A 42394-nucleotide genomic window follows, 5' to 3' on the forward strand; every position below is an offset into this window, starting at 1 on the left:
ATCACGGTGATGCAGAACGACTGGAGCTACCTGCGGTCGCTGCCGGGCAACCGGTTCGACTACCTGGTCCGGGCCGAGGACGAGGTGGAGCGCATCTGGGTGGAGCAGATCAGGCGCGGCCAGGAGCTCGGGCAGCTGCGGCCGGACGCCGATCCCAAGCTGACCTACCGGATGATCCGCGACACGATCTGGGTGACGGTCCGCTGGTTCCGCCCGGACGGCCCGCTCGACACCGCGGCCCTCGCGGAGCACTACGTCAAGATCCTGTTCGACGGGCTGTCGACGGGAGAGCGGGCGACCCGGCTTCCATGACGCTCCTCACCCACGTGCGGCAGGCCCTGACCGGCGTCGCCGATCCCTCGCGCGCCTCAGCGATGCAGGCGTACATGAAGTCCGCCATGCCGTTCCTGGGAGTCACGGCCGTGCCGCGCCGGACGGCGCTGCGCCGGGTCTTCTCCGAGCACCGGCTGGACAGCGCGCCCGAGTGGCGCAGGGCGGTGCTCGGGCTGTGGCGCGAGGCCGAGTACCGCGAGGAGCGGTACGCCGCGATCGAGCTGACGGCGCACCGCTACTACCGGCCCTGGCAGACGCTCTACACCGTGCCGATGTACGAGGAGATGATCGTCACCGGCGCCTGGTGGGACCTGGTCGACGAGATCGCCGTGCACCGGATCGGCACCCTGCTGCGCCTGTACCCGGACAGCATGCGCCCCCTCATGCTGGAGTGGGCCCGCGACGGCGACCTGTGGAAGCGGCGCACCGCGATCCTCTGCCAGAACGCCTTCCGGGACCGCACGGATCCCGGCCTTTTGTACGCGTGCATCGAGCCGAGCCTGTCGGACACCGACTTCTTCGCCCGCAAGGCGATCGGCTGGGCTCTGCGGGAGTACGCCAAGACCGAACCCGCCGAGGTGGTCAGATATGTCAATCATCACCGCCTCAGCGGGCTGAGCCGCCGGGAGGCGCTCAGGAACGTCCCGGTGACCTAGCGGTGACCTGGGGGCCGTCTCACGGCGCGCTCGGATTACATCCCTGAGGTGACATTTTGCTCCGGTGACAACCCGCCTTCCGGATGAGACCTTGGATCCGGGCTATCCGAGGGGGCGGCGTGATGGGCGCCTGGTCGGTTCCGGGCTACCGGGAAGTACGCGAGCTGGGCTCGGGCGGAGCGGGGCGGGTCGTGCTGGCGACGTACGCCACGACCGGGGCCTACGTCGCGATCAAGTATCTCCGGGACGACCTCCGCGAGGACACGCGCTTCCTGGCCGGATTCCGGCAGGAGGCCCGCGTGATGGTCGAGCTGAACGACCCCAACGTCGTACGGCTCTACGAATACGTGGAGACCCGCGACGGGGCGGCCATCGTCATGGAGCTCGTCGACGGGGTGCCGCTCCGCCGGATCCTGGCCGAGCACGGGACCACCAGCCCGGAGGCCGCGCTCGTCGTGCTCAAGGGCTCGCTCGTCGGGCTGTCCGCCGCCCACGCCGCCGGCATCGTCCACCGGGACTACAAGCCGGAGAACGTGCTCATCCAGGCCGACGGCGCGAGCAAACTGTCCGACTTCGGCATCGCGACACCCAGCGGCGGACTGGGCACGCCCGCGGGCACCCCGCCGTACATGGCCCCCGAGCAGTGGGACGGCAGCCCCGCCAGCCCGGCGACCGACGTCTACGCGGCGACCTGCGTGTTCTTCGAGTGCCTCACGGGGCACCGGCCGTACCGCGCCGACCACGTGGTGGGACTGCGACGGCTGCACCAGAGCGCGCCCATCCCGGCGCTGGACGTGCCCGCGTCGGTGCGGACCCTCGTGCTGCGCGGGCTGGCGAAGAACCCCGCCGACCGGCCGTCCACGGCCCGGGCGTTCGTCGCCGACCTGGAGTCGGCGGCGACGGCGGCCTACGGGACCGACTGGGAGCAGCGCGGGCGCCGCCACCTGGCGGAGCTCGCCACGCTCCTCGCGCTGACCTTCCCGCTGGCGAAGCCGGCCGAGCCCGTCGAGGTGTCCACCTCGCTGGCGCGGACCGTGCTGACCGGCCGGCTCGCGCACGCCGCGCCCCGCGTCGCGCTCGGGACCGCCGTGCTCTCGGCGCTGGTCGTCGCTGCGGTCGTCGCCGTCAACCGGCAGACCCCCGTCGCCCAGGACACCCTGCTCACACCCCCCTCTCACAGCGCCACGACGCCGGCCGACACGGATCCGGGCGCCGGGGTGGCGGGCGCCGGCGCGGGGGGCGGGCCGGAGCCGTCCCCGGCGGTCTCCCCCACCGTCGACGCGACGTCCGAGGCAGCCGCGCCCCCGCACGCTTCTCCGGGCACGGGCCCGCACCCGAGTCCGGCGACGAGCCCGCACGCGAACCCGGGCACCCCGCCCGCCGCCTCGCCCGCCGCCTCGCCCACGCCGCGGCACGTCTCTCCCTCCCCGTCCCGGCCGGCCGCGCCGCTCAAGGTGACCGGCCTCGGCGTCACCCGCTTCGACGGGCAGTCGGCGACCGTCCGGGTCGGCGCGAACACCACCGCCAGGGTCCTGCTGACCGTGCGCTTCGCCGAGGGGCCGGCGCCGGACCGGCTCGTCGCCGGCGACCCGCAGACGATCCCCCTGGAGGGCGCCCGGTCCTACGAGCCGGAGGTCCAGCAGGCCTTCCCGGCGCCGCGGTGCGGGACGTCCGTCTACCGCGGGATCGAGGCCGTGACGGTGCCGGCGGCGGCCGGCGGCACGGCCCGCAGGACGGTGAAGGTCGCCGGTCCGCCCTGCCCGCCGCCCACCGTCGAGGACGTCGAGATCGACGGCTGGGACGGCCGGGCGGCGGACGTCGGCGTCAAAACCGGCGGCACCGGCCCGGTGCGGGTGTCCGCCGCTTTCGGCCGCGACGGCAAGACCGTGGCGACCGACACGAAGACGTTGTCGGGCAAGCGGTCCTACTCGGCCCGGTTCACCCGTGACCTGGGCCCGGTGGACTGCGGCACGACCGCGGTCTTCGAGGTGCGGGTGACGACCGACCCGCCCGCGGCCGGCGGCCCGCGGACCCGGACGGTACGGGTGCCCGGCCCGGCCTGCGCTCCCCCGTCCGTGTCGATCGCCTCCTGGGACGGCGCCTCGGCGAGGGTGACCGTGCGGGCGAGCACGACGGATCCCGTCGCGCTTCGGGTGTCCTTCACCCAGCGGCTCACGGCGGACGACCGTACAACGACGAACAGCGGCGTCGCCGGGGACACGCTTTCCGGCCGCACGACGTACACGGCCACCTTCAGCGCGGCGAAGTTCCGGCGGCCGGAGTGCGGTTTCGTCGATGTCAGGACCGTGACCGTCACGGCCTCCCCCGGCGGCTCGTCCGCCTCCAGGACCGTGACCACCCGCGGCCCCGCCTGCCCGGAGCAGCCGCCCGCGGAGGGGCCTGGTGACGAGCCGTCGGAGGACCCGGCGGGCGTCCCGGCCGGGCAGCAGGACGGCGGCGGGAAGTCCGAGGGCGCCGAAACCCCCGCCGCCCCTCGATAACGGCTGACCCAAATATGGCGTTACGTCGCGATTTGGGGGTGATTTCGTAATTCACCTTGCGTGGTCCGCAAGATAGGTTCAGATTTCCCGTGAACGCTCAACCTTTACCCCGCGTCCTATGTGCGATCAGCGGGACGGACGAGGAAGCGGGGCGGCGGAGTGCGGCGTGATGTTGTGGAGCGGGTGGTGGCGGCCCTGGCGCGGCCCCCGCGCATCGTGCTCGTCCACGGGGAGCCCGGCATCGGGAAGACTCACCTGCTCAGCGAGGTGATCGCCCGCCTGCCCGGCGTGCGCGTGCTGCGCGGGCAGGCGCTGGAGCTGGACGGCGGGCGGGCCTACGCCTCGCTGGCCTCCGTCCTGGAGGGCCTGCGCGACGAGGCCGGGCCCGCCCTGGACGCCCTGTACGAGGCGGTCGACCGGTCCGCCGTCGGGGACGTCGAGGCCAGTCCCGGCCTGCTCGCCACCCGGCTGTTCGAGTCGCTTCCCGGACGCACCCTGATCGCCATCGACGATCTGCACCTGGCGGACGCGGACACGTTGACCGGGTTGCAGGCGATCCCCCGCTATCTGTCCGGCTTCTCCGTCCTCGCGACCGCCCGGCAGCCGCCCGAGATGGACGCCGACCTGACCGTGCGGCTGGAGCCGCTGTCGTTCGCGGAGGTGGCCGATCTCGTCACCGAGTCGCTCGGCCGTACCCCCAGCGAGTCGGTGCTGCGCCGGGTCCACGAGGCGAGCCGGGGCAACCCGTGGTTCGTCCAGGAGACCGTCAGGACGCTGGTCCAGGGCGGGGCCGTGCACTCCGCCGTGCCCGACAGCCGGCACGGCGCCATCCTCACCCGGCTGTTCCAGCGCGACCAGGGCGGACGCGACCTCGCTCGGGTGCTCGCCACGCTGACCCGCACCCGCCCGGGAGCCGGCCTGCCCGTCCTCGCCGAGCTGGCCGGGCTCGAACCCGTGAAGGCCGAGCGGGCCCTCACCGGCCTCGTCCGCGACGGCGTGGTCACCCCCGCGGGCGAGGGCTACGCCCTGGCGCATCCGCTCGTCGCCGAGGCGCTCTACGACGAGCTGAGCGCCGCCGAACGGCGGGCGGCGCACGCGAAGATCGCGGCCATGCTGGAGCGCGACGGGCTGAGCGGCACGCGGCGGGTGCTGGAGTGGGCGGCTCACGTCGCGGAGTCGGGCAGCCCCGACGCGCTTCCCGCCATGCTCAGGGCCGCCTCCGTGACCCGGTGGACGGCTCCGCTCACCGCGGCGCACTGGTACGGCAAGGCCGCCGAGATCTCCCCCGGCACCGCGGGTGAGCTGCTGGCCCGCCAGGCGCTTTCCTACTGGAAGTGCTCCCGCCCCTCGCCCGCGCTCAACTCGGCCCGACGGGCCCTCACCCTGCTCCCGCCCGGCCGCCGGCACACCCGCACCGCGTACACGGCGGTCGCCGCGGCGCTCGCCATGGGATCGTACGACGTGGCCCTCGACATCCTGCACGGTCACCTGGCCACGGCCGACGACACGACGGCGCTGCTCGCCCAGCAGGCGCTGATCAGCGCCGTGCTGGGCCGGCCGAGCGCCGACAGCGCCCGCCACGCCCGCGCCGGGGCGGCCGGCTGTCCCCCGGAGGACCTGGTCGTCGCGCTGGGCTGCCTGGCCGTCCACGCGCTCGTGCAGGGCGACTGGCCGGAGTGCCGGCGGATCGTGGACGACCTGCTCGGCCGGTCCGCCGCCCTGCCCCCCGGCGCCCGGCTGGCCGCGCTCGAATCCGCCGCGCACGTGCTGTCCACCGCCGGGCTGCGCACCCGGGCCGCCGAGCTGCTCGCCCAGGCCGAGCAGATCTACCGCGGGCTCGGGTGGCACGACATCGGCGGGCAGCAGATCCGTACGACGGCGGTGCTGCGGCGGCTCGGCGGCGAGTGGACGCGGGCGCTGGAGGACATGGCGAGCGGAGCCAGGTCACTGGCCGAGGCCGGTCTGATGGAGAACCGCGCGCTGCTGCGCAACATGGAGCTGGACATCCTGCTCAACCAAGGCAGATATGAGGAGGCGGAGCGGATCCTCGCCGATCCCCCGCCCCGCTCGCCGATGCACGACGGCCTGCGCCACGTCTTCCGCGCCCGGCTCGCCCTCGGCCGGGGCGACCGCGCCGCCGCCCGCGCCGAACTCGACGCCGCCCTCGTCCTCGCGGTGCCCGACGTGCTCCACCGGGCCCTGTCCGTCAAGGTGCGGCTGCACGAGGCCTGCGACGAGCCGGACGAGGCCCGCGCGTGCGCCGCGCGGCTCGACGAGGTGAGCGGGAACGGCACTCCCCGGGCCGTCCTGTCCGCTCATCTCGCCGTGGCGTCGGCCTTCGGGGATCGCGCCCGGGCCCTCGCGGCGCTGGAGTCCGCCAGGGAGGACGGCCTGCCGTTCGAGGAGGGCCGGGCCCGGCTCCTCCTCGGCGCGCTGGGAGACCACGCGCAGCTCCCGCGCGCTCACGCGATCTTCACCCGGCTGGGCGCGGCCCCGTGGTGCGCGGCGGCCGAGCACCACATGAGGGCCGCAGGGACGGCGGTCGAGCGGGCGGCCGATCTCACTCCCGGAGAGCGGCGGGTGATCCAGCTCGTCGCCGGCGGCCTGAGCAATCCGCAGATCGCCGAGGAGCTGCACTACAGCCGCAAGACCGTGGAGCTCTATCTCACCCGGGTCTACGCCAAGACGGGCCTGCGGTCGCGGGTGGAGCTGGCCCTGGCGGTCGAGCGCGGCGAGATCTGAGCCGCGCCGCCGTACCGGGCCTCCAACCGGGCCTCCAACCGGGACTCCAACCGGGACTCTAGGGACATCCCCACTGGGCCGCGGGGACGGCGCTCCGTCAGGCTCGATCCATGCACTCGACGATCCTCGAGTACGCCGACAGGCTGTGGCGCGGCTCGCTGCGCCTGGAGGACGTTCCGCTCACCGATCTCCGCCGCGGCGGCGTCAAGGAGGTCACGTACGGCGTGGCCATGTGGCCCGCGACCGGCAACGTGTACGCCATCAGGGGCGAGCAGGGGGTGGCCCTGTTCGACACCGGCAACGCCCTGGACGCGCCCGCCATGTACCGGGCCGTCCGGAGCTGGACGGACCAGGCCGTGAAGTACGCGATCTTCTCCCACGGCCACCTCGACCATGTCTCGGGCATGGAGGGCTTCGACGAGGAGCCCGGGCCCCGGGCGGCCGTGGTCGCCCAGGAGGGCGTGGCCCGCAGGTTCGCCAGGTACGCGCGCACCGCGGGCTACAACACCGTGGTCGACCAGCGCGAGCACGGCTTCGTCCGGATGACCTGGCCGACGAGCCACCGCATCCCCGACATCACCTTCCGCACCCGGCTGAACCTGTCGCTCGGCGACGTCACGCTCCAGCTCAGCCACACGCTGGGCGAGACGGACGACGCGACCTGGGCCTACCTGCCCGAGCGCGGCGTCCTGCTCACCGGCGACCTGTTCGTCTGGCAGGTCCCCGGAGCGGGCGATCCCCATCGGGTCCAGCGCTACCCGGACGAGTGGGCGGTCGCGCTGCGCCGGATGGCGACGGTCGACGCCCAGGTGCTGCTCCCCGGGCACGGCCTGCCCGTGATCGGGCCCGACCGCGTACGGCAGGCCCTCACCGACACCGCCGACTACCTCGACAGCCTGGTCGAGCAGACCCTCGACCTGATGAACGCCGGAGCCCGCCTCGACGACATCCTGCACCGGGTGCGCCCGCCGGCCGAGCTGGCCGAGCGGGTCTACCTGCGGTCGAACCACGACGAGCCCGAGTTCATCGTGCGGAACATCTGGCGGTTGCACGGCGGCTGGCACGACGGCAATCCCGCGCATCTGAAGCCCGCGCCGGACGCCGTCTTCGCCCGCGCAGTGGCCGACCTGTCGGCCGGGGCGGCGTCGCTGGCCGGCCGGGCGGTCACCGTCGCGGGCGACGGCGACCTGCGGCTCGCCTGCCAGCTCGCCGAACTGGCCGCGCAGGCGGAGCCCGACAACCACAAGGTCCACGAGATCCGCGCCCTCGTCTACGCGATGCGGGTCCAGGAGGAGCCGGGGGCGATCGCGAAGGGGGTCTACGCCTGGGCGGCGGCCGAGTCGCGCAGCAAGATCACCGGGCTTGACCTCCTTGACGTCTACCACGAGGTCGTGAACGGCCGGATGTGGTGGTTGCCCAGCTCCATCAGGTGAACGTCGCCGGCGGGCGCGAGGAGGGGCGCGCCCGCCGGCCGGTAGCCTTCCTGTCGTGCTGGAACAGATCACCGCGACCAGATACGTCGCGCCGCTCAGGGAGGGCGGCTCGCTGCCCGGCCTCCTGGAGGCCGACGACCTGGGGACGTACGTCGTCAAGTTCCGCGGCGCCGGACAGGGCCGCCGGGTGCTCGTGGCGGAGGTGATCTGCGCCGAGCTGGCCAGGCGGCTCGACCTGCCCACCCCGGACCTGAAGGTGATCTACCTCGACTCGCGGCTCGGCGCGCGCGAGCCGGACGAGGAGATCCAGGACCTGCTCGCGGCCAGCGCGGGGCACAACCTCGCCATCGACTTCCTGCCCGGAGCACTCGGCTTCGACCCGCTGGCATGGGAGGCCGACCCCGGCTTCGCCTCCCGGGTGCTGTGGTTCGACGCGTTCACGCACAACGTCGACCGCAGCTGGCGCAACCCCAACCTGCTCGTCTGGCACGGCGGGGTCTGGCTGATCGACCACGGCGCCGCGCTGTGGTTCCACCACAACTGGCCGACCGCCGATCCCCTCCGGCCGTTCGACGGGCACGACCACGTGCTCGCCCCGTTCGCCACCCGGCTGGCCGAGGCCGACGCCGAGCTCGGCGCCCGGGTCACCCGCGACCTGCTGGAGACCGTCACGGCCCTCGTGCCGGACGAATGGCTCGACGACGAGCCCGGCTTCGCCGACGCCGACGCCGTACGGCGGGCCTACGTGGAACATCTCGTCATGCGGGCGGCGGGGCCCCGCGACTGGCTGCCCGATCCCGCCACGGCCGCCCCGCCCGCCCCGAGCCGGGGCCGGGGCACGATCGGCGGCTTCTGGCGCGCCACACGAGGTGAGGCCCGATGACCGGCCCCGTGACTGGCCCGACGAGCTGGGACGTGTACGAATACGCCGCGATCCGTGTCGTTCCCAGCGCCGAGCGGGGCGAGCTGGTGAACGCGGGTGTGATCCTCTACTGCCAGCCTCAGGGATACCTGTGCGCCCGGGTCGAGCTCGACGAGGACCGGCTCCGCGCGCTGTGCCTGACGGTCGACCTCGCCGCGGTACGGCATGCCCTCACGGCGTACGAACTGGCCTGCGGGGAGGAGGCCGGGCCGCTGCGCCGCGAGTCGCCCGGAGCCAGGTTCCGCTGGCTGACCGCGCCGCGCAGCACCGTGGTGCAGGCGGGCCCGGTGCACGCCGGCCTCACCACCGATCCCGCCGCCGAGCTGGAGACCCTGATGAACCGGCTGGTCAGAACAGCACGGACATGAACGTGTCGACCTCCTGGAAGCCGACCTTGCGGTAGGCCGCCCGCGCCGGGAGGTTGAAGTCGTTCACGTAGAGGGTGACGAGCGGCGCGAAGTATTTCAGCGCCTGCTCGACCACGGTCGCCATGCCCGCGACCGCGTGGCCGCGCCCGCGGTGGTCGGGATGCACCCAGACCCCCTGGATCTGGCACGCCTGCGGGGTGATCGCACCGATCTCCGCCTTGAAGATCACTTGATTGTCCTCGATGCGGGCGTACGAACGGCCGATGCGGATCAGCTCCGCCACCCGGGAGCGGTAGAGGGCGCCCCCGTCGCCGTTGTCCGGGGAGACGCCCACCTCCTCGGTGAACATCGCCACGCAGGCGGGCAGCAGCACGCCGAACTGCTCGGGCACGACCCTCCGTACGAGCGGGTCGGGCTCCACGGCCGGGGCCGAGCCGGTGACCATGACGGGCTGGGCCCACCTGATCGCCCGGGCCTTGCCCCAGTGGGGCTCCAGCCGCTCCCAGAGCTGCTCGACGGCGACCGCGGGGCCGACGATCGACGAGCAGCGGCGGCCCTGACGCCGGGCGCGGTCGGCGAACGCGTGCACCGCCTCCCGCGTGGCGTTGACCGGGACCAGGTTGGCGCCGGCGTAGCACAGGGACACGAGGCCGCCTCTCGGCCCGAACCCCCACATCTGGCCGCCGAGCCGCGACGGGCTCAGGCCCACGGCCCGAACCCGGGATGCGACAAAGACGTTGGCGACGGGGTCGGTGTCGAGGAGGGCGAGCACCTCCTCGCGATCGGAGTCGTCGAGCACGCGCGACGCCGATGTTCGCAGCATCACGGTGCTCAGCCTACGCGACCATCACGCTTTTGGGCGTTACCCGCCGGAAAGGCTCACCTGCGCGCGGCACCGTGCCTGGCGGCCTGCCCGGCCGGACTCCCGGCCGGCTGGGGATCCGGCACTCCGGGGCAGCTGAGGCCGGGCTCCCGCCGCGTCGTCCCACGCGCCGCCGGGGTGGTCCCGTCGAGGAGGTAGGCCGCCAGCAGACGGTCGACGCACCCGTTGCCCGCCAGCGAGACGCCGTGGTTGCCGCCCCCCTCCGACAGCAGCCGCGCCGTGGGGAAGCGGTCGCGCAGGTGCAGCGCCCCCGCGTAGGGCGTCGCCGCGTCGTGCTGAGCCTGGATCAGCAGCACCGGCGGCAGATTCGCCGCGCCCACCCGGATCGGGGTGCCGCCCCGCACCGGCCAGAACGCGCAGGGCGCGTTGTACACGGCGTTGGGCCAGGCCATGAACGGCGCGCTCGCGTGGGTCCGCACAGTGTCCGCGTGCCAGCGGGCCCACGATCGGGGCCACGGGGCGTCCCGGCACTCGACGCCGAGATAGACGGCGTAGGAGTTCTCCTCGGCCGGATCGATCTCGGCCTGGCCGTGGAACAGGCGGACCAGGCCCGCCGCGTCGCTCCTCAGCGCGTACGCGGAGAACGCGGCGGCGAGTTTGGGCCACAGCCGGTTGGAGTAGCCGCCCTCCGAGTAGATGTCGTCGAGCTCGCTCGGGCCGACGATCGCCCCCGCCGGACGCTCCCGGAGACGGGAGCGCATCGCGTACCAGGCGTGGCTTACCCCCTGCTGGGTGCGGCCGAGCCCGTAGGCGTCGTCGTGCCGGGCGACCCAGGCGAGGAAGTCACGGTGACGCAGGTCGAAGCTGTGGTCCTGGGCGATGTTGGCGTCGTACCAGACGCCGTCGGGATCGACCACGCTGTCGAGCACCAGCCGGCGCACCCGCTGGGGGAACAGGGTGGCGTACACGGCCCCCAGGTAGGTGCCGTACGAGTATCCGAGATAGCTGATCTTGCCTTCGCCGAGGGCGGCCCTGATGGCGTCCATGTCCCTGGCCGTGTTCTCGGTGGTGAGGTGGGGCAGGAACCAGCCCCACCGGGCGGCGCATCCGTCGGCGTACTCGCGCGCCCGGCTGACGAGCACGTCCTCGTCGGCCTTGGTGCGCGGCACGTTGTCGGGGCGGGGCGCGGCGTAGAAGCGCCGGGGGTCGACGCACGAGAGGGCCGGCTCGCTGGGCCCCACCCCGCGTGGGGCGAAGCCCACCACGTCGAACCGCGCCGCCACGTCGCGGGGCAGCGAGGCCGCGGCGTACCTGGCCATGCCGAGCCCCGATCCGCCCGGCCCGCCGGGGTTCACCAGCAAGGTGCCCAGGCGGCCGCCGCCTGCGGCCGCGGCGCCCCTGATCCGGTTCAGGGCCAGCGTGATCTGGCGGCCAGACGGCTCACGCGGGTCGAGCGGCACCCGCAGCGTGGCGCAGTCGATCTGTTGCGGCTGCCGGCCCGGCACCCCGGCCCGGACGGCGTCCGCCGGAACCGCGCCGATGGGGCCGAGGACGTCCCCCAGCAGGCCGGTGTCCTGAGCGGTGGCGGTCAGCGCCCCCGTCACGTCGGGCAGGTCGGGGCCGTCGGGGACCCTGGGCGCGCCGGAGCCCGTCCACTCCGCGAGGCCGGAGGCGACGCGCGACGGGCAGGGCCCCCACACGAGCCCCCGGGCCCCCTGTCCGGGAACGGCGTGCGCCGCCCCCGGCCCGACCAGTCCCGCGACCAGCGTCGCGACACCCGCGACCACTCCGACGACCCGTTTCACCGGCATGCTCCTCTGCTCCAGCACAGCAGAGGCAAGCTTCGCCGAGCGGGTCGCGGGATCACCGCCCGCTCAGCCCGATCAGTGTCAATGTGTAATCAGAGCATTGCGCTCTGTAATGAGCATCCCCTTCTCAGGAGACGACCACCTCGGGGCCGGCGGCGTCGTCGTCGAGGTCGACCTCGACGCCCATCTCCTCGGCCAGGCGCAGGGCCTCCTCGATGAGGGTCTCGACGATCGCCGACTCGGGAACGGTCTTGATCACCTCGCCGCGGACGAAGATCTGGCCCTTGCCGTTGCCCGAGGCGACGCCGAGGTCGGCCTCGCGGGCCTCGCCGGGGCCGTTCACGACGCAGCCCATCACGGCGACCCGCAGCGGGACCTTGAGCCCGGTCAGTCCGGCCTGCACCTGCTCGGCCAGGGTGTAGACGTCCACCTGCGCGCGCCCGCAGGACGGGCAGGACACGATCTCCAGCCCGCGCTGGCGCAGCCCGAGCGACTCCAGGATCTGCGTGCCGACCTTGACCTCCTCCACCGGAGGCGCCGACAGCGACACCCGGATGGTGTCCCCGATGCCCTCGGCGAGCAGCGCGCCGAACGCCACCGCCGACTTGACGGTGCCCTGGAACGCCGGCCCCGCCTCGGTCACGCCCAGGTGCAGCGGGTAGTCACACCGCCGGGCCAGCAGGCGGTACGCCTGGACCATCACCACCGGATCGTTGTGCTTGACCGAGATCTTGATGTCGCGGAAGCCGTGCTCCTCGAACAGCGAGCACTCCCACAGGGCCGACTCGACCAGCGCCTCGGGCGTGGCCTTGCCGTACTTGGCCAGCAGGCGTGGGTCGAGCGAGCCCGCGTTGACGCCGATGCGGATCGGCACACCCGCGTCGGAGGCCGCGCGGGCGATCTCACCGACCTTGTCGTCGAACTTCTTGATGTTGCCCGGGTTGACCCGCACCGCCGCGCAACCGGCGTCGATCGCGGCGAAGACGTACTTGGGCTGGAAGTGGATGTCGGCGATCACCGGGATCTGCGACTTGCGGGCGATGGCCGGAAGGGCGTCGGCGTCGTCCTGGGAGGGCACGGCGACCCGGACGATCTGACAGCCGGCCGCTGTGAGCTCGGCGATCTGCTGCAGGGTGGCGTTGATGTCGGAGGTGAGCGTGGTGGTCATGGACTGCACCGAGACCGGCGCGTCCCCTCCCACGGGCACCGACCCGACCATGATCTGCCGTGAGACTCGACGCTCGGCGATCGGCTGGGATCTGACCGAGGGTATCCCGAGATCAACAGACATTTCGGTCCCTTGTGTGGTGGCATGCGACGCAACCAGTTTAGGCGGGCCGCTCCGATCATCCGGCCGAGACCATAGGACCGGGCCGGACGGTTTCGACCGGGGGGCTGAACTTGATCGGTGAATTATGAAGGTTTCAGCCATTACCTCCCCGAATCAACCCGCCCCAGGGCGTTCACCTGGCCGGACACCGCGAAGATCGTCAGGCGGCCCGGCGGCGGCTGGGCAGACGGGATTCCCGCGCCTACAGTCCGTAACGCGCGCGCTTTCGCCTTATGGGTCGACCGACCCCCTGATGACCTGCGAAAGGGTGACTTGTGGGTAAGCCACGAAGAGCCAGGATGACTCTCACCGCCATCGCGACCGCGGTGGTGGCTCTGACCGCGACGGTGCTGTTCGCCGTTCCGGCCTCGGCGCACGGGGCCATGATGATGCCCGGCAGCCGCACCTACCTGTGCTGGAAGGACGGTCTGACGCAGCAGGGGCAGATCGTTCCCAACAACCCCGCCTGCGCGGCGGCCGTCGCACAGAGCGGGACGAACTCGCTCTACAACTGGTTCGCCGTGCTGCGCTCCGACGGAGCGGGCCGCATGGCCGGCTTCATCCCCGACGGGAAGCTGTGCAGCGGCGGTGCGGTCGTGTACGACTTCAGCGGGTTCGACCTGGCCCGCGACGACTGGCCGGTCACCCACCTGACCTCAGGGGCGAACATCCAGTTCCGGTACAACAAGTGGGCCGCTCACCCCGGCACGTTCCGTACGTACATCACCAAGGACTCCTGGAGCCCCACCCGTCCGCTGGCGTGGAGCGATCTTGAGTCCACGCCGTTCTACAGCGCCACCGACCCGCCGAGCGTCGGCTCGCCGGGCACCGCGGACTCGTACTACTACTGGAACGCCACCCTGCCGTCCGGCAAGACCGGCCGCCACATCATCTACTCGGTGTGGCAGCGGTCGGACAGCAACGAGACGTTCTACAACTGCTCCGACGTGGTCTTCGACGGCGGCAGCGGCCAGGTGACCGGGGTCGGCCCCGGCAGCGGCCCCTCCCCGTCGCCGACGCCCACGGTGAGCCCGTCGGCCAGCCCCTCCGCGAGCCCGTCGGCCAGCCCGACCGTGAGCCCGTCCGTGAGCCCGTCCGCGAGCCCGTCGAGCAGCCCCACGCCGACCCTTCCGGGCGGCTGCGCGGCCACCTACCGGGTGGTGAGCTCGTGGGGTGGCGGCTTCCAGGGCGAGGTCACAGTGTCCAATACGAGCAGTTCGTCCATATCGGGGTGGACTGTCCGGTGGACTCAGCCAAGCGGGCAGACGATCTCCCAGTTGTGGAACGGAACGCTCACCCAGTCGGGCTCCAGCGTCACGGTCCGCAACGTGAGCTACAACGGCACCCTGGGGCCGAACCAGTCCACACCGTTCGGCTTCCTCGTCAACGGATCCAGCAGCGGCAGCGTGCCCTCGGTCACCTGCACGGTGGGCTCCGCCTGATCCGCGCCCCTCACCGGTGTGAGCCCACCTGACCGGCCCGCACCGGCCGCGATCCCCGATCCGGGGCGGCCCTCGCGCCGCTCCGGATCCCGGCGTGCCGGGGGTCCGGGCGCCCACGACACGATCATCGGGCCGGATCACCCGACCGGATCACACGGGATCAGCGGGCCCGATCGGGCACGGCGGGACACTCAGCGGCGGGACACTCAGCGGGCGAGCTCGGCCGCCCGCGCCCGCGCCCAGGCGTCGGCCGACAGGACCTCCTCGACGGTCGAGGCGGCCCCCGGCACGTGCTCGGCCACCACCCGCTCGACGGTGTCGACGATGGCCGGGAACGGCAGGGCGCCCTTGAGGAACGCCTCCACGCACACCTCGTTCGCGGCGTTGTAGACCGCGGGCGCGGTGCCGCCGAGCGTGCCGACGTGGCGGGCCAGCGAGACCGCGGGGAACGCCTCGTCGTCCAGCGGCTCGAACGTCCAGGTGTGGGCGGTGGTCCAGTCGACGGCGGACGCGGCGCCGGGAACGCGCTCGGGGAAGCCGAGCGCCAGCGAGATCGGCAGGCGCATGTCGGGCGGGCTCGCCTGCGCGATCGTCGAGCCGTCGGTGAACTCCACCATCGAGTGGATCACGGACTGCGGGTGGACGACCACGTCGATGCGGTCGAAGCCGATGTCGAAGAGCAGGTGCGCCTCGATCACCTCAAGGCCCTTGTTCACCAGCGTCGCCGAGTTGACCGTGATGACGGGCCCCATGTTCCACGTCGGATGGTTGAGCGCCATCTCGGGCGTGACGTCCCCCAGCTCCGCCCGGGTGCGGCCGCGGAACGGCCCGCCGCTCGCGGTCACGACGAGGCGTCGTACGGCCCTGGTGTCGGCGCCCGCCGGGCCCGCCGCCCACAGGCACTGGGCGAGCGCGGAGTGCTCGGAGTCGACCGGGATCAGCCGCCCCGGGGCGGCCAGCCGCTTGACCAGCGGTCCGCCGACGATCAGCGACTCCTTGTTGGCGAGCGCGAGGACCCGCCCGGCCGACAGCGCGGCGAGGGTGCTCGTGAGGCCGAGGGCGCCGGTGATCCCGTTCAGCACGACGTCGCAGGGGGCGGCCGCGAGCTCGGCCACACCCTCGGGCCCGGCGAGCACCCTGGCCCGCGCGCCGGCGGCGGCCAGCGCCTCCTTGAGGGCCGGGACCGCCCCCGGATCGGCGACGGCCACCGCCTCGGCGTCGAAGCGGGCCGCCTGCCGGGCGAGGAGGTCCACCCGCCCGCCCCCGGCCGCGAGGGCCGCGACCCGGAACCGGTCGGGAGCACGGGCGATCAGATCGAGGGCCTGGGTGCCGATCGAACCGGTCGAGCCCAGCACCACGACGGATCGGACGCCCGCCGCCGACGCGGGCCGGATCTGTGCAGTCACCCCCTCATTCTCCCCGAGCCGTCCCATCGCCACGACACGGCCGAGACGCCTGAGAAACCAGTACAGATATGCCGGAATCCCCCCATAACCGGATAGGCGAATTGGGAGAAATCCCGCGAGATGGGTCGCTAGCTTCCCGCGTCAGGACATCCGACACGGAGGTAGGCATGCACCCCACCGCACGACGTCTCGCGACCCTCGCGGTCCCCACCCTGGCCGCCGCGGGCGTCATGCTGCCCGCGGCGCACGGCTCCACGGGCGCCACCACGAGCGCGAGCGCGAGCCGGGGCCCCGGCCCCGTCGCGGTCCACGAGGCCGCCGACACGAGCGCGGAGCAGCGGACGGTCCGGCAGTTCTGGACGGAGGCCAGGATGGAGGCCGCGAAGCCGTTCGACCCGCCCCGGACCGACGCCCGGCGCTTCAGCGGCGGCCCCTCGCCCCTCCCGCAGCCCAGCCCCGCGCGGCCCACCGCCGTTCCCACCACGGCGCCGAAGACGGCCGCCGCCTCCACGGCCTCCTCCACGGCCTCGTCCCCGGCCTCGTCCCCGGCCTCCCCGCGGACGACGTCGCGAGCCTCGTCGCGTACCTCGTCACGGACCACGATGACCTTCACCGCCGACATCGCCGGGAGCACCGCCGCGAGCACCGCCGCGAGTACGACTGCCGCGGCCGGCGCGGCGAGCCCGGCAGGCGGGTCGTCGGCGTCATCGGCGTCGGCGTCATCGGCGTCGGCGTCTTCGGCGTCGGCGTCTTCGGCGTCGGCGTCTTCGGCGTCGGCGTCTTCGGCGTCTTCGGCGTCGGCGTCTTCGTCGGCGCGGAGCACCGGCGCGGCCTGGACGAGTGGCGGCGCGGTCGTCAGGAGCGTCGGCAGGGTCTTCTTCACCGTCGCGGCCGGTTCCGACGCCGGACGGAACGCCTCCTGCTCCGGCACCGCGGTGACCAGCGCCAACAAGAGCGTGGTGATCACCGCCGGTCACTGCGTGAAGATCAATGGCACTTTCCACAAGAACTGGGTCTTCGTGCCCGGGTACGACCGGGGTGAGCGGCCCAACGGCACCTGGCCCGCGACCACGCTGCTGACCACCCCGCAATGGGACTCGGGCGAGAACATGAACTACGACGTGGCCGCGGCCGTCGTGGCTCCCCAGGGCGGCCGGAGCCTCACCGACGTCGTCGGCGGCCAGGGCGTCGCGTTCAACCAGCCGCGCGGACGGCAGATGTACGCCTTCGGCTACCCCGCCGCCGCCCCCTTCGACGGCTCGAAGCTGGTCTACTGCAGCGGCCGCGCCTTCGACGACTTCCTCAACTCCGACGACCAGGGCCTCAACTGCACCATGACCGGCGGTTCGAGCGGCGGCCCCTGGTTCTCCTCGTTCACCGACGGCACCGGATCCGGCCTGCTCAACTCGGTGAACAGCTTCAAGTACGGCTTCGCCGATTTCTGGATGTTCGGCCCCTACTTCGGCCCCGAGGCGCAGGCGGTCTACAACGCGGCGCAGAACACCTCGCTCACCTGATTCACCGAAAGTAGCGACAAGATCACGAATCGTGGTCCACACTCGGGTGGCATGACTGGAAGCCTCCCCTTCCTCACGTCCGCCGCCCTCGCCGCGGGGCTCCTGGGCACCCCACCGGCCCCCGTCCGCCCCGCCATTCCGGTGCCTGGACCCGTGGTAGGCCCAGTGGCAGCCCCTGCGGCGCCTCCCGTGGCAGCCCCGGTGGCGGACGTCGTGGAGCACCTGGCCACGCCGGCGCCCGCCGCCTACTGGACGCCGGAGCGGATGGCCCGGGCCGTGCCGATCGGGCTGCTTTCCACGGTGAAGCGCGTCGGCGGCGCGGTCATCTCGCCCGTCACCTCGCCCGTCACCTCAGGCGCCACCTCGCCCGTGATGTCGCCCGTGATGTCGCCCGTCACCTCGGGCGTCCTGCCCGTCTCCGCGCCCGCCCGATCGGGCCGGGTGCGGCAGGCGGCCGCCCCGGCCGCGATGCCGGCCGCCACCACGAGCGGCTCGCGGTGGGGGGCAGGCGGGTCCGTCACCCGCACCACGGGCCGGGTGTTCCTGACCATGAACGGCGTCGACTTCGTGTGCTCGGCCAGCGCCGCGCACAGCGCCAACCGCGACGTGGTCGTCACCGCCGGGCACTGTGTCAAGGACGGCGCCGGCGCCTGGGCGGAGAACTGGACCTTCATCCCCGCGTACGACGGCGGCCGGCAGCCGTACGGGACCTTCTCGGCCCGTCGCATGTTCGTGGCCGGCCCGTGGTCGCGGAAGGGCGACGATGACTACGACGTGGGCATGGTGGCGGTCACCGCGCCCGGCGGGCAGCACCTGACCGACGCCGTGGGCGGCCAGGAGCTCGGCTTCGAGCCCCGGCGCGGCCAGCGCACCTATGGCTTCGGGTTCCCCGCGGACCCGCCGTACGACGGCGAACGCCTGCTCTACTGCGCCGGGACGGTCCACGGCGATCCGCAACGACAGACCCGTGACCAGGGCATGCGCTGCGATCTGACCGCGGGGGCGAGCGGCGGGCCATGGCTCAGCGGCTTCGACCCGGTGACCGGTCGCGGGGTGCTCACGTCGGTGAGCAGCTTCAAGTACAGCAACGACCACGGCACCATGTACGGCCCCTACTTCGGGCCCGCCGTACGGAGCCTGTTCCACGTGGCCGAACAGGCCTGATCACCGGGTTCGCGGGTGTCTTCGGGGCCCGCCGACCGGAAGCCTCAGGCCCCCCTTGGCACCAAGAGACTGGTCATGTTCAGTCGTCGTGGCATCGGGGGCCGGAGAAGGTCGGCAGGCCCCCGAGGACTTTGAACACACATCGGACCGACAAAGACAAGCACGTCGCCGTGCCAACGGTTTGCGAGTCCGCCCGAACCAGTCCAGCGACGTCGAATTCTTGGGCTGTCCACTTCCCGCTCTCTTTCCACAGATTTTCGAACTGACTAGCGATCTACTGATGGCGTTCTGTAGCGTTGCAGTCACGTGGCGAGCTGATGGTGGAGAGGAGGGGTCTCGGTGCCGGTGTTCCATGACCCTGCTGCCGCCGACGACCGCCGTGATCGTCCGGCGTCGGGCCAGTCAACCTCGGGCCAGTCAACCTCGGGCCAGTCAACCTCGGGCCGGTCAGCCTCGGGCCAGCAGGGCTCCGGTCGCCCAGCTGCTGGCTGGGGCCACCGGCCGGGCGCTTCCGGGTCGGACGGCCACCGGTCGGGTGGTTCCCGATCAGGCGGTCGCGGGCCTGGTCTTCCCTGGTCGCGTGGTCGTGCCCAAGGCACGCGCCGCGGCGCTGTTCCCCCGGCTTCCACCGGAGACGCTTCTGCGCGGTCGTCGCGGTCAGCACAGTCGTCGCGGTCGGCGGGGTCGGTGCCGCCGGTGCTTGAGGGCACGTGCCTGGACCCACATGCGGACTCCCGCGCCAATCCTCATACGAATCCCGGTGCGGGGTCTGATGGTCCTGCCGTCCCGCCGATGTGGCCCGGTGACATCGGTCCCGGTAGTGAGGGGTCCGGTGACAAGGGATCCGGCCATGCGGGCTCGGGCGCCGGTGAGCCGTGGCAGCCAGGAGAGGCCGGTCCGGCCGGTGCTGTAGGCGATGGTGCAGCAGACGATGGTGCAGCAGACGGCGCTGCTCCAGGCCCCGAGCCGTGCTTGTCGGAGGCGGAGTTGCTGCGGGTGGCGGCCCGGTGGGCGAGTGCGGAGGTGCCGGACAGTTCGGCGGTGTGCCTTCAGCGGGCCGAGACGCTGATTCAGGCGGTGGATCTGCTGAATTCGGCGATGGTGGCAATGCTGCATCGGGCGCATGTCACCGGCGAGGCCAAAGCGTATGGACATGCCTCCACCGCTTCATGGCTCCGCTCGGACAGACCGAGCATCCCTGATCCGAGCACCCCTGCACCGAGTACCCCCGCACCGGGTGCGTCTGCGTCAGACGCGGCGCAAATCGACGCTCAGGTGCCGGGCGTGCCTGTGACGCCTGGTGTGTCCGAGACGCCGGGAGGTCCTGGGGTGCCGGGAGCTCCTGGCGTGCAGGGGGTGCCGGTGGTGGTGCGGCGTGGTCCGGGGATGACGGGTGCGCAGGCGGCCCGGTGGTTGCGGATCTCCGGTGAGGTGGCCCGCCTCCCGCAGGTGAAGGCCCGCTACCGGGCCGGATCCCTGTCCGGCGGAGCGGTGGACGCCATCACCACGGTGACGACCAAACTGACCGACACGCAGGCGACCGAAGCCGAGCCGATCCTGGTGCAGTTGTCCGACAGCGCGTCGTGTGCGGAGGTGGCCAAGGCCGGCCGCTACATCCGGGAGATCCTCGACCCCGGCACCCTCGTCGAGGAGTGCGAGGACGACTACGCGTCCCGGTTCCTGCTGGTCCGCCCGTCCAGCACCGGCGGGGTGGAAGGCGAGTTCCGCCTACCGAGGGAGGCGGCGGCGCGGCTGCGGTCGTTTCTGACCTCCTACGCCCGGCCGAAGGACAGGGACGACGACCGGCCGCTACGGGTCCGCCAGGCCGACGCCTTCGCCGCGCTGCTGAGCGAGAAGGTCTCCACCGAACTCATCGTCATGGTCCGCGCCGAGTCCATCCCCGACGACATCCTCACCCCCACCGGCACCGGCACGCCGAAGGCCCCGCCGGCCGGAACGCAGGACGCCACCCTGACCGGCACCGGCCCCGACACGACGATCGGCACAACCGCTCCCCCGACTCAAACCACGTCGCCGGACCCCGGTCGGGCGACGGGCACACGCAACACCGCCGGTGCGGCGCGTGCGGCGGGTGCGCGCGGCGATGACGAGGCAGCTTCCACGGCCGGCGCGGGCCGAGACGGTCCCAACGCCGAGACAGCTCCCCCCGAAGATGGCCCACCCGGGGCCGCTTACGAGCAGGCGGGTCCTGACCATAACCGGGAGCCTGATCATGCCGCAGAGCCCGACCATGGTCCGGGTTCTGACGATGCCGCGCGGCCTGACGACGGCCTACGTTCCGGCAACCGGGGTGATGGCATGCCCGAAGCCGCGGCTGCTGCAGCCGCCTCCGAAGACGTCGCCGCCGCCACCCAAGAAGCAGGTACGGAGGCGCGGGCGGAGAGGGAGGCTGAGGCGCGGACGGAGGCACGGGCGGAGGCACGGGCGGAGGGGCAGGAGGAGGCGGCCGGAGCGCGCGCCGATGCGTGCCGCACCTGCGGGCACGCCCCCGACCGGCTCGCGCCCGGGCTGCTGGTCGCCACCGGGCACCTGCTGCCGGTCAGTGACGTTCACCGGCTGGCGCGGACCTCGCGGTTGACCCGGCTGGTGATGGACGCCAAGGGTCAAGTGCTGGACATGGGGCGTTCGGTGCGGCTGGCCACCCCAGCCCAGCGGAAGGCTCTGCTTGCGCGATACGCGACCTGTTACTGCCAGGGCTGTCCGATCCCGGCCACCATGGCCGAAGTCGACCACGTCCAGGGCTGGATCGACGACGGCGTGACCAACCTCGACCTGCTGGCCCCCGCCTGCACCTTCCACAACCGCGACAAGTTCACCCACCCCGAGCGCTACACCACCCACCGCAACGAGAATGGCACCTGGACCCTCCTCCACCACCCCAACCGCCGAAGATACGAACGCAGCAGCTACGAACGCGGCACCCGCCAACGCCCCGGATAGAACCGGACAAGCCGCCCGGGGACAGGGCGAGCCCGGGATAAGAGCCGGGAACACGACAGCCGGGTTAGACGGACGCCCCGAACAGGCCAGGCGCCACGCCGGGCCGCGAAGCACGCTCACTTCGCGGCCCGGCTGAGTCGTGCCCCACCGAGTCGTGCCCCGCTGACCCGCGGCCCCTCTACAGCACACCTCGCTGAGCTCGCTGGCCGCTGCAGCACGCCTCGCTGATCTTGTGGGCCCGCTGCAGCGCCTCCCGCGAAACAACGCGCCGCATCCCCCGCCTCACTGAAGCGCGCTCGGCGGAAGGACACGCATGACGGCTATTGGCATGGAGCATTCTCGCGACCGCCAGGCTGAGGCTCGAAAACCACGACTCACACGCGACTCACACGCGGCTCGCACGCGACTCGCACGCGGCTCATCAGGCGAGCGGGTGCAGCGGCTCGGCCTTGTCCTCGTCGAGGATGTCGGCGGCCGACCGCACGATCAGCGGGTCGGGCGTGCCGACGATCTCGTGATCCTTGTCCGAGTAGTCGAACAGCGACAGGACGTGCCGCATCGCCTCCAGGCGGCCGCGCTTCTTGTCGTTGCTCTTGATGATGGTCCATGGGGCGTCGTCGGTGTCGGTGTTGAGGAACATGTCCTCCTTGGCCCGCGTGTAGCCGTCCCACAGGTCGAGCGAGGCGATGTCCATCGGTGAGAGCTTCCACTGCCGCACCGGGTCGACCTGGCGGATGACGAACCGCGTCCGCTGCTCGGCCCGGGAGACCGAGAACCACAGCTTGACCAGGCGGATGCCGTCCCTGACGAGCATGCGCTCGAACAGCGGCGCCTGGAACATGAACTCCTGGTACTCCTCCTCGGTGCAGAAGCCCATGACGCGCTCCACCCCGGCCCGGTTGTACCAGGACCGGTCGAACAGCGCCATCTCCCCGGCGGCGGGTAGATGTTGGACGTACCGCTGGAAGTACCACTGGGTGCGTTCGCGCTCGCTGGGCTTCTCCAGGGCCACCACGGTCGCGCCGCGCGGGTTGAGATGCTCCATGAAACGCTTGATCGTGCCGCCCTTGCCGGCGGCGTCCCGTCCCTCGAACAAGATGATCAGCCGGCCGCCGCTGGCCTTGAGCCAGTACTGCAGCTTCAGCAGTTCGATCTGCAGCAGCCGCTTCTCGCGGTCGTACTGGTGGCGGTGCAGCCGGTGGTCATAGGGGTAGTGCTCCCGCCAGGTGTCCACGGGCCGGCCGTCGGCCCGGACCAGCACCGGGTCGTCGTCCTCATCGTCGATCACCTTCAGTCCGGGGGTGCGTCGCAGCAGCTCAACGCTGTCAATTGGGGACATACCGGTCACTTCGCAAGCATGACATAAAGGCCGAGCCCGGCCCCGGCAAGGACCGCCCCGAAGCAGACGACCGCGATCGCGATGCCACCCGGGTGAGCCGAAGGACCCGTCCGCGCCGCGGCGAGAACGGCGAGACCGAGGGCGTAGACCGCCACGAGTCCCGCACCGGCCACTAAGCCGGCGACGAGGACCTTCCACAGGGCGTCGAGGTCGATGTACGGACTCATGAGGCGTGCTCCTTCGTGGGGGCGGGGGCGAGCGTGCCGGTCCACTCGGCGTTGACGTTGCGATGGGTCACGGGTTCGCGGGAGGCGGCGAGAAAGAGGGCGCCGAACAGCAGCGCGGCGACGGCGAAGACGGTCGCCACTCCGCCCGTGCCGCCGATGAGCGCGGCGCCCTTCCAGGCCGCGGCCCCGGTCAGCGCGGCGGCGGGCAGCGTGAGCAGCCACGCGGTGGCCATCCGGCCCGCGACCCTCCAGCGGACCTCGGCCAGCCGCTTGCCGAGCCCGGCACCCATGATCGAGCCGCTGCAGACGTGGGTGGTCGAGAGCGGCAGGCCGAAGTGGCTGGCGGCGAGGATGACCGCCGCCGAGGAGCCCTCCGCGGCGAACCCCTGCGGGGTCTCGATCTCGGTCAGGCCCTTGCCGAGCGTCCTGATGACCCGCCAGCCGCCGATGTAGGTGCCGAGCGCGATGCTCGTGGCGCAGGCCGCGATCACCCACGTGGGCGTCCCGTCGCGCCCGCCGATCGTGTGGTTGGCCACGAGCGCGAGGGTGATCACGCCCATCGTCTTCTGGGCGTCGTTCGTGCCGTGCGCGAGCGAGACCAGCGAGGCGGAGCCGATCTGCCCCAGCCGGAAACCCCGCGCCCGGAACCGCTCCGGCACGCCACCGGTGATCCGGTAGACGAGGAAGGTGCCGAGGGTCGCGACCAGGATAGCGAAGACCGGGGCGAGGACGGCCGGCACGAGAACCTTGGCGACGATGGCCTGTCCCTTGACCGCCGACGCGCCGGCGGCGATCAGGGTGGCCCCCACCACGCCCCCGATGAGGGCGTGTGACGAGCTCGATGGAATGCCGAAGTACCAGGTCAGAAGGTTCCACGACAGGCCGCCCAGCAGGCCGGCGAACACGACGGTCAGCGTGATCGCGCCACTGTCCACGATGCCGGTCGCGATCGTCGCCGCCACCTTGAGCGACAGGAACGCCCCGACGAAGTTGAGTACGGCCGAAAGGGCCACCGCCACGCGCGGCCGCAGCGCGCCCGTCGCGATGGAGGTCGCCATCGCGTTGGCCGTGTCATGGAACCCGTTGGTGAAATCGAATGCCAGCGCCGAAACTACGACGACGGCGAGAAGCACGACGTTCGCGTCCACGACCCTGACACTGCGCCAATCGATGCCCGCTTAACCGCCCGCCGGCACTGTTCGCCCAGAATTCACCCGCTCGCGAGCCGGGCTCGTGTCCGCCCGGCCACCTCGCCGCCGGAACAGGCGGGACAGGAACGGGCGGCGGCCGGACGCGGCGCGACTCACAGGGTGAGGCCGGTGAGGACCATGACCTTCTCGTGGGTCAGGTCCTCCATCGCCGATCGCAGGCCCTCCCGGCCCACGCCCGACTCCTTCACCCCGCCGTACGGCATCTGGTCGGCGCGGTAGGACGGCACGTCGCCGATGATCAGGCCGCCGACCTCCAGCTCCCGGTTCGCCCGGAAGGCGATGTCGAGGCTGCGGGTGAAGACCCCTGCCTGCAGGCCGTACCGGGAGTCGTTGACCGCGGCGAATGCCTCGTCGACCGACGCGACCCGCTGCACGACCATGACCGGCCCGAAAACCTCCTCGCGGCAGACCTTCGCGTCCGCGGGCACTCCGGTGAGCACGGTGGGGGCGATCGCTGCGCCGTCCCTCGTGCCGCCGGTCAGCAGCCGGGCGCCGGCCGCGACGGCCTCGTTGATCCAGCCCTCCACGCGCTCCGCGGCGGCCTGGCTGACAAGGGGACCCACCTGCGTCTTGTCGTCGCCGGGGTCACCGGTGACGAGCGCCCCGACGGCGTCGAGCAGCTTGCCGGTGAACTCGTCGGCCACGGCGTCCTCAACGATGACCCGCTGGACGGCGATGCAGCTCTGACCGGCCTGGTAGTTGGAGAACAGGGCGATCCGGGCGGCCGCCCGGTCGATGTCGGCGTCGGCAAGCACCACGGCCGCGGCGTTGCCGCCCAGCTCCAGGGTGACGTGCTTGCGCGGCACCCTGTCCATGATCGAGAAGCCGACCGGCCCCGAGCCGGTGAACGACACCACCGGCAGCCGGGGATCGTCCACGAGCGCCCCGGCGCGGTCGTTCGGCACCGGCAGGACCGAGAACATCCCCTCGGGCAGGGCGGTCTCGGCGAGGATCTCTCCCAGCACGAGCGCGGTCAGCGGGGTCGCCGGCGCGGGCTTCACCACAATGGGAGCGCCCACCGCGATCGCCGGAGCGACCTTGTGCGCCACCAGGTTGAGCGGGAAGTTGAACGGCGTGATGCCCAGGACCGGCCCGTACGGTACCCGTGAGATGTAGGCGAGGCGGCCTTCGGCCGCGGGCTCGGTGTCGAGCCGCTGCACCTCGCCGCCGAACCGGCGGGTCTCCTCGGCGGCGAAGCGGAAGGTCGACACGGCCCTGGCGACCTCACCGCGCGCCCAGAAGACGGGCTTGCCGTTCTCCGCGGTGATGAGCCGGGCGATCTCCTCGGCCCGCTCCCCGAGGCGGCGCGAGACGTGCGCCAGCGCCTCGGCGCGCACGTGGAGGGGGAGGGCGGCGGCCCGCGCCCGCACCGCGTCGGCCGCGGCCACGGCCTGCTCGACCTGCTCGTCGGTGGGCACCGAGTGGACGCCGACCACCCGTCCGTCGTGCGGGCTGGTGACGGCCTCCTCGGCGTCCCCGGTCGCGGGACGGCCGGCGAGCCAGAAGGGGCGGGGCTCGGAGCTGCGGTTCTCGTCCATGTCTCTCACGGTCTCTCACGCTATGCCGGCCCGATGGGGCCGTCGCTACTCCACCACGGCCAATCGAGCCCCGGGGGCGCGCCACGCTGGACAATTCCCGGGATGTAACGGATGAAGCGCGATTTCGGAGTGTTTTCCGTTTCACATCGGTTTGAAAGCCCGGCGGCATGGTTAAGTCATGTTCCGGGTCTGTCGCGGGACCCCCAAATGAGAAGGGCTCGTCGCTGATGGGTACGCCGGCGCCGCTCGGACTTCAGGGTGCCTACGCACGCGGCCACCGGAGCAACTACGACGAGTTGCGCACCCGACTACTGGATGTCGCCAACGACCTGCTGGGTTCCGCGGGGCCGGAGAGCCTCACCGTCCGCAGGATCGCCGCCGAGGCCGGCTGCTCCACCCAGGTGATCTACACCATGTTCGGCGGCAAGGAGGGCCTGGCCGAGGCGCTCTATCTGGAGGGCTTCGAACGGTTCCGCCGGAGGCTTGAGGCCGTGCCGCATAGGGGGGACCCCTTCGAGCACCTGACGGCGCTCTGCCCCGCCTACCGCGAGGCCGCGCTGTCCGAGCCCGGCTACTACAGCCTGATGTTCGAACGGGCCATCCCCGGCTTCGTGCCGAGCGAGCGGGCGCGCACCCTGGCCCGGGCCGCGCTCAACATCATCGACCGGGTGGTCGCCGACTGCATCTCGGCCGGCTATCTGGCCCCCACGCAGCCACGGAAGGTCGCCGACACGCTGTGGGCGGCGGCACAGGGAGCCCTCACGCTGGAACGTGCCGGTCACCTGCCCGACGGCACGACGTACGAGGCCGTCACCTCCGCGGCGATCAACGCGTACCTGGCCGAGCCCCGACCCGAGCGGCCCGGCGCGGCACGCTGAAGGCACCGCACACAGGCACCGCACACAGGCACCGCACACAGGCACCGCACACGACACCGCACACCGACACCGCACACAGGCACCGCACACAGGCACCGCACACCGACACCGCGAAGACACGGCGCCGGAACGGGAGCCCCGGCCTCAGCCCCTTGGCGGGTCAAGCGACAGAGCGATCCACAGCTCCGCCCTGGCCGCCGGGTCGTCGATGTCAAGGCCGAGCAACTCCTCCACCCGCTTCATCCGGTACCTGAGCGTGTGCCGGTGCACGCCGAGGCGCTGCGCGGCCACGTCCCAGTGCCCGTTGCCGGCCAGGTAGGCGCGCAGCGACTCGACCAGGTCGGCCCGGGAGCCGTACCGCCGCAGCGGGGCGAGCAGGGCCGCGGCGTATGACCTGGCCGCGTCCACGTCCAGCAGGGACAGCAGCCCCTGCCCGGCCAGCTCACCGAATCTCGCCAGCGGCGCCGCCGACGCGAGCGCGCGCTCCGCCTGGTCCAGCGCGGTGCGCAGGTCGCCCGGCGCGCTCACCCCGACCCGGCCGAACTCGGCCGCACGGACGGCCAGGCCGTCGGCGTCCGCGGGATCGGCGAGGGCCACCAGCCGCCCCTCCCAGGGCGCGGTGAAGCAGGGCAGGGCGTCGGCCAGCGCCTCTGGATCCGCGGTCTCGCAGGCCAGCGCGCATACCGGTTCCCCCGGCAACGTCCCGCCCAGCTCGGCGAGCGTCGCCGCCGCCGCGGACGTCTCACCGGCGAGCAGCAGCCGCAACACCGCCGTACGGACGCGCGCGGCGGTGGCGCGCTGCTCCCGCCCCTTCTCCAGCAGCAGGGTGAGCAGCGAGCCCGCGGCGTTGACGACGGTGTGCGCGGTGGGAGTGAAACCTCGCCGCGATCCGACCGCCAGAAAGCCCCCGCGGCCCACCGGCCGCACGACGGCGTGCTCTCCTGGCGTCACGACGGCCAGGCTCGCGAGCGCCGGCGCCGCCCGCAGCCGGGCCAGCTCCGGCTCCAGCGACCGTGCCGCCGCCTCCGCCCAGTCGTCGACGCCCCCCTCGCCGAGTGCTCGGCCGGTGAGCGCCCGGTCAGTGACGGCCCGGTCAGTGACGGCGGCGTCCGCCGCGTGCCGGACGGCTCCCGCCTCGTCGAGCAGGAGGACCCAGCCGCCGATCTCCCTGGCGAGGCGGTCCACGACGGATCGCGCGCCGTCCTGCCGCAGCGCCGCCCGGGTCAGCCGCCCCTGGGCGGCGAACCCCTGGCTGATCTCCTCGTACTGCTCGGCCGCGAGCAGTTCACTGACGGCCTTGCCGACGGCGATGAACGCCGTCTCGCGCGGCACCTCCAGCAGAGGCAGCCCGGCGGCCCCGGCCGCCTCGACGAACGACGGCGGCACCGCGTCGTGGCTCAGGCCCACTCCGAATCCCAGTCCGGTGGCTCCCCCGGCCACCAACCGGGTGACGTAGGGTGTGGCGTCGTCCGCGCTCAGCCGCATGCCGGTGGTCAGCACCAGCTCGCCGCCCTCCAGGAAGGGCGTGGGGTCCTCCAGTTCGCTGACCGCGACCCAGCGCACCGGGCGGTCCAGCGCGTCCCCGCCGGCCAGGACCCGCAGGCGGAGCGGCGCGATCGCGGCCACCCGCCGCAGTGTGGGCGCCACAGCCCCTCCCCGACGTCCAGACTTGTCCGATATGGCCAAATCGCTGTCCTTATTCTGCCACGCCGACGTATCGGCAGTTCGGAACGGCGGCCGTACCGTCGGGCTATGAGCACTGCCACCACGCAGGGCGGCCCGCAGCTTCCGCAGGAGCGCCGCCTCGTCACCGAGATTCCCGGCCCCCGCTCACGGGAACTGCTCGCGCGCAAGCAGTCGGCCGTGCCGCCGGGGATCGGCACCACGCTCCCCGTCTTCGTGACCCACGCCGGCGGTGGCGTCGCGGTCGACGTCGACGGCAACTCGCTCATCGACTTCGGCTCCGGCATCGCGGTGACCAGTGTCGGCAACTCGGCGCCCCGCGTCGTCGAGCGGGTGCGCCGCCAGGTGGGCGACTTCACGCACACCTGCTTCATGGTCACCCCTTACGAGTCGTACGTGGCGGTCTGCGAGCGGCTCAACGAGCTGACACCTGGCGACCACGCGAAGCGCTCGTTCCTGGTGAACAGCGGAGCCGAGGCCGTGGAGAACGCGGTGAAGGTGGCCAGGCACGCCACCGGCCGTCCGGCGGTGGTCGTGTTCGACCACGGCTACCACGGCCGGACGCTGCTGACGATGACGCTGACGGCCAAGAACATGCCGTACAAGGACGGGTTCGGGCCGTTCGCGCCGGAGGTGTACCGGGCGCCCCTGGCGTACCCGTTCCGCTGGCCCACCGGCCCGGAGAACTGCGCGGAGGAGGCGGCCGCGCAGGCGATCGACATGATCGAGAAGCAGATCGGCGCGGAGCACGTCGCGGCGGTCGTCATCGAGCCGATCGCGGGCGAGGGCGGTTTCATCGTGCCGGCCCGCGGCTTCCTGCCCCGCATCGCGGAGTTCTGCCGGGCCAACGGCATCGTCTTCATCGCCGACGAGGTCCAGACGGGCTTCGCGAGGACCGGCGACCTGTTCGCCTGCGAGGACGAGGGCGTCGTCCCCGACATCATCTGCACCGCGAAGGGCATCGCGGGCGGCCTGCCGCTCGCCGCGGTGACCGGCCGGGCCGACCTGCTCGACTCCGTCCACGTGAGCGGCCTCGGCGGCACGTACGGCGGCAACCCGCTCGCCTGCGAGGCGGCACTCGGCGTGCTGGAGACCATCGAACAGGACAAGCTCGTCGACCGGGCCCGGCACATCGAGGAGGTCATGCTCCCGCGCCTGCGCGCGCTGCGGGAGCGGTACGACATCGTGGGCGACGTCCGCGGCCGGGGCGCCATGATCGCGGTGGAACTGGTCCGGCCGGGCACCCGGGAGCCGCTACCGGCCGGCCCGGTCGCCGCGCGGTGCCACGCGGAGGGTCTCATCGTGCTCACCGCGGGCACCTACGGCAACGTGCTGCGGTTCCTGCCTCCCCTGGTGATCCCCGACCACCTGCTGGAGGAGGGCTTGTCGATCGTCGAAAGAGCGATCGCGGCAGCCTCGACCGTTTAAATACCCCCAAAAGGGGCACCCGGCTTGTTGCCAGGTGTCCCTTTTGTTGTTATAAGGCTCGCGTTATGCCTCGATTTAACTGGAACTTTGGTCGACCCTCGCCGATCACAATCGGTAACCACGTTATAACGGTTCCGATAGGCGATCGAGGGGGGACGTTGATGAGCTGGAACCCGAATGACGCCGAAGGGCCCGACCTGACGTTCGACCCGGACGGTCTGACGATGACCCAGCGCGACGGCGACGCGTGCGTCGTCTGCCACAAGAAGTGGCCGCGCCCCCGGGTGAAGGTGGGGACGCTGCCCGACAGCGCACCCGTCCACGCCTGTGACGACTGCGCGGAGGCCCTGCTTCCCGTGTCGGACCCGACGGTGCCCCTGCCCCGCCGATGGCGCGCCGCGATGTCCTAACTGTCCGCTCATTACCGGCGTATGTCCTGATTTGCGACTTACGCCAACCTTGAGCGTCTCTTTTGCGATCGGCGCGATCGAACCCGTCGGTCGGGCCCGGCCGATCGGCCGGTCAGGGCGCGATCCGGGACCAGCGGTCGACCCACTGCGCGTAGTCGGGCGGGCGCACCGCGAAGAAGACCTTGGAGAACGCGCCGGCGCCGCCCACGCGGTAGTCGGCGCAGACCCGCCGGATCGCTCTCGCCTTGGACAGGCACGCGGCGGGGTTGGCCGGGGCCAGCCCGTTCCAGGCGGCGGCCTTCCGCTGCACCTCCGCCGAGGCCGTCCAGTCCAGCCACTTGTACGCGCACGACGTGTGCGCGGTCTGGGCGGACACCATCCACGAGTCGGCCCATCCGGTGACCGGCCGGTCGGGGAGGCCGCGGACGGCGGTCCCACCTCGTCTCAGCACGTCCAGCTGGTACGGCGTGCCCTGGGCCAGCCGCGCCCGGCCGGTGGCGAACGCCTGGACGACCTCGGCGGGATTGCGCCAGAAGAGGCGGGCCCCCGGCCGGGCGGCCTCCTTCGCGAAGAGTCCGGCGGCCGCGTCGAGCTGGGCGGGGGTCAGGTCGAACGGGTCCTTGACGTGGCCGCCACGTGAGGCCAGGACGAGCGCGGCGTCGGCGAGGGACAGCGGCGTGTCCCGGAAGAGCACCGGACCCCGGTCGTCGAAGAGGGCCTCCGGCCCCCCGGGTCTGGTCGTGCGACTGTCGTAGAGGACCTGGTTGGTGCCCCACAGGAACGGAGCGCCGTAGACCTGCCCGCCCTGCTTGACCGAGGGCAGCCCGCGCAGCCGCCCGCTGAGGCCGTCGTAGTTGTCCAGCAACGACGTGTTGAGCGGCGCGACCGCGCGATCGGCCACCAGACGGCCGCCCAGCTCCGGGGTGGCGGAGATCACGTCGAACGACGAGGGGGCGAAGGCGCCCGGGTTGTCCTCGGTGGCGGGGTCGTAGAAGCTGATGCTGAGGTGGCATCCCGTCCGCTGTTCGAAGGGCGTGGTCCACTTGACCTTGGGATCGGTGCCGCCCCACTCGGCGTAGCCGTCGAGCGCCATGATCTTCAACGTCCCCTCTCCCGGCCCGAGGGAGGCGACGGGGGTGGGAGCTGGGCCGGAGGGCGACGCCGCCGGGCTCGCCGAGGCAGAGTCCGGCGGAGACGGGGTGGTCGTGGCTCCGGTGCCGCCCTGGCCGCCGGCATCCGAGGCGGCCGCGACGTTCGTGGCGCGGGCTGCGTTCGTGGCATGGGCGGCCGTGGCATGGGCGGCCGTCGCCGCGCTCACGTCCCGGGCGTCCCCCACGCCGCCGCACGCCGCGGTCAGGAGGCCGGCCGCGGACGCGGACACGACCGTCACGAGACGAGTACGGCGAAGCACCACCCGGCGACCCCCTCATGAGACGGATTCCCCGAGCCTACTGGTCACGGGGTCCGCCGACGCGTCAGGTGCTGGTGGGGAAGCCCAGGTTCACGCCGCCGTGCGACGGGTCGAGCCAGCGCGACGTGACCACCTTGCCCCGCGTGTAGAAGTGCACGCCTTCGGTGCCGTGGACGTGGGTGTCCCCGAAGAGCGACGCCTTCCAGCCGCCGAAGCTGTAGTAGGCCATCGGCACCGGGATGGGCACGTTGACGCCCACCATGCCCACCTCGACCTCGTTCTGGAAGCGCCGGGCCGCGCCGCCGTCGTTGGTGAAGATCGCCGTGCCGTTGCCGTACTCGCCCCCGTTGATCAGGGCGAGGCCCTCCTCGTACGAGCGGACCCGCACGATCGACAGCACGGGGCCGAAGATCTCCTCGCGGTGCACCCGGGAGCCGGGAGGCACGTGGTCGAGCACCGTCGGCCCGAGCCAGAAACCTCGCTCCCCGCCGCCGCGTATCGGGGTTTTCCTGCCGTCCACGACGAGGGTGGCCCCCTCCTCGACGCCGAGATCCAGGTAGGACGCCACCCGGTCGCGGTGGGCCGCCGTCACCAGCGGGCCCATCTGGGCGTCCGGGTCGTCCCCCGGGCCCACCGTCAGGCCGGCCACCCTGTTGACGATCTTCCGTACCAGCTCGTCGCCGATCGGGTCGACGGCGAGCACGACGGAGATCGCCATGCACCTCTCCCCGGCCGAGCCGAACCCGGCCGAGACCGCCGCGTCGGCGGCCAGGTCGAGATCGGCGTCGGGCAGCACCAGCATGTGGTTCTTCGCCCCGCCGAGCGCCTGGACCCGCTTGCCGTGGGCGGTGCCGGTCGCGTAGACGTGCCGGGCGACCGGAGTGGAGCCGACGAAGGACACGGCCTTCACGTCCGGGTGCTCCAGCAGCCGGCCGGCCGCGGCGCCGTCGCCCTGGACGACGTTGAACACCCCGTCGGGGAGCCCGGCGCGCCGCCACAGCTCGGCCATCAGCAGCGACGCCGACGGGTCCTTCTCCGACGGCTTCAGCACGAACGTGTTCCCGCAGGCGACGGCCACCGGGAACATCCACATCGGCACCATGGCCGGGAAGTTGAACGGCGTGATCCCGGCGACGACGCCGAGCGGCTGCCGGATCGAGTAGGAGTCGACCCGGGTCGAGACGTTCTCGGAGAAGCCGCCCTTCAGCAGGTGGGGGATGCCGCAGGCGAACTCGACGACCTCGATCCCCCGGGCCACCTCGCCCAGCGCGTCTCCGCGCACCTTGCCGTGCTCGGCCGTGATCAGCGCGGCCAGCTCGTCGCGATGGGCGTCGAGCGATTCCCGGAAGCGGAACAGAATCTGGGCCCGCCTGGCCAGGGAGGCGTCCCGCCAGGCCGGGAACGCCCGGGCCGCCGCCTCCACCGCGGCGTCGACGTCCTCGCGGGTCGCGAGCGTGACATGCCCGCTGACCTGGCCGTTCGCGGGATCGAACAGCTCGGCGACGCGGTCGCCCGGGCCCGTGGGCGAGCCGTCGATCCAGTGGCTAACGTGCTTCATCGTCGACGGTCTCCAGTGCGTCCACGAGGATGCCGAGGCCCTCGCGGGCCTCGTCCTCGGTGAGGGTGAGCGGGGGCGCCATGCGCAGCACGTTGCCGTACAGGCCGCCCTTGCCGGCGAGCAGCCCGCGTTTCCTGGTCTCCTCCATGAGCCGCGCGGCCGCCGCGGGCGCGGGCCGCCGGGTGCGGGGATCGACCAGCTCGACCGCGAACATCAGGCCCCGGCCGCGTACGTCGCCGGCCACCGGCAGCCGCGCGGCCGCCTCCCGCAGGCCGCTGATCACGATCTCCCCGGTGCGCGCCGCGTTGGCCTGGAGGTCGTGGCCGAGCACGTAGTCGAGGGTGGCGTTGGCCGCGGCCGTCGCGATCGGGTTGCCGCCGAAGGTCGACAGCCCCATCGCGTGGGGCGCGTCCATCAGGTCGCCGCGCGCGACGACGCCGCCGACGGCGAAGCCGTTCCCCAGGCCCTTGGCGAAGGTGATCATGTCGGGGGTCACCCCGTGGTTGCCGATCCCCCAGAACGACGAGCCCGTACGGCCCCAGCCCGTCTGGACCTCGTCGGAGACGAACAGGATGCCCTCCTCGTCGAGGACCTCCTTGTACGCGGCGAACAGGCCGTCCGGAGGCATGGCGAACCCGCCGACACCCTGGATCGGCTCGGCGATGAGGGCGGCCACGTCCTTCGCCACCGCGGTCGCCAGCAGGTGACGGAGGTCGTCCACGCAGGCCGCGATGTAGTCCGCGTCGGACAGCCCACGGAACTGGGCGAGGTGCCGGTCGGCGCCGTGCAGGAAGTGCACGTTCAGCGGCGACAGCGCGTTGTTCTTCCACGAGCGGTTCGAGGTGACCCCGAGCGCGCCGAACGACCGGCCGTGATAGCTCTGCCGCATGGCGAGCACCTGGTCCGACCCCCGGGCGTACGTGGCGAGCAGCAGGGCCGCCTCGTTGGCCTCGGTGCCCGAGTTGGTGAAGAACACCTTCGCGTCCGGGATTCCGGACAGCCGGGCGATCTTCTCGGCGAGCTCGACCTGGCCGCGTAGCAGGTAGAGCGTGGAGGTGTGCACCACACCGGTCGCGAGCTGCCGTTCGACGGCGTCGCGCACCTCGGGCACGTCGTACCCGATCATGTTGGTGAGGATCCCGGCGAAGAAGTCGAGATAGCTCGTCCCGTTCGCGTCGACGACACGGTTGCCCTTGCCCTCGACGATCTCGATGGGCTCGTCGTAGTAGAGGGCCATCCAGTTCGGCATGACCGCGCGGTGACGCGCGAGAAGGTCCGGCATGCTGTCGAGTATCGCCGCTGACGGGTGGGCGGACCCACCCGTCAGAGCGTCGGGAAAATCGGGGACATCGTTACATCATGACGATTAAATCCAACCCCGGTTGTGATCAGCCAGTTGTATTCAGCCGGTTGGATCCGGCCGGTTCCGTTCAACCGACGGGCTGGGGCTCCGGCGCCTGCGCCACCGGAGCCCGGCGGGGCAGGACCACCAGCGCGACCAGGGCGGCGACGACCGAGCAGACGGCCCCCACCAGCGAGCCCACCGACATCGCGGACTCGAACGCCGCCCGGCCCGCCGCGGCGACGGCCTGGTCTCCGAGGCTCACCGCCACGCCGATCGACTCACGGGCCGCCGGCGGCGCCGAGTCCGGCATGGAGGCGGTGTAGACACCGGCCAGCACGCTGCCGAGAACGGCCACGCTCAGCGCCATGCCGACCTGCTGCACGGTGTCGTTCAACGCCGAGCCCACGCCCGCGTGCTCGGGCGGGACCGCGCCCATCAGGGTCGCGTACGCCGCCGGGCCCGCGAGCCCGCCGCCGACCCCCATGACGAGCAGGCTCGTCACGAGCGTCCCGTACCCGTCGGTGAGAGTGGCGAGGACGCCGAAGCCGACCGCCATGACGAGCAGCCCGGACACGATCAGGGTCCGGTTGCTCACCTTCTTGCCCAGCCCCGCCCCCAGCACGTTGAAGACCAGCGCAGCCACGACGTAGGGCAGCAGCGCGAGCCCGGCCTTCATGGGGTCGTACCCGAGGACGAACTGCAGATACTGCGTGAGGGCCAGCATGAGCGCGCCCGCGCCGAACGAGAACAGGACGACGGAGAAGCTGGCGCCGCTGAACGAGCGATCCCGGAACAGGCGCAGCGGCAGCATCGGGTGGGCCGTCCTGCGCTCCCAGAGGACGAACGCCAGCAGCGCCACGACGGCCAGCACGACCAGGAGCGGGTTGAGATGCCCGGTCGGGGCGGCGATCACCGTGCCGACGAGCCCGCACATGCCGGCGATCGACAGCACCACGCCGACCGGGTCGATCCCCCGCGACTCGCCGTGGGTCTCGGGCATGAGGGCGAACGCCGCGATGATCGCCAGGATCGCGATCGGAACGTTGAGCAGGAAGACCGAACCCCAGTAGTAGTTGCGCAGCAGGAACCCGCCCAGGGTGGGCCCGGCGATCACACCGACCATGGCGACGGCGCTCCACGCCGCGAACGCCTTGCGGCGCTCGCCCTCGTCGAACACCGTGATCAGGATGGACAGCGTCGAGGGCATGACGCAGGACCCGCCGGCGCCCATCAGCGCGCGGGCGGCGATGAGCTGCCAGGGCTCGGACGCCAGCATGGCGGCCACCGAGGCGCCGCCGAAAAGAGCCAGGCCGACCACGAGCACACGCCGCCTGCCGTACCGGTCGGACAGGCTGCCCGCGGTGAGCAGCAGCCCGGCGAACACCAGGATGTAGGCGTCGATCATCCATTGGACATCGGACGGCGACGCCCCGAGATCGCGCATGAGCGAGGGGATCGCCAGGTTGAGCACGGTGTTGTCCACCACCAGAGTCAGCAGGCTGAGGCAGAGGACCCCGAGGATCCACCAGCGCCGGGGATGGGACATGCACATCTCCTCGAACGGTGTACGAGTTTAACTCGGACACTGTACGACAGAGTCGAACGCTGTGCGAGCGAATATCCTGAGGCGGTGCAGCCGAAGCCGTTCACCACTGTCTGGACACGCGAACGAAAGGGCCGGCGCGAGCAGGGCCTGAGCCGTGACCAGATCGTCAGGGCGGCGCTCGACCTGCTCGACGCCGAGGGGCTCGACGCCCTCAGCATGCGCAAGCTCGGCGCGCGGCTCGGGGCGGGCGCGACCAGTCTCTACTGGCACGTCGCCAACAAGGACGAGCTGATCGAGCTCGTGATGGACGAGGTATACGCCAAGGTGGTCGTGCCTGACGGAACCCAGTGGCAGGAGGCGGCCCGCGTCTTCTCCTACGGCATGCGTGCGGCGATCCTGGATCATCCGTGGTGCGCCGGCCTGATCGGCATCGTCCCGGCGCTCGGCCCGAACGCCATGACGGCGGCCGATCGCCTGCTGGGCGCGTTCAGCGGCGCGGGTTTCCAGGGAACCGACGTCGACTACGCCATGACCGCGGTGATCTCCTACACCCTGGGCGCGACCGTACCCGAGGTGGCCTGGCTCAGCGCGCTCCGCGAGTCCGGCCGGGACGTGGCCGGGTTGCAGGCCGCGGTGGCGCCGGTGATCGAGGAACTGTCGGCCGGCTGGCCCAACCTGCGAGATCGCTACGTCGCGTACTCCGTCAAGGACATCGACCCGATCGCCGCCCGCCGGATCGCCTTCGAGTACGGCCTGACCGCCCTCCTGGACGGGCTCGCGGCCCGGATCGCCTCCGCCGACTCGACGCACTCCCCCGCGGGCTGAGCTTCATCGCACGGCCGGGCACAGGGCCGGGCGCAGAGCCGGGCGCAGACTGTCATCCGTTGCCAGGTCGTCCTTACATAATGATCAGGTAGCCTCTCAGCATGCTGCCCACGGTCGCCGACGTGCTCGCGCTCGACGCGGTTCGGCGCGGCAGTCCGCGCGTGGTGGCCGGCGCCGACCGGTTGGACACCCGGGTCCGCTGGGTTCACGTCGCCGAGATCCACGACATCGCCCACCTGCTGCGCGGCGGCGAACTGGTGCTGACCACCGGCGTCGCGCTGCCCGACGAGCCCGACAAACTCGCCGACTACGTCTCCGACCTCGCGTCGGTCGGCGCCTCCGGACTGATCGTCGAGCTCGGGCGCAGGTTCGTGCGCGAGCTGCCGCGAGCGGTCGTCAGGTCCGCCGAGGAACACGGCCTGCCCCTGGTGACGCTCGCCCGCGAGACGCCGTTCGTGCAGATCACCGAATCGGTGCACGCGCGCATCATCGATGTCCAGCTCCAGGAGCTGCGAGCCTCCGAACAGCTCCACGAGGTCTTCACCGAGCTGTCGGTCGAAGGGGCCTCGCCCGCCGAGGTCCTCGGTCAGGTCGCGCGGCTCTCCGGCCGGCCCGTCCTGCTGGAGAACCTGGCCCACCAGGTGCTCGCCTGCGACACGGCCGGCACGGACACCGAATCGGTGCTGGCCAACTGGGAGGCCCGGTCCCGTGCGGTGGCCCCTGCCGAACGGACCGCCTACGACGCCGCCGCGGGGTGGCTGGTCACCATGGTCGGCGCTCGCGGCCAGGACTGGGGGCGCCTCATCCTGCTCTGCGAGGCGCCGCCCACGCCGCGCGACATCGTGCTGGCCGAGCGGGCGGCCACGACGCTCGCCCTCAGCCGGCTGCTGGAACGCCACCAGGAGTCCCTCGAACGCCAGGCACACGGGACGATCATCACTGGCATCCTCACCCACGCCTACTCCGACCCGGACGAGGCAGCCGCCCGGGCCCGTGCCGTCGGAGTGCCGCTCACCAGCCGCAAACTGATCGGCGCCGTCATCCGGCTCACCACACCGGCCGGCACCGCGCTCGGCGAACAGGCCAAGGTGGGCGAACTGGCCGAGGCCGCCGCGGCGGCCTGCCGGGAGGCGCGGCTGCCCGCGCTCGTCGGCGCGCTCGACCAGAACCGCGTCGGCGTACTGCTGCCGCTCCCGCCGCGCTCGGCCGCCGAGACGGCACTCGGCGCGCTCGCCGAACGGCTCCGCGCCACCTTCCCGACGCCGTTCGTGCTGGCCGCCGGCTCCGTGGTCGACTCGATCAAGGACGTGCGGCGTGGATTCCTGGAGGCCGAGCAGGTCGCCGAGGTCGCCGTGCGGCAGCCCGACGGACGGCCGTTCTACCGCCTGCCCGATCTGCGGCTGCGCGGCCTGCTGCACCTGCTCCGCGACGACGCCCGCCTGCAGACGTTCACCGAACGCGAGCTCGGCCCGCTGCTTGCCCACGACGCGCAGCGGCACGGCGACCTGACCCGGATCCTGCGGATCTACCTCGACTCCGGGCGCAACAAGGCGGTCGCGGCGCAGCGGGCCCATCTGTCCCGGCCGGCCTTCTACGAACGGCTGCGGCGGCTGGAGCGGATCCTCGACACCGATCTCGACGACGTCGAGTCGTGCCTGTCGCTGCACGTCGCCCTCATGGCCCTGGAGACGTTCCGCCGCGACGCCGGATAGCCGTCCGTCCGCAGAGCGGACGAACCGAGCGGCGTTCGACCGAAACGCGGCCCCTCCCCGGAAGACCCTGACCACCGGAGCGTAGAAATGCCGCTCCGGGTGTAAAAGCTCTGTCACCCGGCTACGAATTGTGCTCTCGCGCTCACCGTGCGAATCGTGCTTCCCTCGATGTGTGCAGACGACGAGCGAACCTCAAATCAGTCCCGCCATCGTGGTACGCGCGCTGTCCGCCCGCTTCCCCAGATGGACGATCTGGTGGGGGCAGGCGACGGCCCACTACTGGGGAATGTCCCGGCGGCGGGACGGCCTACTCATCCACGTGGAGGCGCGGTCGGCCCAGGAGTTCGTCCGCAGGGCCAAGGAGATCGACGCGAGGGCCTCCTGACGACACCATGAAGCCGTGCCCGCCGATCTCGTCGCCCCCCACCCCCGCGACGCGTTCTACGACCTCGGCGGCACGGCCCCAGGCGTAGTTAATGCGTCTTTGTCCGCTTTAATGGCATAAGCCCGTTTTATCGTGGCCACCAGCGCGTGGAATCGCTTACTTTTTGAGCGTTTCACCCATATCCGCCCGTCATTCTCGCAACGATGGTCCCTCCAGGGATCACCAGTGGGAGAAGACGTATGAGACGCCGCCTGTTCGTCGCAGCCGCAGCCCTGGCCGTGACGACGCCCGCCCTATCGGCCCCGGCCTTCGCCGAACCCGTGAGCGGGCTGCCGGCGACGTCGTTCCCCCTGGGCACCCCGGGAATCCCGAAGACGGCCGCCAAGAGCCTCGCCCCGGGCGTCAGCTACTTCAGCGTCATCCACGGCACATCCGGCGACGGTTACACGGTGAGCGTCATCGTCGGCGGCAAGGACTTCATGACCGAGGCGAACGCCCAGGCCCAGGCCGAGGCCGTGCTGGCGGCGGGCCTCACCCCGACCGTCGTCAAGTTCACCCGGCCCGCCGTCGCCGACTATCCCGCGGCCGACTTCTGGTCCGTACACGTGGGAAGCTGGCCGTTGAGCGGCAAGGCGGCGGCCGCCAAGGTCGTCACCCAGCTCAAGGACGCGGGCGTCACGGCGAAGGTCGACTATCAGGGCGACGACGGCTTCGTGACCACGGGACCGTGGAAGGTCAAGGTCATCGTCGTGGACCCCCGCACATTCCGCGGCTCCTTCCAGGCCTCGATCGGAACGAGCACCGCCAAGCGGGAGAAGGTGTCCTCGATGGCCGCCGCGGCCGGAGCGATCGCGGCGGTGAACGGCGGCTTCTTCGACATCCACACGCTGCCGGCCTTCCGCGGCGACCCCACCGGCATCTCGGTGGTGGGCGGCAAGCTGCTGAGCGAGGCCGTGCCGAACCGCGTGGGTCTCGTGCTCAAGGGGCGGTCGGCGCGCGTCACCGAGCTGTCCTCCGCCACCGTCGCCCGGGCCGCCGACGGGTCGTCGACGCCGGTGACCGGGATCAATCGCGTGCCCAAGCCCGACGAGCTCGTCCTCTACACCGAGGAGCTGGGCCGCGCCACCCCCAGCGACGACGGCGCGGAGGCCGTGCTCGACGCGACCGGCAAGGTGATCAAGGTGCGCGACGCGGGCGGCACGGTGCCCAAGGGCACGCGGGTGCTGCACGGAGTGGGCACCGCCGCGGACTGGCTGTGGGAGCACGCGCCACAGGGCTCCGCCGTCAAGGTCGTCACGAAGGTCACCGACATGCGGACCAGGAAGGGCATCCCGCTGACCCCGGACACCAATATCATCGGCGGCGCGGTCGGCCTGGTCCGCGGCGGCAAGACGGCCATCACCCCCGGCCGGGACGGCATGGCGAACACGAGCATGATCCTGCGGCGGCACCCGCGCACGCTCGCGGGCGTGACGCGGACCGGCAAACTGATCATCGCGCTCGTGGACGGCCGCGCCCCCGGCGGCAGCGTGGGCGCGTCGTTCTTCGAGGCCGCCGCGCTCATGCGGTGGCTCGGCGCCCGCGACGCCGTCAACCTCGACGGCGGCGGCTCCAGCACGATGGTCGTCGGCAAGAAGGTGGTCAACAAGCCGTCCGACGGTGTGGAGCGCGGAGTCGGCGACGCCCTGCTGGTCGTCGGCGCCCGGTAACGCGCCCGCGACCGGGGCCCGGCCGGCCGGGCGCGGGCGGCTACCGGGCGCCGGCCCCGGCCAGCAGCCGGGCGACCGCCTCGTCGTCGCAGGTCTCCCAGAAGCCGCCGACGACGTCCTCCAACTGGCCCAGGGACGCGGCGGCGAAGAGCACTTCCTGATATTTGGTGATGTCGTAGTCGGTGGTCCCCATCGCGGCGAGGTCCAGCGGGCGGATGTCCATCCGCCGGAACTCCTCGATCTCGCCGTACGAGCTGAGGATCCCGGCGCCGTACGCCCGCAGTTCGCCGCCTTCGTGCATGACGCCGAACTCCAGGGTGAACCAGAACACCTTGGAGACGAACTCCAGCGCCCGCTCCGACTCGACCCGCCGTGCCGCCCGGCCCGCCGCGCGGTAGAGCTCGGCGAAGCGGGATGAGGCCAGCGTGTTGGCGTGCCCGATCACCTCGTGGACGACGTCCGGCTCCGGTGTGTAGAACGGCACGGAGTGGTGCCGGATGTACTGAGTGGAATGGAAGAGCCCGTTCGCCAGCACGCTGTAGAACTCACGTAGCGGCACGAGACCGGCGGCCGGGAGATAGCGGAAGCCGGTGAGCGGCGACAGGAGATCGCCGACCTCCTGGAGCTGGGGAATCCGGTCGACGGGAAGGCCGAGCCGCTCGGTCGCGTCCAGGAACTCGCGCACGGCGTACTTCCTGTGCTTGGCCGCGAGTTCCTTGGCGACCAGTGCCCACACGCGGTGTTCCGCGTCGGTGTACTCGACCCGGGGGACGGGATCACCCGGCCGGTGATTCAGCGCCAGCGCGGCGATGGCGTTGCGCCGCTCCCGGTATACGGCGTCGGCGAACCCGGGATGGCCGGTGGCCAGCTCGACGACGACCGAGCCGTCATCGCGTGTCTCCACCGGCGCGAAGTACTGCGCTTCCTCGAACATACTTCCATATGACAGCAACATCGCGTTCCGCTGACAAGAGCGCCCACTCGGAGTGTGCCGATCGCTCAATATCACCAGGTATTGCGTCATATTACTGGTCGATTCGACCAGCCTGCCGTACGCTCGGCCCATGCTCGACTCCCTCGACAGCCGGCTGCTCCAGACCATGCGCGCCAATCCGCGGATCGGGCTCACCGAGCTCGCCCGCCTGCTCGGGGTGGCCAGGGGCACCGTGCAGTCGCGCCTGGAGAAACTGACGATGCGCGGGGTCATCAGCGACTTCGGTCCCACGGTCGCCACCGAGGAGATCGGATACCCGATCCTCGCGTTCGCCTCGTTGCAGATCGCGCAGGGACGGCTCACCGAAGCGGTCCGGACGCTGGCGGAGATACCCGAGGTCCTGGAGGTGTACGGCACCAGCGGCCAGGCCGATCTCCTGTGCCGGGTGGTCGCGCGGAGCACGCCGCACCTTCAGGAGATCATCGCGAGGATTCTCGCGTCGCCGGCGGTGCAACGAAGCGACACGACCATCGCCCTGTCGACTCAGATCCCGTTCCGGATCGAGCCGCTCCTCAGCGCCGCCGCATCACCAGACACCACCCACCACCAGTGACAGCCAGTGACAGCCAGTACAAACAAAAAAGGGGGCCGCCAACCGGCGACCCCCACCACAAAAACCACACACACAAAACATGAAGGGCCACCCCAAACAGGGTGGCCCCCCACAAAAATTGTCCGGCGGCGTCCTACTCTCCCACACCGTCCCCAGTGCAGTACCATCGGCGCTGGAAGGCTTAACTTCCGGGTTCGGAATGTAACCGGGTGTTTCCCTACCGCTATAACCGCCGT

34 protein-coding genes and 1 rRNA gene (1 of these 35 running past the window's edge) are annotated in these 42394 nt (G+C 71.9%); 19 read left to right on the plus strand and 16 right to left on the minus strand.

Annotated elements, in window-relative coordinates:
* The 7 genes from JOL79_RS03400 to JOL79_RS03430 all read left to right on the plus strand — a co-directional run.
* Window positions 1-312: the final stretch of a TetR/AcrR family transcriptional regulator gene (locus JOL79_RS03400; protein ID WP_210154098.1), read on the plus strand. Its footprint begins 366 nt before the window's first position; the window shows 312 of its 678 coding nt (coding positions 367-678); its start codon lies off the left edge, out of view; it ends in the stop codon at window positions 310-312.
* A complete protein-coding gene (locus tag JOL79_RS03405; RefSeq protein WP_210154099.1) occupies window positions 309-989 on the plus strand; it encodes a DNA alkylation repair protein in 681 nt (226 codons plus the stop codon). Before JOL79_RS03400 ends, JOL79_RS03405 begins: the two co-directional genes overlap by 4 nt.
* Before the next feature lie 122 nt (window positions 990-1111).
* Window positions 1112-3490, plus strand: coding sequence for a serine/threonine-protein kinase (locus JOL79_RS33715; RefSeq protein ID WP_230984033.1), 2379 nt, complete (start codon window positions 1112-1114; stop codon window positions 3488-3490).
* Between the two features lie 159 nt (window positions 3491-3649).
* The gene (locus JOL79_RS35325; RefSeq protein WP_210154100.1) at window positions 3650-6232 is read left to right on the plus strand and encodes a LuxR C-terminal-related transcriptional regulator; all 2583 of its coding nucleotides are present in this window, start codon (window positions 3650-3652) and stop codon (window positions 6230-6232) included.
* A 110-nt stretch (window positions 6233-6342) separates the two neighbouring features.
* Window positions 6343-7665, plus strand: coding sequence for an alkyl sulfatase dimerization domain-containing protein (locus tag JOL79_RS03420; protein WP_210154101.1), 1323 nt, complete (start codon window positions 6343-6345; stop codon window positions 7663-7665).
* Window positions 7666-7720: 55 nt separating this feature from the next.
* Window positions 7721-8548, plus strand: coding sequence for a HipA family kinase (locus JOL79_RS03425; RefSeq protein WP_210154102.1), 828 nt, complete (start codon window positions 7721-7723; stop codon window positions 8546-8548).
* On the plus strand, window positions 8545-8955 hold the full coding sequence (locus JOL79_RS03430) for a DUF3037 domain-containing protein (RefSeq protein ID WP_210154103.1): 411 nt from the start codon (window positions 8545-8547) through the stop codon (window positions 8953-8955). The genes JOL79_RS03425 and JOL79_RS03430 overlap by 4 nt, the downstream gene beginning before the upstream one ends.
* Here JOL79_RS03430 and JOL79_RS03435 read toward each other — a convergent pair.
* The 3 genes from JOL79_RS03435 to ispG all read right to left on the minus strand — a co-directional run bounded on the left by JOL79_RS03435 (window position 8936) and on the right by ispG (window position 12877).
* A complete protein-coding gene (locus JOL79_RS03435; protein ID WP_210154206.1) occupies window positions 8936-9778 on the minus strand; it encodes a GNAT family N-acetyltransferase in 843 nt (280 codons plus the stop codon). The genes JOL79_RS03430 and JOL79_RS03435 overlap by 20 nt on opposite strands.
* 56 nt (window positions 9779-9834) lie before the next feature.
* Window positions 9835-11583, minus strand: a complete 1749-nt coding sequence (locus tag JOL79_RS03440) for an alpha/beta hydrolase (protein WP_307848281.1) — start codon at window positions 11581-11583, stop codon at window positions 9835-9837.
* Between the two features lie 130 nt (window positions 11584-11713).
* A complete protein-coding gene (gene ispG, locus JOL79_RS03445; RefSeq protein ID WP_210154105.1) occupies window positions 11714-12877 on the minus strand; it encodes a flavodoxin-dependent (E)-4-hydroxy-3-methylbut-2-enyl-diphosphate synthase in 1164 nt (387 codons plus the stop codon).
* Window positions 12878-13215: 338 nt separating this feature from the next.
* Here ispG and JOL79_RS03450 point away from each other — a divergent pair, with 338 nt between their 5' ends.
* Window positions 13216-14358, plus strand: coding sequence for a lytic polysaccharide monooxygenase (locus JOL79_RS03450; RefSeq protein WP_210154106.1), 1143 nt, complete (start codon window positions 13216-13218; stop codon window positions 14356-14358).
* Window positions 14359-14564: 206 nt separating this feature from the next.
* On the opposite strand, the gene dxr is transcribed toward JOL79_RS03450, so the two are convergent.
* Both dxr and JOL79_RS33720 read right to left on the minus strand, forming a co-directional pair.
* Window positions 14565-15716: a 1-deoxy-D-xylulose-5-phosphate reductoisomerase gene (gene dxr, locus JOL79_RS03455; RefSeq protein ID WP_307848290.1), complete on the minus strand. Its 1152-nt coding sequence runs from the start codon at window positions 15714-15716 to the stop codon at window positions 14565-14567.
* Window positions 15717-15768: 52 nt separating this feature from the next.
* Window positions 15769-16731: a hypothetical protein gene (locus tag JOL79_RS33720; RefSeq protein ID WP_230984034.1), complete on the minus strand. Its 963-nt coding sequence runs from the start codon at window positions 16729-16731 to the stop codon at window positions 15769-15771.
* Here JOL79_RS33720 and JOL79_RS03460 point away from each other — a divergent pair.
* The 3 genes from JOL79_RS03460 (at window position 16700) to JOL79_RS03470 (ending at window position 21406) form a co-directional block, all read left to right on the plus strand.
* Window positions 16700-17281, plus strand: a complete 582-nt coding sequence (locus JOL79_RS03460) for a trypsin-like serine peptidase (protein WP_230984035.1) — start codon at window positions 16700-16702, stop codon at window positions 17279-17281. The two genes, JOL79_RS33720 and JOL79_RS03460, sit on opposite strands and share 32 nt — an antisense overlap.
* Before the next feature lie 189 nt (window positions 17282-17470).
* On the plus strand, window positions 17471-18445 hold the full coding sequence (locus JOL79_RS03465) for a trypsin-like serine peptidase (protein ID WP_307848282.1): 975 nt from the start codon (window positions 17471-17473) through the stop codon (window positions 18443-18445).
* A gap of 1347 nt (window positions 18446-19792) precedes the next feature.
* Window positions 19793-21406: an HNH endonuclease signature motif containing protein gene (locus JOL79_RS03470; protein ID WP_210154109.1), complete on the plus strand. Its 1614-nt coding sequence runs from the start codon at window positions 19793-19795 to the stop codon at window positions 21404-21406.
* A gap of 421 nt (window positions 21407-21827) precedes the next feature.
* Here the strand turns inward: JOL79_RS03470 and ppk2 are convergent, their stop codons facing one another.
* From ppk2 to JOL79_RS03490, 4 genes are all read right to left on the minus strand, one after another.
* Window positions 21828-22745: a polyphosphate kinase 2 gene (gene ppk2, locus JOL79_RS03475; protein WP_210154110.1), complete on the minus strand. Its 918-nt coding sequence runs from the start codon at window positions 22743-22745 to the stop codon at window positions 21828-21830.
* A gap of 5 nt (window positions 22746-22750) precedes the next feature.
* Window positions 22751-22972, minus strand: a complete 222-nt coding sequence (locus JOL79_RS03480) for a hypothetical protein (RefSeq protein WP_210154111.1) — start codon at window positions 22970-22972, stop codon at window positions 22751-22753.
* Window positions 22969-24120 (minus strand): inorganic phosphate transporter, encoded by a 1152-nt coding sequence (locus tag JOL79_RS03485; RefSeq protein WP_210154112.1) that lies wholly within the window; start codon window positions 24118-24120, stop codon window positions 22969-22971. Before JOL79_RS03485 ends, JOL79_RS03480 begins: the two co-directional genes overlap by 4 nt.
* A gap of 155 nt (window positions 24121-24275) precedes the next feature.
* Entirely contained in the window at window positions 24276-25721 is a 1446-nt protein-coding gene (locus JOL79_RS03490; RefSeq protein WP_210154113.1) for an aldehyde dehydrogenase family protein, read from the minus strand.
* Between the two features lie 227 nt (window positions 25722-25948).
* Between JOL79_RS03490 and JOL79_RS03495 the strand changes: the two genes are divergently transcribed.
* Window positions 25949-26599 (plus strand): TetR/AcrR family transcriptional regulator, encoded by a 651-nt coding sequence (locus JOL79_RS03495; protein WP_210154114.1) that lies wholly within the window; start codon window positions 25949-25951, stop codon window positions 26597-26599.
* Between the two features lie 144 nt (window positions 26600-26743).
* Here the strand turns inward: JOL79_RS03495 and JOL79_RS03500 are convergent, their stop codons facing one another.
* On the minus strand, window positions 26744-28246 hold the full coding sequence (locus JOL79_RS03500) for a PucR family transcriptional regulator (protein WP_210154115.1): 1503 nt from the start codon (window positions 28244-28246) through the stop codon (window positions 26744-26746).
* Window positions 28247-28351: 105 nt separating this feature from the next.
* Here JOL79_RS03500 and gabT point away from each other — a divergent pair, with 105 nt between their 5' ends.
* Together gabT and JOL79_RS03510 are read left to right on the plus strand one after the other, a co-directional pair.
* Window positions 28352-29710, plus strand: a complete 1359-nt coding sequence (gene gabT / locus JOL79_RS03505) for a 4-aminobutyrate--2-oxoglutarate transaminase (RefSeq protein WP_210154116.1) — start codon at window positions 28352-28354, stop codon at window positions 29708-29710.
* A gap of 161 nt (window positions 29711-29871) precedes the next feature.
* Window positions 29872-30120, plus strand: a complete 249-nt coding sequence (locus JOL79_RS03510) for a hypothetical protein (protein WP_210154117.1) — start codon at window positions 29872-29874, stop codon at window positions 30118-30120.
* Window positions 30121-30232: 112 nt separating this feature from the next.
* Here the strand turns inward: JOL79_RS03510 and JOL79_RS03515 are convergent, their stop codons facing one another.
* From JOL79_RS03515 to JOL79_RS03530, 4 genes are all read right to left on the minus strand, one after another.
* Window positions 30233-31510, minus strand: coding sequence for an extracellular solute-binding protein (locus tag JOL79_RS03515; RefSeq protein WP_210154118.1), 1278 nt, complete (start codon window positions 31508-31510; stop codon window positions 30233-30235).
* 85 nt (window positions 31511-31595) lie between these two features.
* A complete protein-coding gene (locus JOL79_RS03520; RefSeq protein ID WP_210154119.1) occupies window positions 31596-33089 on the minus strand; it encodes a CoA-acylating methylmalonate-semialdehyde dehydrogenase in 1494 nt (497 codons plus the stop codon).
* The gene (locus JOL79_RS03525; protein WP_210154120.1) at window positions 33076-34371 is read right to left on the minus strand and encodes an aspartate aminotransferase family protein; all 1296 of its coding nucleotides are present in this window, start codon (window positions 34369-34371) and stop codon (window positions 33076-33078) included. Before JOL79_RS03525 ends, JOL79_RS03520 begins: the two co-directional genes overlap by 14 nt.
* A 148-nt stretch (window positions 34372-34519) precedes the next feature.
* A complete protein-coding gene (locus tag JOL79_RS03530) occupies window positions 34520-35980 on the minus strand; it encodes an MFS transporter (protein WP_230984036.1) in 1461 nt (486 codons plus the stop codon).
* 84 nt (window positions 35981-36064) lie between these two features.
* Here JOL79_RS03530 and JOL79_RS03535 point away from each other — a divergent pair, with 84 nt between their 5' ends.
* The 4 genes from JOL79_RS03535 to JOL79_RS03550 all read left to right on the plus strand — a co-directional run bounded on the left by JOL79_RS03535 (window position 36065) and on the right by JOL79_RS03550 (window position 40611).
* Window positions 36065-36805, plus strand: coding sequence for a TetR/AcrR family transcriptional regulator C-terminal domain-containing protein (locus tag JOL79_RS03535; protein WP_210154122.1), 741 nt, complete (start codon window positions 36065-36067; stop codon window positions 36803-36805).
* A gap of 101 nt (window positions 36806-36906) precedes the next feature.
* The gene (locus JOL79_RS03540) at window positions 36907-38517 is read left to right on the plus strand and encodes a PucR family transcriptional regulator (protein WP_210154123.1); all 1611 of its coding nucleotides are present in this window, start codon (window positions 36907-36909) and stop codon (window positions 38515-38517) included.
* A 172-nt stretch (window positions 38518-38689) separates the two neighbouring features.
* A complete protein-coding gene (locus JOL79_RS03545) occupies window positions 38690-38902 on the plus strand; it encodes a hypothetical protein (protein WP_210154124.1) in 213 nt (70 codons plus the stop codon).
* A gap of 239 nt (window positions 38903-39141) precedes the next feature.
* Window positions 39142-40611: a phosphodiester glycosidase family protein gene (locus JOL79_RS03550; RefSeq protein WP_210154125.1), complete on the plus strand. Its 1470-nt coding sequence runs from the start codon at window positions 39142-39144 to the stop codon at window positions 40609-40611.
* A 40-nt stretch (window positions 40612-40651) separates the two neighbouring features.
* Here the strand turns inward: JOL79_RS03550 and JOL79_RS03555 are convergent, their stop codons facing one another.
* Window positions 40652-41545, minus strand: coding sequence for a phenylalanine 4-monooxygenase (locus JOL79_RS03555; protein WP_210154126.1), 894 nt, complete (start codon window positions 41543-41545; stop codon window positions 40652-40654).
* Between the two features lie 130 nt (window positions 41546-41675).
* Here JOL79_RS03555 and JOL79_RS03560 point away from each other — a divergent pair, with 130 nt between their 5' ends.
* The gene (locus tag JOL79_RS03560) at window positions 41676-42158 is read left to right on the plus strand and encodes an Lrp/AsnC family transcriptional regulator (RefSeq protein ID WP_210154127.1); all 483 of its coding nucleotides are present in this window, start codon (window positions 41676-41678) and stop codon (window positions 42156-42158) included.
* 120 nt (window positions 42159-42278) lie between these two features.
* Here the strand turns inward: JOL79_RS03560 and rrf are convergent.
* Window positions 42279-42394, minus strand: a 5S ribosomal RNA gene (rrf, locus tag JOL79_RS03565).

This window comes from Microbispora oryzae, from assembly GCF_017896165.1.
Taxonomy (GTDB): Bacteria; Actinomycetota; Actinomycetes; order Streptosporangiales; family Streptosporangiaceae; genus Microbispora; species Microbispora oryzae.

Excerpts from the sequence above, each read along its gene's own strand:
- JOL79_RS03405 (WP_210154099.1), top strand. The coding sequence starts at position 309 with ATGACGCTCCTCACCCACGTGCGGCAGGCCCTGACCGGCGTCGCCGAT.
- JOL79_RS33715 (WP_230984033.1), top strand. The coding sequence starts at position 1,112 with ATGGGCGCCTGGTCGGTTCCGGGCTACCGGGAAGTACGCGAGCTGGGC.
- JOL79_RS03420 (WP_210154101.1), top strand. The coding sequence starts at position 6,343 with ATGCACTCGACGATCCTCGAGTACGCCGACAGGCTGTGGCGCGGCTCG.
- JOL79_RS03430 (WP_210154103.1), top strand. The coding sequence starts at position 8,545 with ATGACCGGCCCCGTGACTGGCCCGACGAGCTGGGACGTGTACGAATAC.
- JOL79_RS03435 (WP_210154206.1), bottom strand. The coding sequence starts at position 9,778 with ATGCTGCGAACATCGGCGTCGCGCGTGCTCGACGACTCCGATCGCGAG.
- ispG (WP_210154105.1), bottom strand. The coding sequence starts at position 12,877 with ATGTCTGTTGATCTCGGGATACCCTCGGTCAGATCCCAGCCGATCGCC.
- JOL79_RS03450 (WP_210154106.1), top strand. The coding sequence starts at position 13,216 with ATGACTCTCACCGCCATCGCGACCGCGGTGGTGGCTCTGACCGCGACG.
- ppk2 (WP_210154110.1), bottom strand. The coding sequence starts at position 22,745 with ATGTCCCCAATTGACAGCGTTGAGCTGCTGCGACGCACCCCCGGACTG.
- JOL79_RS03480 (WP_210154111.1), bottom strand. The coding sequence starts at position 22,972 with ATGAGTCCGTACATCGACCTCGACGCCCTGTGGAAGGTCCTCGTCGCC.
- JOL79_RS03490 (WP_210154113.1), bottom strand. The coding sequence starts at position 25,721 with ATGGACGAGAACCGCAGCTCCGAGCCCCGCCCCTTCTGGCTCGCCGGC.
- JOL79_RS03495 (WP_210154114.1), top strand. The coding sequence starts at position 25,949 with ATGGGTACGCCGGCGCCGCTCGGACTTCAGGGTGCCTACGCACGCGGC.
- gabT (WP_210154116.1), top strand. The coding sequence starts at position 28,352 with ATGAGCACTGCCACCACGCAGGGCGGCCCGCAGCTTCCGCAGGAGCGC.
- JOL79_RS03510 (WP_210154117.1), top strand. The coding sequence starts at position 29,872 with ATGAGCTGGAACCCGAATGACGCCGAAGGGCCCGACCTGACGTTCGAC.
- JOL79_RS03520 (WP_210154119.1), bottom strand. The coding sequence starts at position 33,089 with ATGAAGCACGTTAGCCACTGGATCGACGGCTCGCCCACGGGCCCGGGC.
- JOL79_RS03525 (WP_210154120.1), bottom strand. The coding sequence starts at position 34,371 with ATGCCGGACCTTCTCGCGCGTCACCGCGCGGTCATGCCGAACTGGATG.
- JOL79_RS03530 (WP_230984036.1), bottom strand. The coding sequence starts at position 35,980 with ATGTCCCATCCCCGGCGCTGGTGGATCCTCGGGGTCCTCTGCCTCAGC.
- JOL79_RS03540 (WP_210154123.1), top strand. The coding sequence starts at position 36,907 with ATGCTGCCCACGGTCGCCGACGTGCTCGCGCTCGACGCGGTTCGGCGC.
- JOL79_RS03550 (WP_210154125.1), top strand. The coding sequence starts at position 39,142 with ATGAGACGCCGCCTGTTCGTCGCAGCCGCAGCCCTGGCCGTGACGACG.
- JOL79_RS03555 (WP_210154126.1), bottom strand. The coding sequence starts at position 41,545 with ATGTTCGAGGAAGCGCAGTACTTCGCGCCGGTGGAGACACGCGATGAC.
- JOL79_RS03560 (WP_210154127.1), top strand. The coding sequence starts at position 41,676 with ATGCTCGACTCCCTCGACAGCCGGCTGCTCCAGACCATGCGCGCCAAT.